At 62.4% G+C, this 57,671-nt stretch carries 51 protein-coding genes and 1 pseudogene (1 of these 52 running past the window's edge); 42 read left to right on the top strand and 10 right to left on the bottom strand.

The genetic code is table 11. From position 1 onward, the window contains the following. The 3 genes in view from VGE08_RS15300 to VGE08_RS15290 are tightly spaced (at most 45 nt apart) and all read left to right on the top strand, a layout consistent with a single transcriptional unit that may run on beyond the window. On the top strand, positions 1–903 hold the 3' portion of the coding sequence (locus VGE08_RS15300) for an acyl-CoA carboxylase subunit beta (protein ID WP_331068776.1). Its footprint begins 660 nt before the window's first position; only the last 903 of its 1,563 coding nucleotides appear in the window; its start codon lies beyond the left edge, outside the window; it ends in the stop codon at positions 901–903. Positions 904–910: 7 nt separating this feature from the next. Then, on the top strand, positions 911–1,741 hold the full coding sequence (locus VGE08_RS15295) for an SDR family oxidoreductase (RefSeq protein WP_331068775.1): 831 nt from the start codon (positions 911–913) through the stop codon (positions 1,739–1,741). Positions 1,742–1,786: 45 nt separating this feature from the next. Further along, entirely contained in the window at positions 1,787–3,205 is a 1,419-nt protein-coding gene (locus VGE08_RS15290) for an acetyl-CoA carboxylase biotin carboxylase subunit (RefSeq protein WP_331068774.1), read from the top strand. On the opposite strand, the gene VGE08_RS15285 is transcribed toward VGE08_RS15290, so the two are convergent. Beyond that, positions 3,153–3,839, bottom strand: coding sequence for a TetR/AcrR family transcriptional regulator (locus VGE08_RS15285; RefSeq protein WP_331068773.1), 687 nt, complete (start codon positions 3,837–3,839; stop codon positions 3,153–3,155). The genes VGE08_RS15290 and VGE08_RS15285 overlap by 53 nt on opposite strands. An 88-nt stretch (positions 3,840–3,927) precedes the next feature. Here VGE08_RS15285 and VGE08_RS15280 point away from each other — a divergent pair, with 88 nt between their 5' ends. Genes VGE08_RS15280 through VGE08_RS15230 form a run of 11 tightly spaced genes read left to right on the top strand, consistent with a single transcriptional unit; the run spans position 3,928 to position 14,085 of the window. Next, a complete protein-coding gene (locus tag VGE08_RS15280; protein WP_331068772.1) occupies positions 3,928–5,661 on the top strand; it encodes a class I adenylate-forming enzyme family protein in 1,734 nt (577 codons plus the stop codon). A 17-nt stretch (positions 5,662–5,678) separates the two neighbouring features. Beyond that, on the top strand, positions 5,679–5,924 hold the full coding sequence (locus VGE08_RS15275) for a tautomerase family protein (RefSeq protein ID WP_331068771.1): 246 nt from the start codon (positions 5,679–5,681) through the stop codon (positions 5,922–5,924). A gap of 57 nt (positions 5,925–5,981) precedes the next feature. Next, the gene (locus VGE08_RS15270) at positions 5,982–6,959 is read left to right on the top strand and encodes a LysR substrate-binding domain-containing protein (RefSeq protein WP_331068770.1); all 978 of its coding nucleotides are present in this window, start codon (positions 5,982–5,984) and stop codon (positions 6,957–6,959) included. A gap of 52 nt (positions 6,960–7,011) precedes the next feature. Further along, complete coding sequence (locus tag VGE08_RS15265) at positions 7,012–7,770, top strand: hypothetical protein (RefSeq protein WP_331068769.1); 759 nt, start codon at positions 7,012–7,014, stop codon at positions 7,768–7,770. Between the two features lie 12 nt (positions 7,771–7,782). Then, positions 7,783–8,979 carry an acyl-CoA dehydrogenase family protein gene (locus VGE08_RS15260; RefSeq protein ID WP_331068768.1) on the top strand — a complete coding sequence of 399 codons (1,197 nt, stop codon included), beginning with the start codon at positions 7,783–7,785 and terminating at the stop codon, positions 8,977–8,979. Continuing rightward, positions 8,979–9,746, top strand: coding sequence for an SDR family oxidoreductase (locus VGE08_RS15255; protein ID WP_331068767.1), 768 nt, complete (start codon positions 8,979–8,981; stop codon positions 9,744–9,746). The genes VGE08_RS15260 and VGE08_RS15255 overlap by 1 nt, the downstream gene beginning before the upstream one ends. 16 nt (positions 9,747–9,762) lie before the next feature. Beyond that, on the top strand, positions 9,763–10,641 hold the full coding sequence (locus VGE08_RS15250; protein ID WP_331068766.1) for a 3-keto-5-aminohexanoate cleavage protein: 879 nt from the start codon (positions 9,763–9,765) through the stop codon (positions 10,639–10,641). Continuing rightward, on the top strand, positions 10,634–11,116 hold the full coding sequence (locus VGE08_RS15245) for a PaaI family thioesterase (protein WP_331068765.1): 483 nt from the start codon (positions 10,634–10,636) through the stop codon (positions 11,114–11,116). The genes VGE08_RS15250 and VGE08_RS15245 overlap by 8 nt, the downstream gene beginning before the upstream one ends. Beyond that, positions 11,113–12,177: a fumarylacetoacetate hydrolase family protein gene (locus VGE08_RS15240; protein WP_331068764.1), complete on the top strand. Its 1,065-nt coding sequence runs from the start codon at positions 11,113–11,115 to the stop codon at positions 12,175–12,177. Before VGE08_RS15245 ends, VGE08_RS15240 begins: the two co-directional genes overlap by 4 nt. A gap of 45 nt (positions 12,178–12,222) precedes the next feature. Then, the gene (locus VGE08_RS15235; RefSeq protein ID WP_331068763.1) at positions 12,223–12,717 is read left to right on the top strand and encodes a VOC family protein; all 495 of its coding nucleotides are present in this window, start codon (positions 12,223–12,225) and stop codon (positions 12,715–12,717) included. A gap of 42 nt (positions 12,718–12,759) precedes the next feature. Further along, complete coding sequence (locus VGE08_RS15230; RefSeq protein WP_331068762.1) at positions 12,760–14,085, top strand: MFS transporter; 1,326 nt, start codon at positions 12,760–12,762, stop codon at positions 14,083–14,085. Positions 14,086–14,103: 18 nt separating this feature from the next. Here VGE08_RS15230 and VGE08_RS15225 read toward each other — a convergent pair whose 3' ends face one another. The 8 genes from VGE08_RS15225 to VGE08_RS15190 form a co-directional block, all read right to left on the bottom strand. Then, the gene (locus VGE08_RS15225; RefSeq protein ID WP_331068761.1) at positions 14,104–14,814 is read right to left on the bottom strand and encodes a dienelactone hydrolase family protein; all 711 of its coding nucleotides are present in this window, start codon (positions 14,812–14,814) and stop codon (positions 14,104–14,106) included. A gap of 20 nt (positions 14,815–14,834) precedes the next feature. Continuing rightward, the gene (gene dapA / locus VGE08_RS15220) at positions 14,835–15,764 is read right to left on the bottom strand and encodes a 4-hydroxy-tetrahydrodipicolinate synthase (protein WP_331068760.1); all 930 of its coding nucleotides are present in this window, start codon (positions 15,762–15,764) and stop codon (positions 14,835–14,837) included. Between the two features lie 3 nt (positions 15,765–15,767). Further along, positions 15,768–16,883: a hypothetical protein gene (locus VGE08_RS15215; RefSeq protein WP_331068759.1), complete on the bottom strand. Its 1,116-nt coding sequence runs from the start codon at positions 16,881–16,883 to the stop codon at positions 15,768–15,770. 268 nt (positions 16,884–17,151) lie between these two features. Continuing rightward, positions 17,152–17,940 (bottom strand): alpha/beta hydrolase, encoded by a 789-nt coding sequence (locus VGE08_RS15210; RefSeq protein ID WP_331068758.1) that lies wholly within the window; start codon positions 17,938–17,940, stop codon positions 17,152–17,154. Between the two features lie 58 nt (positions 17,941–17,998). Further along, positions 17,999–19,111, bottom strand: a complete 1,113-nt coding sequence (locus VGE08_RS15205; RefSeq protein WP_331068757.1) for a DUF2817 domain-containing protein — start codon at positions 19,109–19,111, stop codon at positions 17,999–18,001. Further along, entirely contained in the window at positions 19,108–20,292 is a 1,185-nt protein-coding gene (locus VGE08_RS15200; protein ID WP_331068756.1) for an MFS transporter, read from the bottom strand. Before VGE08_RS15200 ends, VGE08_RS15205 begins: the two co-directional genes overlap by 4 nt. 19 nt (positions 20,293–20,311) lie before the next feature. Next, complete coding sequence (locus VGE08_RS15195; protein WP_331068755.1) at positions 20,312–20,764, bottom strand: aconitase X swivel domain-containing protein; 453 nt, start codon at positions 20,762–20,764, stop codon at positions 20,312–20,314. A gap of 4 nt (positions 20,765–20,768) precedes the next feature. Next, complete coding sequence (locus VGE08_RS15190; protein ID WP_331068754.1) at positions 20,769–22,091, bottom strand: aconitase X; 1,323 nt, start codon at positions 22,089–22,091, stop codon at positions 20,769–20,771. Positions 22,092–22,361: 270 nt separating this feature from the next. On the opposite strand from VGE08_RS15190, the gene VGE08_RS15185 reads away from it, so the two are divergent. The 21 genes and pseudogenes from VGE08_RS15185 (at position 22,362) to VGE08_RS15085 (ending at position 47,619) form a co-directional block, all read left to right on the top strand. Further along, complete coding sequence (locus tag VGE08_RS15185; RefSeq protein WP_331068753.1) at positions 22,362–22,934, top strand: sigma-70 family RNA polymerase sigma factor; 573 nt, start codon at positions 22,362–22,364, stop codon at positions 22,932–22,934. Continuing rightward, positions 22,931–23,956, top strand: a complete 1,026-nt coding sequence (locus VGE08_RS15180; RefSeq protein WP_331068752.1) for a FecR family protein — start codon at positions 22,931–22,933, stop codon at positions 23,954–23,956. The genes VGE08_RS15185 and VGE08_RS15180 overlap by 4 nt, the downstream gene beginning before the upstream one ends. Before the next feature lie 157 nt (positions 23,957–24,113). After that, positions 24,114–26,669, top strand: a complete 2,556-nt coding sequence (locus VGE08_RS15175) for a TonB-dependent receptor domain-containing protein (RefSeq protein WP_331068751.1) — start codon at positions 24,114–24,116, stop codon at positions 26,667–26,669. Then, a complete protein-coding gene (locus VGE08_RS15170; protein WP_331068750.1) occupies positions 26,670–27,437 on the top strand; it encodes an SDR family oxidoreductase in 768 nt (255 codons plus the stop codon). Between the two features lie 63 nt (positions 27,438–27,500). Continuing rightward, on the top strand, positions 27,501–28,445 hold the full coding sequence (locus VGE08_RS15165; protein WP_331068749.1) for a 3-keto-5-aminohexanoate cleavage protein: 945 nt from the start codon (positions 27,501–27,503) through the stop codon (positions 28,443–28,445). A gap of 4 nt (positions 28,446–28,449) precedes the next feature. After that, positions 28,450–28,860 (top strand): acyl-CoA thioesterase, encoded by a 411-nt coding sequence (locus tag VGE08_RS15160; RefSeq protein WP_331068748.1) that lies wholly within the window; start codon positions 28,450–28,452, stop codon positions 28,858–28,860. Positions 28,861–29,402: 542 nt separating this feature from the next. Further along, entirely contained in the window at positions 29,403–29,921 is a 519-nt protein-coding gene (locus tag VGE08_RS15155; RefSeq protein WP_331068747.1) for an HD domain-containing protein, read from the top strand. 578 nt (positions 29,922–30,499) lie between these two features. Continuing rightward, positions 30,500–30,670 (top strand): annotated as a pseudogene (locus tag VGE08_RS26570) (hydroxymethylglutaryl-CoA lyase); the annotation flags it as partial. A 155-nt stretch (positions 30,671–30,825) separates the two neighbouring features. Continuing rightward, positions 30,826–32,166, top strand: coding sequence for an MFS transporter (locus VGE08_RS15145; protein ID WP_331068745.1), 1,341 nt, complete (start codon positions 30,826–30,828; stop codon positions 32,164–32,166). 8 nt (positions 32,167–32,174) lie between these two features. Then, complete coding sequence (locus VGE08_RS15140) at positions 32,175–33,074, top strand: hypothetical protein (protein WP_331068744.1); 900 nt, start codon at positions 32,175–32,177, stop codon at positions 33,072–33,074. Positions 33,075–33,128: 54 nt separating this feature from the next. After that, complete coding sequence (locus tag VGE08_RS15135; protein WP_331068743.1) at positions 33,129–34,715, top strand: FAD-binding oxidoreductase; 1,587 nt, start codon at positions 33,129–33,131, stop codon at positions 34,713–34,715. Between the two features lie 488 nt (positions 34,716–35,203). Then, positions 35,204–36,379 (top strand): CaiB/BaiF CoA transferase family protein, encoded by a 1,176-nt coding sequence (locus VGE08_RS15130; RefSeq protein WP_414717498.1) that lies wholly within the window; start codon positions 35,204–35,206, stop codon positions 36,377–36,379. A gap of 46 nt (positions 36,380–36,425) precedes the next feature. Continuing rightward, a complete protein-coding gene (locus VGE08_RS15125) occupies positions 36,426–38,498 on the top strand; it encodes a hydantoinase/oxoprolinase family protein (RefSeq protein WP_331068741.1) in 2,073 nt (690 codons plus the stop codon). A 25-nt stretch (positions 38,499–38,523) separates the two neighbouring features. Then, positions 38,524–40,410: a hydantoinase B/oxoprolinase family protein gene (locus VGE08_RS15120; RefSeq protein ID WP_331068740.1), complete on the top strand. Its 1,887-nt coding sequence runs from the start codon at positions 38,524–38,526 to the stop codon at positions 40,408–40,410. Positions 40,411–40,418: 8 nt separating this feature from the next. Beyond that, positions 40,419–42,041 (top strand): long-chain-fatty-acid--CoA ligase, encoded by a 1,623-nt coding sequence (locus tag VGE08_RS15115; RefSeq protein WP_331068739.1) that lies wholly within the window; start codon positions 40,419–40,421, stop codon positions 42,039–42,041. 50 nt (positions 42,042–42,091) lie between these two features. Further along, positions 42,092–42,358 carry a hypothetical protein gene (locus VGE08_RS15110; RefSeq protein WP_331068738.1) on the top strand — a complete coding sequence of 89 codons (267 nt, stop codon included), beginning with the start codon at positions 42,092–42,094 and terminating at the stop codon, positions 42,356–42,358. Positions 42,359–42,397: 39 nt separating this feature from the next. After that, a complete protein-coding gene (locus VGE08_RS15105; protein WP_331068737.1) occupies positions 42,398–43,405 on the top strand; it encodes a DUF4437 domain-containing protein in 1,008 nt (335 codons plus the stop codon). A gap of 69 nt (positions 43,406–43,474) precedes the next feature. Beyond that, complete coding sequence (locus VGE08_RS15100) at positions 43,475–44,155, top strand: hypothetical protein (protein WP_331068736.1); 681 nt, start codon at positions 43,475–43,477, stop codon at positions 44,153–44,155. 177 nt (positions 44,156–44,332) lie between these two features. Continuing rightward, positions 44,333–45,055 carry a hypothetical protein gene (locus VGE08_RS15095; RefSeq protein ID WP_331068735.1) on the top strand — a complete coding sequence of 241 codons (723 nt, stop codon included), beginning with the start codon at positions 44,333–44,335 and terminating at the stop codon, positions 45,053–45,055. A 129-nt stretch (positions 45,056–45,184) separates the two neighbouring features. After that, on the top strand, positions 45,185–46,672 hold the full coding sequence (locus VGE08_RS15090; RefSeq protein ID WP_331068734.1) for a dihydroorotase family protein: 1,488 nt from the start codon (positions 45,185–45,187) through the stop codon (positions 46,670–46,672). After that, positions 46,669–47,619, top strand: a complete 951-nt coding sequence (locus tag VGE08_RS15085; RefSeq protein ID WP_331068733.1) for a hydroxymethylglutaryl-CoA lyase — start codon at positions 46,669–46,671, stop codon at positions 47,617–47,619. The genes VGE08_RS15090 and VGE08_RS15085 overlap by 4 nt, the downstream gene beginning before the upstream one ends. Positions 47,620–47,692: 73 nt before the next feature. Here the strand turns inward: VGE08_RS15085 and VGE08_RS15080 are convergent, their stop codons facing one another. Continuing rightward, positions 47,693–48,571 carry an amidohydrolase family protein gene (locus tag VGE08_RS15080; protein WP_331068732.1) on the bottom strand — a complete coding sequence of 293 codons (879 nt, stop codon included), beginning with the start codon at positions 48,569–48,571 and terminating at the stop codon, positions 47,693–47,695. A 306-nt stretch (positions 48,572–48,877) separates the two neighbouring features. Here VGE08_RS15080 and VGE08_RS15075 point away from each other — a divergent pair, with 306 nt between their 5' ends. The 7 genes from VGE08_RS15075 to VGE08_RS15045 form a co-directional block, all read left to right on the top strand. Continuing rightward, positions 48,878–50,074, top strand: coding sequence for a CaiB/BaiF CoA-transferase family protein (locus VGE08_RS15075; RefSeq protein WP_331068731.1), 1,197 nt, complete (start codon positions 48,878–48,880; stop codon positions 50,072–50,074). Next, positions 50,071–51,486, top strand: coding sequence for a 3-isopropylmalate dehydratase large subunit (leuC, locus tag VGE08_RS15070; RefSeq protein WP_331068730.1), 1,416 nt, complete (start codon positions 50,071–50,073; stop codon positions 51,484–51,486). The genes VGE08_RS15075 and leuC overlap by 4 nt, the downstream gene beginning before the upstream one ends. Continuing rightward, positions 51,483–52,112: a 3-isopropylmalate dehydratase small subunit gene (gene leuD / locus VGE08_RS15065; protein WP_331068729.1), complete on the top strand. Its 630-nt coding sequence runs from the start codon at positions 51,483–51,485 to the stop codon at positions 52,110–52,112. Before leuC ends, leuD begins: the two co-directional genes overlap by 4 nt. 13 nt (positions 52,113–52,125) lie before the next feature. Beyond that, positions 52,126–52,953, top strand: coding sequence for a nickel transporter (locus VGE08_RS15060; RefSeq protein ID WP_331068728.1), 828 nt, complete (start codon positions 52,126–52,128; stop codon positions 52,951–52,953). Between the two features lie 684 nt (positions 52,954–53,637). Then, positions 53,638–54,609, top strand: a complete 972-nt coding sequence (locus tag VGE08_RS15055; protein WP_331068727.1) for a DUF1838 family protein — start codon at positions 53,638–53,640, stop codon at positions 54,607–54,609. Between the two features lie 182 nt (positions 54,610–54,791). Beyond that, positions 54,792–57,260: a TonB-dependent receptor gene (locus tag VGE08_RS15050; RefSeq protein WP_331068726.1), complete on the top strand. Its 2,469-nt coding sequence runs from the start codon at positions 54,792–54,794 to the stop codon at positions 57,258–57,260. Between the two features lie 15 nt (positions 57,261–57,275). Beyond that, positions 57,276–57,671: alpha/beta fold hydrolase (locus VGE08_RS15045; RefSeq protein WP_414717497.1), on the top strand; the 396-nt coding region annotated here is incomplete at its 3' end.

Raw genomic sequence — 57,671 nt, 5'->3', positions numbered from 1 at the left:
GAGCTTGGCGGTGCGGAAGTTCACGCTCGCAGCGGCGCGATCGACGACATCGCGGAGAACGAGGCGGACGCGTTCGAAAAAGCGCGGCGCTTCCTCTCGTATCTGCCCTCGAACACCGATGAGCTTGCACCGCGCGCTGCGCCGGAAGATACACCTGAGCGCTGCGAGCCGTGGCTCGATGAGATCGTGCCGCGCAACCGAAGGCAGGTCTACAAGATGCGTCAGGTGCTCGAGGGCGTGCTCGACCGCGGCAGCTTCTTCGAGATCGGCAAGCGATGGGGGCGCTCGGCGATCACCGGGCTTGCGCGTCTGGACGGCTGGCCGGTCGCGATCATCGCGAGCGATCCGATGATCTACGGCGGCGCATGGACGGCGGACTCGGCGCAGAAGCTGGTGCGGTTCATCGAGCTCGCCGAGACATTTCACCTGCCCGTCGTGCACTTCGTCGACATCCCCGGCATGCTGGTCGGCGTCGAGGCGGAGAAGGCGGGCACGATGCGCCATGGTGCGCGCGCGCTCGCGAGCGTGTATCAGGCGACCGTTCCATGGTGCACGATCATCGTGCGCAAGGCTTTCGGCGTCGCGGGCGCCGCGATGTGCAATCACACGCGCTATCGTTATCGCTACGCGTGGCCGAGCGCCGACTGGGGCTCGCTGCCGATCGAAGGCGGGATCGAGGCTGCGTACAAGGCGCAGCTCGCGGCAGCGGCTGACCCGGAAGCGCTCAAAGAGGAAATCACGGAGCGACTGAACCGCGTCCGCTCGCCGTTCCTCACGGCTGAGCGATTCCTCATTGAAGAGATCATCGCGCCACGCGAGACGCGTCCGCTCTTGTGCGAATTCGCCAACCTCGCGGCGCCGATGCGCCGTCCCGGGCGCGCGCTATTCACCTTCAGGCCGTAGCGCGACCATGGCAGCGGCTTGTCTGGAGACTCTGTTCGCACTGCACGGCAAGACCGCGCTCGTCACCGGTGGCGCGCAGGGCATCGGCCGCATGCTGGCCGAAGTGATGCTCAGAGCCGGAGCGCAGGTTCTGATTACCTCACGTGAAGAGCAGGTGGCAACCGACGCGGCGGCGCGTCTCAACGCGCTGAATGCGACCGGCGCTGCCATGGGGCTGGCTGCTGACATTTCAACCGAGGAAGGCGTCGTCGGGCTCGCACAGCAGGTGCGCGGGCGCTGCGATCGCTTGTCCATTCTCGTCAACAACGCGGGGCGGACGTGGGGCGCGGCGCTCGACAGCTTTCCTCACCATGCATGGCAGTCCGTGTTCGCAGTCAATGTCGCGGGACTCTTCACGCTCACACGCGAGCTGTTGCCAGTGCTGAAAAACGCAGCGTCTGCCGAAGATCCCGCGCGCGTCGTGAACATCGGCTCGATCGCGGGCAGCCAACCAGTCAGCGAGGGCGCGTACTCATACGCGGCATCGAAAGCGGCGGTACATCATCTGACTCGGATCCTCGCCAAGGAGCTGATCTCTTCCAGCATCACAGTGAACGCGATCGCACCGGGATTGTTCGTGACGCGCATGACTGCGTTCGCAACCACAGAAGCGTCCAGCCGCGAGCGCGTCGCACAGAACGTGCCCGCCCGGCGGCTCGGATGCGAGCAGGATCTTGCAGGCGCGCTCCTGTTCCTTTGCGGCCGCGGCGGCGCGTATGTGACCGGCTCGATCATTCCAGTGGATGGCGGCCTGAGCGTGGATTGCAGTCGGCCGCTGTGGGCCGGAGCCACGGCATGAGGATCAATGCAGTCATTCGTGCAGACTTCTTGCGGGCACACGACCATGGCGCTGTTTAGCCGCGTTCTCGTTGCCAACCGCGGGGAGATCGCCTGTCGCGTGATTCGCGCGTGTCACAAGTTGGGTCTGCAGGCCGTTGCGGTTTACTCCGAGGCGGATGCGGGCGCGCTCCACACCGAGCTTGCGGATGATCGCATCTCAATAGGTCAGGCCGCGGCACGAGAGAGCTATCTGCGCGCTGAGCGCCTCATCGAAGCGGCCTTGCGTTCGGGAGCGCAAGCGGTGCATCCCGGCTATGGCTTTCTCGCTGAGAGTCCGTGTTTCGCGCAGGCGGTTCGTGATGCTGGGTTGATCTGGGTAGGGCCTGAGCCGCGCACGATTGCTGATATGGGCGACAAGCAGCGCGCCCGCGACATCGCCTTGCAAGCGGGTGTGCCGGTACTGCCCGGCTCCCGTGCATTCCGTGCCGAAGAGCCCGTGGATGCGTTGCATGCCGCGGCAACTGAGGTCGGCTACCCACTGCTAGTGAAGGCGGCCGCTGGCGGCGGTGGTATCGGCATGAGGCTCGTGACCAGTGCCGATGAGCTACCAGGCGTGGTGTCAGCTACTCAATCGTTGTGCAAACGATCTTTCGGCGACGGCGCAGTCTATTTCGAGCGCTTCATCGCCAGCGCGCGACACGTCGAGGTGCAGGTCTTCGGCGACGGCAAAGGGCGCGCCGTGCACCTGTTCGAGCGCGACTGCTCGATCCAGCGGCGGTACCAGAAGGTCGTCGAGGAGAGTCCGGTACCGAACTTGCCGGACACGCTGCGCCTCGCGCTCACAGAGGCGGCCGTGAGGCTGGCCGAGATCCAGCGTTATGCGGGGCCGGGCACGGTCGAGTTCCTCGTCGACGCAGCGGGCGGGCGGTTCTACTTCCTCGAGATGAACACGCGCGTGCAGGTCGAGCATTGCGTCACCGAGATGGTCACCGGCCTGGACATCGTCGCGATGCAGCTGGCGCTTGCGAACGGCGAGTCGAGCATGCCGGCGCAGGATGGCATTCGCGTGCGCGGTCATGCGATCGAGTGCAGGGTCTGCGCTGAGGATCCAAAGGCCGGCTTGCGGCCTTCGACCGGGCGGCTCAGCCGCTTCGACCTGGGGCCGCCGTCGGACGACGTGCGCATCGAGACGGGTTATCGGGCTGGCGATGTCGTCAGCATGTACTACGACTCGCTGCTCGCGAAGATCATCGTGTGGGCACCTGACCGTGCCAGCGCCGTGCGTCGCATGGCGGAAGCGCTGGATCACGCACGCGTGGAGCAGGTGGCGACGAACCTGAGCCTGCTACGCGCCATTCTCACGCACCCGAGCTTCGCCGCCGCCGAGGTGGACACGCGTTTCCTCGAGCAGCACGCGATGCAGCTCGGTCTTACGCCGGCTGCGAAGCCCGCTCATGTGCCTGCCCGGCTGCCCGCAGCATGATTACCAGGAACTGCTCGATGACCTGCTCCGGCGCAACAGTGCCTTTCGGCTGGTACCACGTGTACATGTACCCGAGGATGCCGCCGATCGCGAGCGCCGTGAGATGCACGTTCTGCTTCGGCAGGATGCCAGCGGCCACTCCGTCATCGAGCAGCTTCATGAGGTCGCGGTGAAAATCTCGCGACATGTCGCGCATCTGCGTGCGCACTTTGGGGCTGAGAAACGCTTGCTCGCGATGATAGAGCGAACCTGCCTTGAACAGACGGATGTGATTGTCGAGCAGTTGGCGCAGGCCGAACCGCAGCCGCTGCTCGGCGCTCTGCTTGGCCTCCGCGGCCGGCTTGAGCGAGCTCAGGGTGACCTTCGCGGATTCGAGCGTGAGCGTGTCGAGGATCTGCGACTTGTCCTTGAAGTAGTAATAGACGAAGGGTTTGGTGACTCCGAGATGTTCGCACAGGGCATCCATGGTGGTGCCGGCATAGCCGCGCTCGAAGAACAGCTCGGCGGCGGCGTCCAGGATGCGCTGGCGGTTCCGGTCGCGTTTGGCAACGCGGTCGGCGGACGCCTGCACGCGCTGGGCGGATCCGGCGAGCTTGCCGCGCGCGGCGCGTTGCGCAAGGGCCTGCTGTGACATTCATGTCTCCTGGTGCTATGTGCGGATCATACCAAAGCGCCGGCATACAGCGCGCGCTGATATATACCCATCGGTATGAGATGGTGCCATGACGCCCCAACAGCTGTTTCGAGCGCTGGTTGCCAGCGGTGATGTCGTAGCCGACAAGCTCGATGAGATCAGCGCACGCGCCCCGGACAGGACTTTCATCTACTACGGGGAGGAGGACAGGCCAGTCAGCTACGCGGAGTTTCGCCGTGAGGCGGATCGGCTCGCCGCGGGCCTGGCCGCGCTCGGCGTCCAACCCGACGATCGCATCAGCGTATTCACCCGCAATTCCTATATAGCGGCACTGGCGATGTTCGCGGCGTGGCGAGCAGGCGCGGTCTACTGCCCGGTCAATTTCCTCTACACGGGGAAACTGCTCACGCATCAACTCGCCGACACCGCACCGAAGGTGCTGCTGACGGATGTGAATATGAGCTCCGTCCTGGCCCCTATCCTCGGCGAGTTGCGGCTGCCCAAGCTGGTCATGCATCTGCCGCGCGAGTCGGACCATGACTTCACGGGTGCCAGTATGCCGCCATCCCTGGCTCGCGCCACTACGGTCCATCGGCTCGATGACGTTATGGCCACCTCGGGTCATTTCACACCCGTGGCTCGCGGCTACGGCGACGTCGCGAACATCGTCTACACATCGGGCACCACCGGCCCCGCGAAAGGTGTCGTGCAGCCCTTCCGCTGGATCAATCAATATACGTTCCTCTATCGGCAGCTGCTGAATGCCGATGACACGCTCTACTGCGATCTGCCGATGTACCACGTCGGTGGCGCGTTCTTCAGAGTCGCCAAAGCAGCGTGGCTCGGTGCCACCGTCGCGCTCTACGACAAGTTCAGCTCCACTCACTTCTGGCAGCGCATCGAGCGTTCGGGCGCGACGCACGCGATTCTGCTCGACGTGATGGTGCCGTGGCTGATGAGTGCGCCGCACGAGGCGCACGAACGGCAGAACGCTTTGAAGATGGTGCACATGCAGCCGCTGCCCCCGAATCACAACGATGTCGCGCGACGCTTCGGCATCGATTTCGTCACGTGCGGATTTGGACAGACTGAATCGGGGCTGGGCTTTCTGAGTCTCATCGAAGAGTGCCCCGAGGGTACGGGTACCGCCGCGGCACAGTGGCGGGGACGCCCCCGCGGCGACATTCTGAGCAGCGCTGCCGCGCATGGTGTGATGCGTGTCGATGGCACCGCGTCGCTCAAGAAGGGCTTCATGGGCAAGCCGTGTGCCTTGTTCGATGTGTGCCTGCTCGATGATGCCGACGCTGCTTTGCCAGATGGAGAGATCGGGCAGCTCGCCATCAGGCCGCGCTTCCCGGAGCTGCTGCTGAAGACCTACTTCAATCGGTCGGAAGCAATGTTGAAAGCTTGCAGCAACCTGTGGTTTCACACGGGCGATGCGTGCTCGCGCGACGCAGACGGGGTGTATCACTTCGTCGACCGCATGGGAGACGTATTCCGTGTGCGTGGAGAAAAGGTTTCGTCCTACACCATCGAGGCGTTGCTGAATGAACATCCGAAGATACGTGCCACTGCAGCGGTCGCCGTGCCGGCGGCGGTGGGCGAGGAAGAGGATTGCGCTGTGTTCGTGCAGCTCATCGAAGGCGAGAGCTTGAGCGCGGACGCGCTCCTGGAACACGCGCGCGAGATCATGCCCAGATACATGGTGCCGAAATACGTGCGGTTCATCGACGCACTGCCGCTCACGCCCACGAACAAGATCGAGAAGTACAAGCTCAGGCAGCGGCTACTCGAGGAACTGCGCTCCGGCACGAGTGCCTGAGCGCGGCGGGAATCGTCATGCCGATCGTCACCATCAAATGCATCGAGCGCGTGCTGTCCGAGGATGAGCAGCACCGGTTGATAGACGCGATCCACGAAGCCTTCGTGCAGGTTGTGGGCGAGGCCGTTCGTCCCCACCTGATCGTGTTGATGGAAGAGGTGCGCAGTGGCTTGTGGTCCCGCGGCGGCGAGCGGTTGACGTCGGAAGGGGTGCGCGCGGGCCGCAGCGGTGCGCGCAAGCGCGATACAGAGGGTGACCGGTGAGACGACGCGCATACCAACGCGTTTGCCGTCCACCGAACAGGCACGGGGGCTGAATCGATGGACGTGCGCCAGTTGCGCTATTTCGTGCGAATCGTGGAGGCTGGCAGTTTCACCAAAGCGGCCGAGCAGCTGCACATCGCACAGCCGGCGCTGAGCTTTGCGATGCGCAAGCTCGAGGAGGAGCTTGGTCAACAGTTGCTGCTGCGTCACTCGCGCGGCGTGGAGCCGACTGCGGCGGGTGCCATCCTGGTGCAGGGCGCGAACGAGGTTCTCGACAAGGTCGCCGAGACAGTCCGCAAGCTCAGAAGCTGTGCGCAGGGCCTGCACGGCGAGCTGACGGTGGGTATCCCGCCGAGCGTCAGCGATTGGCTCGCCACCGAGCTGGTGCGTCGTTGCACGCGTGAGCTGCCGCATGTGCATGTCGGGCTGGTCGAGGACTTGAGCCCGGTGCTGATCGAATGGGTCGAGCTTGGACGACTCGACATGACGCTCGCTTTCCAACCCAGCGAAACGCGTGGCCTGATGGTCGAGCCGTTGCTGACGGAGGACCTGTATTTCGTCACGTCCGGCAGCGCGCCGGAGGGCGACTGCATCTCCGTCGCCGAAGTGACGCAGTACCCGCTCGCAATGGTCTCGGCGGCGAACGGCGTAATCCGTCGCAAAGTGTGCGAGGCGGCGAAGGCGCAAGGCATCAAGGTGAACATCGCATTCGAGATGCAGTCGCTCGCGATCGTGCGGCGGCTCGTCGAGCAATCACTGGCGAGCTCGATCCTGCCGTTCGGCGTCGCTTCGCGCCTGGCGCGCGGCGGCAGTATCACCGCACGACGGATCGTGGCGCCCACGATCAGCGTGACGACTGCGCTTGTTTCGTCCGCGGATCGACCGTTCAGCGCGCCGCTAGGCGCAGTGCAGGAGATCATCCGAACCTTGCTGTCGGAGCGCTCCGAACCGGTCATGGCGAGTGCGATCGGGGCCAGTCGCTACAGCGTGGAGTCCCTTGCCGCGGCCAGCACCATAAAGCGCATGTTTGCCTAGCATACACATTCCATCTTGGACGCACGGAGCTGCGACTCCTAGCATTGATTCCATGATCGATCGCTGCCCCACACCCGCACGAGCGCTGTTGACGAAGCACCTCATCGTCGCGCGCGCGCAGGTTGGGATGTCGCGGACGCAAGCGTTGGATCATCTGCGCAATCGGCACGCACTGTTGGTCAGCGCAGCGTCGAATCTGCGGCGTAGTCTCAAGCGCTATGTGCAGAACCCCGTGATCGAGGCAGGGACTGTCACGCTGGCTTGCGACTGGATCGTCGAAGCGTGGTACGACGAAAGCATCGAGTTCGTCGAACCGCCGCGCGAAGACGACGTACTCGCCGTGCGCGAGGATCTGCAGACGTTCGTCGATATGGCCGGCTTGCTACGCCTGCGCGTGTTCGAGGCGCCGATTTTTGGCGACAGAGCTTCGGGTGTGGTGCGGCTGTTCAGCTTCGTAAAACGGCGCAGCGGCTGTAGTGCAGATGATTTCAGGGCTGCCTGGTATCGAGAGGGCAGCGAGCTGGTGAGTGCCCGCCGGGCTGCCGGCATGAGCATGCATGTCCAAAATTATCCATTGCGCGCGGCAGCCGCAGACGCCGGTTACGACGTCATCGACGCTTTCGGATTTGCCTGCGAGCGCGATGCGAGCCGCTTCGTCGAGCGGGCGCTGCATTTGCCGCTTTCGTTCCAGCTGTGTGACGAGTCGAGGCCGGCGACGGTGATCGCGCGCGCTCATTCCATCTTCGACGACTTCGATCAGGCGCGCATCAGTTGCGCGAAGAGCCCGGTTGGCGCAATACAGGCAGGCTAGCGGAGGACGATCGTGAGCTACGAGGCTGAGTCGCAACTCATGGCGGCCAAGCCGCCGCCTTCGGCGGTTCCGACAACCGAGGAACTCATCAGACGCGCGCGCGCCATGATTCCGGTATTGCGTGCGCAGGCGGAGGTGACCGAGCGTAACCGGCGCGTCGCGCCGCAAGCCATCGAAGCCTTTCGCGCTGCCGGATTCTTCAAGCTGCTGCAGCCTGCGCGATTCGGTGGCTTGGAGCGTGGCTTCTCGGACCTGATCCGGATCAATTTCGAGCTCGGTCAGGGCTGCGGCAGCGCTGCCTGGTGCGCCAGCCTGGGTATGGTGCATCAGTGGTTCCTCGCATTGTTTCCTTCGCTCGCGCAGGAAGAGGTCTGGGCCAATCCAGACACGATTCTGGCCGGCGCCTATGCACCGAATGGAACATGCAAGGCGGTGCCGGGCGGCTATTACGTCAGCGGCAAATGGCCGTATGCAAGCAATTGCGAGAACGTGGATTGGCTCATGGTCGGCGTGATGGTGCCGCCGCGCGCCACGGGCGAGGCGCCGAAGCACGCGATCCTGCTCCTGCCGAAGGAGCAGGCGCGCATCGAGGATACCTGGCATGTCGCTGGTCTGGCAGGCACCGGCAGCAAGACCATCGTGATCGCCGAAGAGACCTTCGTTCCCGAACATCGAATGCTGCCGCGCTCGGACATGCTCGAGGGCTGTGCACCCGGTGCGCAGGTCAACACTCATCCGCTGTATCGAACTCCGTTCTACGCCGCGCTGCCGTTCTCTCTGGTCTCGCCGCTCATCGGCATGGCGCAAGGGGCGGTCAATGAGTCGATCGCCTGGGCGCGCGGGCCGAAGGCTGCGCTGCCTTATGTGCAGATGGCGATCGCGGAGGCGTCCGCGGCGGTGGAAACAGCACGCACTGTCATCGAGGCTCGCGTCGCTGCAGTGGAACGAGCGGTCGGCGAAGGAACAGTGAGCATCGACGAGCGAGTACGCAACCGGCGCGATCAGGCGTACGCGGGCAAGCTGGCCGCACACGCGGTCGATCAGTTGCTGGCTGCGCAGAGCGCGAGCGGGATGGCCCTCGGCTCGGCGATCCAGCGTCACTGGAGAGACGTCAATGCCGCCGCTCGCCATGTGAGTCTGCATTGGGGCGACGTGAGCCTGCTCTACGGGCAGCACCGACTCGGATTGAACCCGAAAGGCAATTTCTGATGAACGGACTCGCGCGCAAAGCGGCGTTGGTGACCGGCGGCGCCTCCGGTATTGGCCTGGCAACCGTCGAGGCGCTTACCGCGGCCGGTGCGGCCGTGGCCATCAACTTCCTTCCGGGCGATGCAGGTGGCGAGGAAGCAGTGACGCAGCTAGAGCGCGCAGGCGCAAGCGTCATTGCTGCGCCGGGTGATATATCGGTGGCTGACGCGGCGACGGCGGTCGTCGATCTCGCAGTGGCGAAGCTGGGCCGTCTCGACTACCTCGTGAACAATGCTGGCATCGCCGGTACGCGCGAGCCGATTCCAGCGCACGATCTCGATCGGCTTGACGAAAGTTTCTGGACCCAGCTGCTGTCGACCAACCTCATGGGATCGTTCTGGTGCACTCGCGCGGCTGCATCCGCGTTGCGCGCAGCACGCGGCGCGGTCGTGAACGTTGCCTCGATCGCCGGGCTCGACGGGGTAGGCAGCAGCATCGCGTACAGCGCAAGCAAAGCTGCGCTGGTGAATCTCACAAAGAATCTTGCGCGCGGTCTTGCTCCGAATGTGCGCGTCAACGCGGTCGCTCCCGGTTACGTCGCCACGCCATGGACTCGATCATGGCCCGCCGAAAAGCTTGCGAGCGCTGTTGAAGCCACTTTGCTGAAGCGCGCGTGTACGGCGGAAGAAGTTGCTGACGTGATTGTGTTTCTCTGCGAGCGCGCGGCGATGATCACAGGCCAGACGATCGTCGTCGATGGTGGACTGATGCTCGGCGAGCGAGCGTAACGAGTCGAGCGCAGCCATGACCCCAACAATCATCTCGTGTGCAGTGACAGGCGGCGGCGATACGGTCGGTAAGCATCCGGCCATTCCCGTGAAGCCCGCTGAAATTGCCGAAGCTGCGATCGGCGCGGCGCGGGCCGGTGCGGCGATCGTGCACATCCATGTGCGCGACCCTGCCACCGGATCGTGGAGTATGTCGCTCGATCTCTATCGAGAGGTCGTGAATCGCATTCGCGACAGCGGCACGGATGTGCTGATCAATTTGACCACCGGCGTCGGCTGCTTCTTCTTCCCGGGCAAGGAAGATCCAGGCGTCCCCGGCCCGGGCACTTGCATGTGCTCGCCTTACGAGCGGGTCTGCCATGTGCTCGAGTTGCGGCCGGATATCTGCAGCCTCGATCTGAACACGATGTGGATCAATGATCGGGCGATCATCAATCCGCCGGAGCATATCGCGGAGATGGCGCAGCTGATCCGTTCGGTTGGGGTGATTCCCGAGCTCGAAGTGTTCGACAGTGGCGACGTCCATCTCGGGCGGAAGCTCATCGACTCTGGCGTGCTGCAGGGGCCCGGGTACTTCCAGATCGTGCTCGGCCTGAACTATGGCGCGAGTGCGACGACCCGCACGCTGATGTACATGCGCGAGCTGTTGCCTCCCGACGCTGTGTGGGGCGCATTCGGCATCGCCAGGCATTCCTATCCGATGCTGATGCAGTCGTTCCTGCTCGGTGGCCACGTGCGCGTCGGACTCGAGGACAACCTCTACTTGAAGCGCGGTGTGCTTGCACCTGACAACGCGGCGATGGTGCGCAAGGCCGTCGATCTGATCACGGCGCTCGATGGCGAGCCTGCAACACCAGCGCAAGCGCGCGCGATCCTTGGGGTGCGCCGTGGTTAAGCGTTTCGATCAGGGTGGCATATCCGCGCAGTCGGTGCGCGCTTTGTTCCTTACATCCGCTTTCGTGCAGTTCCTGCGTTTCGATGTCGTTGCCGAAGATGCACAGCGCGGCACCGTCAGTCTTCGGCTGCCTTTCGACCATCGCTACACGATCGTCTCGGATCTCGGTCACTACCACGGCGGCGTGATTGCTGCGTTCGTGGACATTGCCGCGTCGATGTGCTGTGTCATGGCGACCGGTACACCGACGCCCACAGTGGATTTGCGGATCGACTATCTGCGCAGTCCTCGCAACGTCGATCTAATCGCGGATGCAAAGATGTGGAAAGCCGGGCGCAGCATCGCGACGGCGGATGTCGTCATCAGGGATGCCGACGGCATTACGTACGCGCTCGGTCGCGGTGCGTTCAGCGTCAGCAACTCGAAAGCATCGATGTTCCCAACGCTACCAGCGGAGCAGGAGGGGACGCGATGAAGATCGTCACCTTCGAGGTCGCGACCCCGCTTGGCAAGGTGACTCGGCTCGGGGCGTGGATCGAGCACGATGGCGCACCTCGCGTGGTAGATCTCAACGCGGCATTCACGAGCTATCTGATCACTTGTACCGATGAGCCGACTCCGCGCGAGTACGCTGCGCTGCGTATTCCGCCGGACATGGTGGGTTGGCTGCGCGCTGGCGCCGAAGGGCGGCGAGCCGCGATGGCTGCGATCGACTATGCGCAATCGCAAGCGGATCGCTGCGGCCACCAGGGCGCGCGACTGTTGTACGACCGTAGCGAAGTGCGGCTGCTAGCGCCGCTGCCGCGCCCGAGCTCGTTTCGCGCGTTCTCAATCTATGAGGAACATATGACGCGCGCGCAGGTGACACCGATGACTGGCGGCGATCGCCCGTATCGCAAGAGCGTGCACTGGTTCCGAACGCCGCCCTACTACAAGGGAAGCTGCACCAGCTTCGCGGGTCCGGATGATCCGGTGCCGTTCCCGTACTACACGGAAAAGCTCGATCTGGAGCTGGAGATCGCGATCGTCATTGGACGCGAAGCTCGCAATCTGAGTGTCGCCGAGGTGCCGTCCTGCATCGCCGGCTACGCCATGCTGATCGACAGCAGCTGCCGCGACGGCTACGGACGCGAGCCCTTCGGTCCGACCAAGCGCAAGGACTTCCACACGGCGCTCGGCCCATGGCTGGTCACGCCGGAGGAACTCGATATCCAGAACCTGGCGTGCTCGATCGAGGCCGACGGGAAGGTATGTTTCGCAGGCTCCACCGCGGCCCCGCACAGCTTCACGCCGGCGCAACTCGTGGCCTATGCCTCCGACAACGAGACCTTGTACCCGGGCGACCTGCTCGCCACTGGAACGATCAGCTATGGCTGCTCGATGGACCACCATCATTGGTTCCGCGTCGGCCAGGAGGTGACGTTCCGGATCGAAGGGCTCGGTGCCATGACACTCAAAATCGTTGCCGGCGAGCGCGTGGTCGAGCACGTGCGCGGCATGCAGGGCTTGCTGCCGATCCCGCCGGATCTGCAATAACCCGACCTCCAACGCTTCGTATTACCAACAGTAGGGGCTCATCGCATGGTCACCGGCATTCATCACGTAGCACTGCGCTGTAACGATGCGCGCGAAACGATCGAGTTCTACAGGGACACGCTCGGTGCTTCACTCACGGCCGCGGTGAGCGGCGACACAGTACCGTCCACGGGAGAGTTCAGCCCACACATCAATCTGTTTCTGCGCTTGAGCGACGGCAGCATGCTCGACTTCGTGGAAGTGCCGCTGTCGCCCGCCGCACAGAAAGATCCGAATACGCCGAGTTGGGTGCAGCACCTCGCGTTGGTTGCTGACAGCGAGGAGGAACTGCTGGCTACGAAGCAGCGCTTGCAGAGCCGGGGCATCGCGGTCGTCGGTCCCGCCGATCACGGCTTCTGTAAGTCCATCTACTTCTTCGATCCCTCGGGGCATCGCATCGAGCTTGCATGGAATCACAATCTGCAGGCGCTCGACCAATTGAGCCTCCGCGCACAGCAGACGTATGAGCAATGGCTGGTGCAGAAAGCGCGCGGCTGGTGAGGGCGGCGTGATGATCGAAATTACGCTGCGGGAGAGACACTGATGGCGATGAGGCCGGGCACACGGCTGCTTGCCTGGATCATGCTCGGCCTGTTGTGCCTGGCTTACGTGTTCTCGATGCTCGATCGGGTGATCCTGAGCCTGCTCGTCGAGCCGTTGAAGCGCGATCTGGGCCTGACGGACCTGGAGGTAAGTTACCTGCAGGGCTTCGCGTTCATCATCATGTACTCGCTGGCCGGGTTGCCGATGGGCTACATCGTGGATCGCTGGCCGCGCATCCGGCTGGTGGCGATCGGCATCTCGCTGTGGAGCCTCATGACTGCGGCTTGCGGGCTCGCCTCACGGTACGTGACTTTGTTTCTTGGCCGCATCGGTGTCGGCATCGGTGAGGCGACGCTCGGGCCGGCGGCGTATTCCCTGATTCGCGACAGCTTCCCCGAGCGCCGGCTTGGTCTGGCGATGGGCATTTATAGTATGGGCGGCGCGCTCGGTGCGGGTCTGGCGCTGGTCGTGGGCGGCTACCTCATCCAATGGATGGACGTCATTGCGCCGCTGCGTCTGCCGTTCATAGGCGTGCTGCAAGCATGGCAGCTGACGTTTCTATTCGTTGGGCTGCCCGGGCTCGTCGTTGCACTCCTGATTGCATGCGTGCCGGAGCCGGCGCGCAGCGATCGCAGCCCATCGCGCACCTTCTCGTCGGTGAGCCGCGAACTGCGGGCGTTTCTCAGTGCGAATCGCAGAACATTGTTGTGCCACCATCTGGCCGTCGGGTTCTCGAACGTAGTCTGCTATGGCGCAGTGGCGTGGGTGGCGTCTTTCTTCATCCGAGTGCACGGTTGGCCGATCGGTCGGATCGGGCTATTCGCAGGCGTGGCAAATATCGTCGGCGGTCTGATCGGCATGGTCGGCGCCGGCTTCGTGAGCGATCGGCTGCGGGCGCGTGGAGCTCACGTCCGGCTCACGATCTGCATGTGTGCAGCTTTACTCGGCGCGATGGCCGCTGGCGCGTTCGCGCTGGTGAACAGTCCGGTCGCGGCCGCAGTGTTCTTCTGCATGATAATGGCATGCGCACTCGTGCCGGTCGGCGTCGCGGGCGCCGCGCTGCAGGAGATCACTCCATCGCATCTGGTGGGGTTCACGTCGGCGCTCTATCTGTTCGCGATCAGTATGATCGGCAGCGTCGGTCCGAGCGCGATTGCGTTCCTCGGTCAGTCGTTTTTCTCGGGCCAGGATGCGATTCGATACGCACTGGCGCTCGCTTTGCCGGTGAGCTTTATGCTGTCAGCGGCGTTGTTCTACGCTTCGATTCAGCCTTATCGACGCTCGGTTGTCAGCAGTGCGGGCACGGTTGCGGTCGCGCTCGGCTGAGCGCGACTTTGGGTCACTTCAGCCGGCAGAGAGATTGCGCGACAGGAACTCCAGCGTCCTTGCGTCCGCTGCTTGTGCTGATGCTTCGTGGTAAGCAGCGCTGCGGCGGCGTGCGAAGGCGTGGCCGGCCTCTGGATACACGTGGATCGCGACAGGCACCGGCAGGCCGCTCAACCCTTTGATGATCGCTTCGCGCGCGGGCGGTTGGCACAGATGGTCATTGCCCGCGATGTGCAGCATGAGAGGCTTGCCAATGCTGGTGGCTTCGCCGAGCAATTCCTGCAGGCCGATCCCGTAGTAGCCGACCGAAGCATCGACGTTGGAGCGTGTGGCCATGAGGTAGGCCAGTTTGCCGCCGAGGCAGTACCCGAGGGCGCCGACTTTGCCATTCGACGCGGGTAGTGCGCGCAAGTAGTCCATGGCTGAGATGCAATCGTTCACCGCGAGCGCAACATCGAGTTGCTGCAGCAGGCTCATGGCTTTGGTGCGATCCTGCTCACTGCTCGGATCGAGCTGTATGGCCGGCTGCGCGCGCCAGAAGAGATCCGGCGCGATCACGAGGAAGCCCTTCGCGGCGAGATCATCCGCCACTTCGCGCATCTGTGCATTCACGCCGAAGATTTCCTGGATCAGCACGATGCCAGGAGCCGGTCCATTCGCAGGACGAGCAAGGTAAGCCTGGAATGAGCGACCGTCGGAGCAGGGCAGGCAGATATATTCGCCGTTCATGAGTTTCTTCCGGAAGTCGATTATGAATCACGCGCCGGGTTGTCCGTTGCGAGCAGGCCTGCTTCGCGCAGCACGCGATCAAGGCGTGCTTCGACCTCCGCCGAGGCGGGGATCAAAGGCAGGCGATGATGATTTTCACGCAGCAAGCCGAGGCGTTTCGCCATGTACTTGAGCGGGACAGGATTGGTGTCGAAGAAGACCGCGCGATTCAAGTCGAACAACTCGAAGTGCAGGCGCCGGCCCTCTGCAAGGTCGCCGCGCGCCAGCGTTTCATAAAGATCCCTGATCGCTCGCGGCGCGATGTTGCTCACGGCGTTGACCATGCCACAGGCGCCGAGCGCGAGCATCGGAAAGCTCAGCTCCTCGAGGCCGACGAAGATTCGAAACTGCGGCCCGAAGCGCTGCAGAGCCTCAGTGACGAGCGTCAGCTCGGGCGATGCATGTTTCATCCCGACGAAGTGCGGAACTGCATCGGCAATGCGCGCGAGCGTATCGAGCGTGACGTGCACGCACGCGCGGCCTGGTATGTGGTACATGAGCATCGGCAGATCGGTCCTGCGGCCGAGATCCGCGTAGTAAGCAGCAAGGCCCGCCTGCGAGGGACGAATGTAATACGGGGTGACGATCAGCACGGCGTCCGCGCCTACCCGCTGCGCGTGCTCGGTCAGCGCGACTGTCTCCGCGTGGCTCTGCGAGCCGGTCGCTGCCATGACAGGCACCCTTTTGTTCGCGGCTTGCACCGCCACCTCGAGGATCTTCTGGCGTTCGGCGACGGTCAGAACGCTCGGCTCGGCCGTCGTGCCGTTTACGACGATGCCGTGGCTGCCCTCGGTGATTTGAAACTCCACCAACGAGGCGTAAGTGTCGTAGTCGATGTCGCCGGCGGCAGTAAACGGCGTAATCAGCGGCGGATAGGAGCCGCGCAAGAAAGTGCTGTCCAGTTCCAGCATGGTTCAGGGGACCTGCGCGCGATTGGTGACGAAGCCGGTGTGGGTGCCGAGCAAGATGGACGGCTCCTTCATGTTCTCCTGCCACAGGAGCGACTCCATCACGATGTTGAGCGGCTGGTCCTGAATCGTGAGCTCGTACACGACCTCGTCCTCCGAGGCGTGGTTGTGAACGGCCCAGCCGGGCGCGGAGAGCATCAGATCGCCAGCCTTCCACGGATAGATGTTGCCGGCCACGGAACTGCGGCCGCGCCCATGGAAGTAATAGTTGATTGCAGCAGAGACGTGCCGATGCGGACGATCGATGATTCCCGGCGGACGGATCGTAATCGTCGCGAAGAAGTTGGGTGTGGTGCCGTTGGTGCGGCCCGTGACCGGGTTGTAGAGCAGGTACAGGCGGCGCCCGACGTATTCGGCGCCGAGCGATTCGAGTTTCTTCAGCTCGGCTTGCACCTGCTGCCAGGGCCAGTGCAGCGGCTTGGATTCCACCGCGGGCGGATTGATGAGCCTCTCGTACGGCATCAGCATCGCCCCATCGGCGCCGATCGTGAACGTGCCGAATGGGCTCTCGCGGCGCGGATCGTGCGCTTCCTTCGCAGGCGCGTGCTCCGGCTCGCCGGCCGCGGCATTCTCGTCGCACAAGTAGACCTGCATGTAGCGCAGCAATGCCGCGTTCGAGTACGTGAGGCACACCTGCAGATCGTTGCCGTCGTTCACACGCCAATGGGTCGCATACGAGGGTGTGTTCCACACGTCGTAGCGTTGGAAATCGATGCGGCGTCCCGCAGTCATGCTGTGGCCGGAGCCGCGAATGCAGAAATTCACCTCGGTAGCGTTATGACGGAACGGGGCGGTAGCCTCGCCGGGCTTGAGGACCGTCAGCATGACCTGCACGCCCGGGGCGAGCGCCGGCGCGAAGTGCGCGGCACTTGGGTGTACGAACAGAGCCGCGCGGCGCCCGTCGGCCGGACGGGGAAGACTCGCGAGCTTCTCGATCTGCTCCTCGATCTGCTCCTTCGTGAAGATCACAGGCGCCCACGGCGCGTTGTCGGGGGGCGCCTGGTTGGTGATGTCGAGAAAGTGCGGCCTGTCGTTCGGAAAGTTTATGCGTAGTGTGCTCATCGTAGGTTCAATCGATACATGCGTGGCGCGCCCTGCAGCGGCGATCGCCGCAGGGCGCGCCGATATGGTTACGGATTGGCGGCGCTGGCAATAAGTATAGATCTACAATAATTAGATGTCGATGTAAATGTGCCAATAATCGACGACGCTGCCTGCGCGTCTTCGGGACGGCGATCCAGACAGTCACGTTCAAATGGAAACGGCGGTCAAGTTCGTCCGGAATACGCCATCGGGCGCGTCGCACGGGGGAAGATCGACAAGCGGATACTCACGTCGAGTCCATTCCGGTGACGAATCCGATCATTTCCGCTGCCGTGCGCGCAGGCCGCTCGATCGGCATCATGTGTCCTTCGTCAGAGAAGATGACCTCCTTGAAGCAGCGCAAGCCCATCGCGGTGCGGTGCTGTTCAGCCGTAGGGCACACTGCGTCCTTGGCACCGGACAAGACGAGTACCGGTGCTTTGATCGCACCCAGCAGGCCCGCGATATTGAAATTGACCATCTCTTGCGTCTGATACAGCCGATAGGGCCCAGGTGGAACCGCGCAAGCGGCATCGACATAGATGTCCACCTCAGCGTCCGTCACCGGGTGCACGAACATCCCACGATAGTTTTCACGCATTTGCAGTCGGTTTCCGTGGGCGTTCAAGATGGCAGCGACAAGCTCTTCAGGAACGCTGGCTCCGCCACTGGCGGGGAGTGTGCACAGAAGGCAGACCGCGCGGAACGCGTGCGGTTGCTGACTGGCGGCGGCCAGGCCCAGGGCGCCGCCGAGAGAGTGGCCAGCAAAGACTGGCGCTCCTACGTCGAGACCTGCGGCGAATGCCAGAATGTCATCGACCCACTGCGCAGTGGTGCAATTCTCGGTAATGCTACGGGATTCACCGTGGCTGCGAAGATCGAGGGCGTAGACCGTAAAGTAGTTTGCGAGATGCGCATACAAGGGACGGTAGACCGAGGCGCGACCGGAATAGCCATGCACGAACAACAAAGGAACGTTCCCATGCCCATGAATTTCGTAGCTAAGGTTCACTCCATTGACTTTCATGTAGGGCATCGGGACCTCTCCTCATTCAGGTTTTCTTTTCGGGCTTCGCCGCGCCGGACGCCCGGCACTACCAGTCTCGAACCCCTTCCGCCAGGGACCGGAACAACAGCTCGCCGCATTGCCAGACCATCGCCTTCCATTCGAGGGAGTCCGGGTAGCAGTAGCGACGCATGTTCTGGCGGGCCTGCAGCCCGAGTGCGGAGCAAGGATCGCCGTGTGTGAAAACGAAATTGTTCTGGCGATCGCAGTCGAGAGGCATTTTACCGTCGTAGGTGCCGCACTCCATGACCAGGGCGGTTACTTCGACCCCTGGAATCAACCGTTCCAGGGATTCGAAGGGAGTGCAGGGGTGCGCAGGAATCAGCGGGTCGGCGCCGGGCAGGTACAGCGGTGTCTCGATCCAGCGCCTGGTACGGGCGAGCTTGGGCGAGCCCGTCGCTGCATAGCTGATGGCCAGGCATTCATCCGGCTTGCCCCAGGAGGTATGAATTTCCAGGTTGGCGACCCGGGCGCCTGCGCCGATGAATCGTGTGGCGATCTGGTCCACACAGCGCTTCGACCAGCTCGGACCTTGCCCGTGATAGGTCAACCCTTTGGGGTGGTCGTGCTGGCCTCGGCGCACTATGCCGATGAATCGGTCTTCGCCGAATGTGTCGATGAATTGCGCTATCGCGCGCTCGGCTTCATCGCGGATCGTGCCGGCCCATTCAAGGGGATTGATGGCAGCATCGAGTCGATCGTAGAGCAGATTCTCTGCAAAGGGCGGCTCGCAGTAGATGAAATTGCGAAACAGATCGATGTTGTCGTGGTCCTCGCGCCGATCCCATGCCATCCCCCAGGGATTGACGACATGAAACATGACGACCGAGGTATCGCTAGGGAGCGAGTACGCGGCGAGTCGTTTCAGGATTCCGGTCTGGATGGCCGACCCCGCGTAACCCTCCACGCCATGCGTGCCTGCGGTTACCAGCACGACATGTCGAGCATCCTTGGCGCCGATCCGGCAGCCCGTCAATCGCAGGTTCTCGCCGTGAGGACCCTGCAAAGGGTGCTGATACGAGACGATGTCGGCGCCGGCAGCGACGGCCGCCGTGTGGAAACGTTCGTCGGCTTGCGAATATGTGTCGGAGAAGAGTTGCCGGACAGCATCTTCGCTTCGAGACGACTTTGCCTGGCTCACGACTGGACCTGCGCGATGAAACGGCGTTCGCGGACTGCGCTGAAAATCAGCAACGTCAGGATGGTCAGGTACAGGCCAGCCGCGGTCCATCCCATGAGACGAAAAGTACCGACGCGGGCGAGCAGCAAGCCGCCGATGGCAGGCGCGATCGTGAACCCCACGATGATCGCGGCCGACATGCCGGCTGCGACCCGACCGTGGGGATCCAGCGACGCCAGCAGGCCCGCAAAGAAGGGCAGGATAAACGTGTAAGCGAACAGCTGCAGCCACACGCCGCCGACAAAAACGGCCGGGAAGGGGGATTGCGTGACGGCGAGCGTAGCCGCGGTGAGAGCCAGCAGCCCGATGCCGATCGGTGTCAGGCGACCCCACCGCAAACCCAATGCAATGACCAGCAGCGGCGCCAAGCAGTCGATCAGCATGCTGGCGCTGAGCACGGAACCGATCTGTTGCAAAGTCAAGGAGAGCGCGGTGCCGATGCGCTCCACGAAAGCAAACACCATGCCGTGAGCCACCAGCAGCAAGACGATGCTGCTCAGGCCGATCATGGCCGGCAGATTAAGACGAATCGAGAAAGAGATTTGCACGGGGCTGGCGACCGGCGGGCTCGGCGCCGTCGCGGCTTTTGGAAGCCATCGGGCCAGGGGCGCAGCGCCGAATGTTAGAAGTGCCATCAGGCCCGGCAGCCCCGCGCTGCCGTAGGCATTGATGGCCACTGGGGCCGCCAGGAACAGCAGGGCCATGGATAGATTCAGGATGATGAGGATGACCGACATGGCACGCTCCGGTTGAAGAGCGGCACCGACGCCGGCAGCGGCCAGGGCCATCAAGCATCCCTCCCCCAGACCAGCGATCGCTCTGAGCACGAACAGCGCGGGGATATGGGAGGTCGTAGCGGCCAGCACATTGCACAGAGCGACGCTGGCCATGCCGAGGTAAGCCGTCTGCAGCCGATCGATTCGGCTCACGCGCGAGGAAACCGCGATGGAGCCGAGCGCCATTGCTGACATCTCGGCGGTTCCCATCCAACCGGCGGTGGCGCCGCTGGCAGATAGATGGTCCACCAGCACGCCCAGCCACATCGGCAGGAAATTCATGCCCAGAAAGCCAACGAAGTAGCAGCTCGATACGGCTGCAATTACCTTCGGACCGTCCGAGGCGGGGGTCGGTTGCGATTGCATCGGTGATTCGCGTGAAGGGTCAGCAGACGTTGTCGATCCACACCCTGCCGTCAGGCTCGATGCGCAGAATGTCGCCATCGCGCACGCTGGACAGGAATTCTTCTCCCAGATCGTCCACCAGCACGATCGGCTCGCCGATCCAGATCTTTGCCAGGACCATGCCGCCGGCCGTCAAGGAATCCACCGGCTTGGTGAGCAGCAGGGCCTTGGGGGCTATGCCATTGCTGGCCACGTATTCCCAAACCGGGCCCGCCGTGGTTGAGCCGATGCAACTGGGAACGCACAGCACGCGCGCCGCCATGTCTTTGCCAAGTAGGTCGGGATTCTGGCGGTCTGCGCAGAGCGCGTTGGTGGTCTTGTCGACGATGGCATTGCAGTAGGCCGCCAGCGGATTGAATCCGCTCGAGGAGACCAACGCGGCTCCCGTCGTGGCGCCGCCGATAACCATCCTGCCTTTGAAGGATTTTGTCATTCGCCTACCTCGGGCTGGCGCTGCCGGTAACGACGATCCGGGCCAGCTCTTCATCGTCGAAGAGATACACGCCGGTGTTGTAGTGTCGGAGTTTGTTCGAACTCGTGACGACGGCTGCCGGCGCGATGGCCCGGTCCTGCATCAGCCCTTCCAGGCAGAAGGAACTCAATCGCACGCCCCAGCCGGTCAAGCGCTGATAGTCCTCGCCGCTGTGCGAGAACGCCTTGATGACGGCGGGGGCCGCCACGAGAATGGTGTCCACCGCCAATCGGGTGCGACCGTGGCGTTGCATCTGCTCGCCTATCCGGCGAGTCCAATCATGCAGTTGATCCAAGGTCAGGTGCGGACACCCTGCCAGACACATGTCGGGCTTTATCTGCTCGCTGCTCGAGTTGGAATGGATCCGCTGCCGGATCGCCTGGCAGGCTCGATCGTCGATGATCAGTTCCGTCGCTTCCCGGCGCAGCAGCGCGCGGCCGCGCTGAACGGCCTCGGGTGTGATGTTTTCCACATGAAACAAGCCCACTCCGCCGGCGACGGCGCAGGTGGTGCCGAGGTCGTGCAGGAACTGCAACGTGGCGGAGTTGGGGATGGGCTTCAAGTGGCGATCCAGCCCCGCAACGTAGGGCACGCCATCCCAGACGGCCTCGCCGATCAGATTGCCCAGCACCTGCGGATCGGGAAGTTGCGATGTCTCGATTCGGATCAGATGCCCGGCGCGCCGTCCCTCGTCGGTGAGCAGGCCGGCATGCGGCGTCTTGCCCACCAGGTTGGAGATCAACTCGATCACGCCGGCATTGCGATGAGTCCGCGCACCCAGCACGGAGTTGACGTAGACGACGGCCGATGACTCCGCCCAGGCCAGGATCTGACCAAAGCCGGGTTTGTTGCCTACCTGGGTGAACCAAGGCGTACAGGTCGCCTCATGACGTTTCTTGAGTCCCAGCTTGAACAGTAGGGACTGGTAGCGGTCCTCGTGGACATAGCGCTCATCCATTGCCTTTGTCTGAACCGCGTCGAGCTGTAACGCGCTGTCGCGATAGGGCGCGGGTGGGTCGATGGTGAAGGGGAAGGCCGCCTTCAGTCCGGCGTCGGCGAGCTCTTCGAGAAATTCGACCCGAGCGCCCCAGCCGGCGCGCGAGTCATTGATCACCAGATGCCCCGGCCCCTGCACGTCGACCAGACGGTCGGCCTGGAGCGCCTCGGCGTAGAGCACCATCGTCTGCATCAGCTTGCGCTGCGTCTCGCCCAGATCACCATCGAACGCGCGACGCTCCTCCCGACTCAGGCTTTCCAATACCGGCGATGCTGGACCTTGGCTGTGCATGGGCTCGACTGCTTGCGGGAGGGCTGAGCCCCGGCTTGGTTGACTCATCCATCAAGACGTCCGATTGCGCGATTCGAGTAATGCAATCGGCTGTAATAGGTGACCAGCTGATGGCGCAGGCGGGTTGCAGGAAATACTGTCTGCCTTCGGTTACTCGATGGGAGGATTCCATCGTCTATAAGAGGTGGGCCGGCTCCATGACCGACCCGGCTTCGCCGGCAGGTGCCGGGCGGCAGCGCCAGAATGAGCGGGTTCAAGGGGTGACGTGCAATGGCCACGGCGATCGCCGATCCGGAGCGGTCTGAGGAGGATCAGACGGTCGTGCCCTTTCGCACCCGGGAAGGCAGTGCGTTTGCCCGCCTGGTCTATGATCGTCACGACGGCGAGCTCAGGCGCTATCTGCGCCGACGGCTTCGGTCCGCGGCAGATCTCGATGACACGATTCAGGAGATCTACGTCCGCATCGCGCGGTACCCCGATCCGGGTGCCATTCTCAATACCCAGGCGTTCGTGATGACGGCTGCCGCCAACCTGTTGCGGGATCGGTTTGCCGCCGCGGCGAGACATCCGCTCGATCGGGGCTCGCCCATCGAAGACGTCGAATTCCCCTGTGCGCGCCCGTCACCGGAACGGCAGCTCGAGTCGCAGCAGACCCTGGCCCTGGTCATCGATGCACTCAAGGATCTCGCCCCCAAGAGCCGGGATGCGTTGATCTTGCATCGGTTCCGAGACCTGACCTATCCCGAGATCGCAAAGCTGATGGGTTTATCTACCAGTATGGTGCAAAAGCACATCAACCGTGCCTTGGTGCACCTGACCCAAAAATTGAAGGTGGAACCATGAAAGGGCCACGGCGCGGACGTGATGGCAAGTTGCAGGGCGCAGTCGATCAGTTCCTGTCGCTCGGCGTGCCGGAGTCGACGCCGGAGCATGAAGTCCAGGTGCGGGAGGCGCTTGAGAACGATGCTGAGAACAAGCGCAAGTTCAATGAGGTGGCCGATGCGTGGCGTGCTCTGGATCTCGCCCGCAATTCCCCTGAAGTATTGGATACGCTCGCGCGCTACGGATCCAACGCGGTACATCCCGAGCCCCGCCGTTGGACGAAATATCTGGTGGCAGCCTCCGTGCTGATGTTTGTAGGCGTATCGATCGCCTTGTTCTCCAACGGCAGGAGCAATCAGTCGCAGACCTACCAGACTCGATTGGCCGAACAGTCGATCGCCTTGCTCGCCGATGGGTCGACGATGCACCTGAATGCGCGCTCGGCCGTGCAGGTGGATTATTCGTCGGCGCAGCGACACGTGAAACTCATCGATGGCGAAGCTACTTTTCGGGTCGAGCACGATGCCACCCGGCCTTTTCTGGTCATCGTCGATGGGGTATCCGTGCGCGCAGTGGGAACGGAATTCAACGTGCGACGGGAACACGACAGCCTGACGGTCGCCGTGCTCGACGGCGTGGTGGAGGTGACGGGCTCGGCAAACGATCTGCTTCATCAGCATCCCTGGCGCCAACAGCTGCCCCTCGGCAGAGTCTTGAAAATGGATCGAGCCACCTCTGCCGTGAAGGTGGAGGTCGCAACCGCCGACATAGCACGCATCAAAGGCTGGCAGGCGGGAAGGCTGGTGTTTCAAAGCGAGCCACTGCACAGCGTGGTGAAGGCCGTCAATCGGAACATTGATAGCGGTCCGATCGTGATCGCGGATCCTGCCATCCGCGATCTGCCCGTCAACATGAACTTCGATATCAAGCAGTCGAAAGATTTCGTTTCGGCCTTGTTGCTCGGCTTCCCTGTCGAGGCGGAATACCTGAGCAGCGGCGAAATTCGTCTGCGCGCAAAGTCCGACATCCGTCCGGGTGCCTGATTGCAAGCGCCGTCGTCGGCGCGACGTGCAAAAAAAGACGGCCGAATGCATGAAGTGTTGATGTCGGCATTACTGTGATGAGCGTGGTCCCCGTCTTAAGGAAAGGGACGAAGACTCCCACCACTTACTACCAGATTTCATGGGGAGCGAGCACGCGATGAATAGCCAAGCGACATCGATCGAACGGCCCGGGCCGGCCGCGGCCGTCAAGACCGGCAGACACTTTGTGAATCGGATCGCCGCCCTCGCCACGTTGAGTCTGTGCCTGGCATGTTCGGGCCCGGCGAGCGCGGATACCGAAACGGTCGTCGACGTGAATATCCCCGCGCAGGATGTTGCCAGCGCATTCCAGCTCCTGGCCGAGCAAACGGGACTATCGATCATCTTCGCTCCCGATGTGACTGCGGGGATTCGAACGCACGGCGTCTCCGGCAAGTTGTCGGTGCAGGAATCGATCCGCGAGTTGTTGGAGGGGACCGGACTGGAGTACGAGTTCACCGGAACCAATACCGTGACTCTTCACCGCGCAGCGACCGCCGAACCCAAGGGCAAAGGCAAGCCGCCCGTGAAGACCGCACGTGATGGCGCTGCGGTGAGCATGGACAAAGCCAGCTCATCGGCACTCGACAGTCTGGAAGTGGTGGTTGTCACCGCCGAAAAGCGCGACACGAATTTGCAGAAGACCGGCATCGCCATCACGGCGGTTGGTGGCGAGGAGTTGCAGCGCTCGGGAATCGGTGGGCTGCGTGCCATGCAGTTTCTCGCGCCGGGCCTGAAGATTGGAGAGACCCAGGCCAAAACGTTCATCAATATGCGCGGCATCGGCAACGAGTTGTTCAACGCCGGTTCCGATCAGGGCGTCGCCGTCCACATGGATGGGGTTTACCTGGCGCGCAACGAATATCCCTCTTTGGCATTGGTCGATGTGGATCGGGTGGAGGTGCTGCGCGGCCCTCAGGGAACCATCTACGGCAGAAACGCCACGGGTGGCTCCATCAACATCATCACCCAGCGCCCCAGCGCGGACTTCGATGCCCATGCCTCCATTTCCGCGGGCAATTACAACTCGATTACGGAAAGCGCCGCCATCGGCGGCACCCTGGTCGAAGGACGGGTGTTCGCGCGCCTCGCGGTATTCTCCGATTCCCACGACGGCTGGACCAAGAATCTGGGCAACGGTCGGGACCTGGACGATCTCAGCAAGCACGCCTATCGGCTGAGTCTCAGGGGCATCGTTTCCGATACGACGGAAGTGGGCTTGACCATCAATTCCAGCCGCGACAATGGCGCGGGGCCCGCGAGTGTGGTGCGTCGCTCGGCCACGGGACCGGGCATCATTTGGGAGCAAGACGGTGGCCTGCTGAGCACGGGCCGGAACACCTACTCGCCCGATCCGGTCGGTCTGAAGCGCGAGATTCAAGGCCTCAACCTCAATCTGACCCATGACTTCGGTGCGGCCACGTTGAAGACGACCGTGGGAGCCTGGAATCTGTCCTCCGATATCTCCGACGATCTGGACGGCACGTCCTTCTTTACCGGCGATGAGTTCTGGGCGGAAAAGCAGGACCAGCGCACGGTCGAAGTGAATCTCGCCTCCAATGGCGATGGCCGTTTTCAATGGCTGGCGGGTTTGTTCTATTTCGGCGAGACCGCCAAGACCTATTACGACGCGCAACTCGGCGATCTGGGGTTTCTCGGCGGTGAGACTGTCTGCTGCGCCCAGCTCAGTCAGCGCGGCTGGCAGACGCAGGTCAAGGTGCACTCTTATGCGGTGTTCGGCCAGGTAGGTTACAAGTTCACCGAAGCGCTGATGCTGAAAGTGGGCGCGCGCTATACCACCGACGACAAGCGCGAACACGCCAGCCTTGCCATTTTCGGGCCGCCGCTGGTGGAGGATCTGAAGGATTCGTGGCATGACTTCACGCCGCGTGCGGCGCTGGAATATCAGATCAATGACGACGTCCTGGTGTACGGCAGCGTATCCAAGGGGTTCAAGGCTGGCGGCTACAACGTGTGGGGATTGCAGGGCAGGGCGTTCGAGCCGGAGGAGATCTGGAGTTACGAGGCGGGTGTGAAAAGCCGCTTCGCCGACGACCGTCTGCAGGCGAACCTCACCGCCTTCTACAGCAAATATTCCGACCTCCAAGTGAACCAGGTGTTGCCCATCGCGGGCGTGCAGGTCATCAACGCTGCCTCCGCTCGAAGCAGCGGGGCGGAGCTCGAATTCGTGGCGCGTCCGACCTCTGCGTTCCAAATGAACGTGTCGGCGGCGTACCTCGATGCCAAGTTCACTTCTTTTCACAACACGGAGATCGATTACCCAGAGCTCGGCAGTCAGGATTTGTCTGGCAATCGCTTGCCCAAAGCGCCGGCCTTCACCATCAGCACGGCCGCGCAATACAACATCGCCTTGGGAGACGCGGGCAGTGTCACGATTCGCGGGGAATACAACTGGCAGGACGTCGTCTACTTCACGGAGTTCAATCGCAACAACGCCTACCAGCCGGCCGTCGGCCGTTGGAATGCCAACGTCGCTTTCGACAGTGCGAATGGGCGCTGGACGCTCGCCGCGTTCATCAAGAACGGCGGCAACAAACTGGTTACCGAAGGGGCCATCATCGGCGGCCAGAGCTTGGGTAGCCCGGTGTTCGAGTTCTTCTCCCCGCCCAGGCTTTACGGGTTGACCGCCACCTATCGCATAGGAGCCATGTAAATGGCCGGGCAGCAGCGGGTGCTGATTTTCGGCGCTGGCGATAGCGTGGGCCGGCTGACGGCCGAGATGTACGCGGCTGCGGGTGCGCGTGTACATGTTTGCGATGTCAACGCGCAGGCGGTGGCCAGGACGCTGGCAGAGAATCCGGCGTTGACCGGCGCGGCCGGTGACGTGGGAGTGCGAGGTGACGTCGACCGCGTCGCACGGGAAGCGATAGAGGTCATGGGCGGCATCGATGTGATGGCCAATTTCGTGGGTATCGCCGGACCGCGCGCGGCGGTTGAAGATATCTCCGATGAAGACTGGCAGGCGAGCATGCAGGTCAATCTCACCGGTGCCTTCTATGCGATGCGTGCGGTGATACCGGAGATGAAGCGTCAACGCTCGGGCGCCATCGTGAATATTTCCAGCGCCTCGACCCGAACGGGAATTCCGGAACGCTCCCCGTATGTCGTCAGCAAGTGCGCGATCGAAGGGTTGGTCCGGAATGCCGCGCGAGAACTGGGTCCGTTCAACGTTCGATGCAATGCAGTCCTGCCGGGTGCGCTGAAGAACGCGCGGATGGACTTCGTGATTCAGCGTGTCTCCAAGGCCCGAGGGATCACACCGGAAGCCTTTGAAGCGCAGATGCTCAAGTTCACTTCGATGCGGACTCGGATCGAGCTGAAGGAAGTGGCCGACATGGTGATGTTCCTGTGTTCGGATCGCGCCCCACACGTCACCGGACAACTCATCGAGGTGTCCGGTGGGCTCGAATGGGAAGAATGAGCAAGGCGACGAGCGTGTGTTCGGTCCGTCGTGCGAGAAATCAAGAGATGAGGAGTATGTCAGTTGGCCAAGCGCAAAGTGATCGTCACCTGTGCGGTGACGGGAAACGCCCCCTTCAATCCCCAGCACCCGGCGTTCCCCGTGACCCCGGCTCAGATAGCGGCCGCGGCGGCCGAGGCTGCTCGGGCGGGTGCTTCCATCGCTCATTTCCACGTCAGGGATCCCAGGACGGGCGCCGGCTCCCGGGATCGCGGATTGTTCCGCGAAGTCGTTTCCCGGGTGCGGGAGGCAGGCACGGACATCGTGATCAATCTCACCGGCGGGATGGGCGCCACGTTCTATCCCGATCCTGACGATGAAGGGCGTGCGTTACCGCACAGCGATGTCGCCGGCGTGGCCGAACGGGTTGCGCATCTGGAAGACAACTTGCCGGAAATCGCATCGCTCGATGTGACGACCGGCAATCAGGTGGAAGGCGCGCAGGAGTTTGTCTACTTGAATACGACGCGCACGCTGCGCGCCATGGCACGGCGCTTCCAGGAGTTGGGCGTCAAGCCGGAGCTGGAGGCTTTCCAGGCCGGCGATGTGCTGTTCGCCAACCAGTTGATCAAGGAAGGACTGGTCGACGGACCGCCGATGTTCCAGTTTGTATTGGGCGTGAAGTGGGGAGCGCCTGCGGACCCGGAGACGGTTATTTACATGAAGAACCTGATCGAAGCCGCCGATGCCTGTTGGACCGCGATGGGGATTGCCCGTGACGAGTTCCCGATCGCCGCGCAATCGATACTGCTCGGCGGGCATGTCCGCGTGGGCCTCGAAGACAACCTGTATCTGGAGCGGGGCGTGTTCGCCACCAATGGACAGTTGGTGGAGCGGGCGGTCCGGATCATTCAAGACCTGGGATGCGAACCGGCGACGCCGCAAGAGGCGCGAGAGATGCTCAAGTTGAAAACGCCGGGCGTTGCGGCGCCAGGCTTTGGCAAGGCGGCCGCCGGTGGTAGAGGATGACGGCATGATGGCGATCGATACCGCAATCGTGGTGGCCCATCCCTGGTTGTGTGATGCCATGGGGCATATGAATGCCCGACACATCTACGCTGCTTTGGATGACGCGGGGTTCGCGTTGCTCGATTTTCTAGGGTTCTCCAGCGTGCAGTCAGTCCGTGAAGGCAAGGGCTGGGCGGATGTGAGAGCGGAGGTCGAATTCGAGCACGAAGTGGCTGCGGGCTCCGTGCTGCGTGTCCAAAGCCAGATCGTCCGAGTCGGCCGGACCTCCTTTACGCACTTTCACTCACTGTCCTCCCACGCAGGAGTCCGTCATGCAACGGCAAAGACGACGACGGTCAGATTGGATCTGACGGCGGGCAAGGCGATCGCGTTGCCCGAGACGTTCGCCGATGCGGCGAGAGCTTGGTGCGCATGATTTGCATGTCCCGTCACTTTAGTGCCCTTGGTTATGGAGAAGGTCGAAGCGGCGACTCGCGCGCACAGCGAAGTCGCGGGATTCTCCGATCCGGAGCCCGCACGATCGAGACCAAGCCCGCGCTCGCAGCTGAGTATGGCCAACACCGGGAGTAACTCGTCGCGCAGCTATCACCCTGGGTGGAATTCGTTGTGCCATCCGCACCCGATCGCACCGCTTGGGCGACGACACGAATCGTGAAATTGCTACGACTGGCTGAGCAGCACACGCAGCAGGTTAACGGCATGACGTTGCTCTCGCGAGCGGGAAATTTCTTAAGAGCAGGTCACCAGACCTGGCCGTTCAGGCCTACGGCCTGAAGACGTTGCAACAGATCCTGATCGCTTCCAAACTGTTTCATGTTGCGATTTCTGAGACCCACGGTGTCTTTATCGGGAAAATGAGCTGCCGGTGGACCTGACAATGGATGAGCCGGGGAGCCTCAGTTTCAGCGCCTTCTTCGACGGGTCGGAGGCTCGCGCGTGAGCAAGTCATCTAACGCAGTGACGCTGATTCTCAAGGCGGCTCAGTTCGCCGCCCGAAAGCACAAGGATCAGCGCCGCAAGGATGCCGCCGCCTCCCCATACATCAATCATCCGCTCGCCCTTGCCAACATACTTTGGGAAGAGGGCAAAGTAGAGGATCCGGTCGTGATTGCTGCCGCATTGCTACACGATACGATCGAGGACACGGAGACCGCCTATGATGAGCTCCGAGGGCAGTTCGGCGAGGAGATAGCAGAGATCGTTGCAGAGGTCACCGATACCAAGTGGCTCAAGAAGACATCTCGCAAACGACTGCAGGTCAGTAAGACGGCCAGGGCGAGCAGAGCCGCCAAGCTGGTAAAACTGGCGGATAAGATTGCCAACTTGCGGGACATCATCGCAGGCCCGCCAAGCGACTGGTCGATCGATCGACAACGCGAGTACTTCGACTGGGCCAGGGAGGTTGTCGATCAACTCCGGGGTGTGAATGCGCGGCTTGAGCGGCGATTCGATCAACTTTACCAGCAGCGGCCATAGGTCTGGTCTTGCCGAGGCGGGTCAACCCAGCGAATCGAGCCGAACACAGTAGAACTCGCAGCGTGCTGAGCGTCGGGTTGCCGCGGCCCGCCTCGATGTCGGCGAGTGCCTATAGCCGGGGCGCGAACCGTGATCCTGCTGGGGCCGAGCAGCACCGTACCGAGAGTCTCGGGTGCTCGAATTCAGGGACCAGGCGATGCACAAGGTCCTCAGACCGTGGTAACTGAGCACGCAGATGGCAGGGTGTTGTCGACTGTTGTCGACACTACGCAGATTCCAACCAGAAGCGACGCGTCCTAGGGGGTCTGGCTCGGTTGCAATGTTGCAGATGCATGTTGCAAGCGTTGCATTGCCATCGCGAGCGGTCTGTGGCTGCGATCTTTCCACGAGCTTTCCTAGCTCGTGAAATCCCAATCGTCTGTCGCGATAGAGGCTTGCGACCGCTTTGAGCTTGGCAAGTAGATTGCATGCGTACGGCTCCGAAACGTTCTCACATGGAGTTTGGAGATGCTGGCGCCCGTTCGCTTCGGATTGAGGCTTCACTTGGGACGCGCCTCGTCGTCGAAATGCGGTTCGAAATGAGTGATCTCTTGCCTATCAACGAAGTCGGGCCGCGAGACGGCCTGCAAAGTCAGCCCCGACTCGTGTCCTGCTCGGACAAGCTGCGACTCATCGAGGTGCTGGTAAGTGCAGGAATACGCTCGATCGAGGCGACCAGCTTTGTCTCCCCGAAGGCCGTGCCGGGCATGACGGTCCTGCTAAACCGACCCGTCAAAATAGGTTCGCATCCTGCGCTGCTAGTGATCGACGCAACGCGCGGCTTTACCGATCCCAGTGCCCCGACTCGATCCTGCTTCGGCTCGGATCAGCGATTCAAGATGGCGCGCAAACACTGAGAGCACCCATGGACCCCAAGATGAACGTCGGCAGCGCCGGTTACCAGGAGTTTCGCAATGCATGGCCGGTCGTGTTGGCTGCCATGTTCGGCATCGGGCTCGGCCTGTCGCCTGTGCCGTTCTACACCATTGGAATGCTGGCGCCGGAGCTGAACAAAGCCTTTGGCTGGCAGTTCGGGTCGATGATGGTTGGTGTGTCGATCATGACAGCGATCGTGCTTGTGGCGAGCCCGGCCGTGGGCTGGCTGGCCGATCGTTACGGAGTCCGGCGCGTCGCGTTGATCTCGGTGCTGTTGTTCGGACTGTCTTTCATGGCCTTCGCGCTTGGAAACGGTGACATCCGGCTCTTCTATGTCACCTGGGGAGTCACGGCCCTGTTCGGCGCGGGCACGCTGCCTGTGACATGGACGCGCGCAGTAGCCAATCGATTCGAGACACGCAAAGGCCTGGCACTGGGCCTGTCGCTGCTGGGCACGGGTATCTTCGGTTTTGCAATCAAACCGCTTACCGCATGGCTCATCGCCGCCCATGGCTGGCGCACCGCCTACGTGGTCGTGGGCGCGCTGCCGCTCGTGGTCGCCCTGCCTATCGCCTACTTCGGCTTTCATGATGCAGGCATGCGGGGCGCCAGTCTCCTCGAACGGCGGGCGTCGGACGCCGCGCGTCGGGCGGCCACACCGGGAATGAGCTTGGCCGAGGCGGCTCGGGACTGGCGGTTCTGGCTCATCGCGGTGGCCTGCGTACTGATCTCGTTCGCCGTCGGCGGCCCGATCCCCAACATGGAGAACATTCTGAGAGTGGCAGGCTTCGCGCCCAGCGACGTCGTCGGCCTCGTGGCGCTGATCGGCCTTTCGGTCATCGTCGGTCGCATTCTGGGCGGCTGGCTCATTGACCGTTTTTGGGCCCCGGGGGTGGCTTGGCTGATGCTGAGTCTGCCGGCGCTCGCCTGTTGGCAGCTGGCCACCGGCGCCATGGACATGAATACGGCGCGCCTTGCGGTGTTTCTGTTCGGCTTCGCTGCTGGAGTCGAGTACGACCTGATCGCATTTCTGGTGGCGCGCTATTTCGGCATGAAGAATTACGGCGCGATTTACGGCGCGCTGTACGCGTTCTTCGCGCTCGGCGCGGGCGCCGGCCCGGTCGTTTTCGGCAGGGTGTTCGACAAGACTGGCAGCTACAGCTCGATCCTTTTGACGGCGGGAGTCCTGTTTGTGGTCGGTGCGTCTCTGCTGCTGCCGCTGGGACGCTATCGTCGTTTCGCTCCGATCGCATCGCCAGTGGCGCCATCGGCCGTTCGAGAATCACTTCAACAGGCGCCAGCTACGGCCAGTGAGTGTCCGCTGCGATGAACTCCCCGATGCTCCGAACGACCCATCGGCTCGGCCCGGCTGTGTGCGGCACTGTGGTGGCCCGTGATGTCGGCGCCGTGGTTGACGCCTACAAGGATGGCCTGGGCTTGGTCGTCGTCCACGATAGGGTAATGCCGTCGACCATCGCCGCCGCGTGGGGTCAACCGATGTTAGCGGGGCGTCGACTCGTACTGCTGGGCGCTGACGTGCACGATCCGTCTACCCACTGGCTGCGGGTACTTCACGATCCTGACGCAACGGCGCCGCGACCAATGCAACGCGCAGGCTGGCTGGCTCTGGAGATTCTGGTGCGCGATGTGCGGGCCTTGGCGGCGCGGCTCAGGAACAGCGCGTTCAAGGTGCTTGGCGAGCCGCGGGCTCTGGAGGTCAACGACAACATTTGGGCGATGCAAGTCGCGGGGCCTGCGGGCGAAACGCTGTACCTGACTGAGGTGCGCGGGCCTGCGCCGCCCTTCCAACTGCCTGAACCCGCGCGACTGGACGCGCAGCGCTTGTTTATCCCTGTGCTCAGCGCTGCTGATAGGGAAGACGCGCTACGTTTCTATGAGGAGCTCAACGGTGTGGCCGGGTTGCGCTTCGAGACGCGGGTCTCAGCGCTCAATTCGATGCTTGGCGTCGATCCCGAGCGCAAGCGCGCGGTGGGTACGCTGCAATTGGATGGCGCTTCTCTAATCGAAGTCGACGAGGTACCGGAACACGAGCCATTGCGCGCCGACGATGCGCGTCTGCCGTCCGGTCTTGCAATGGTCAGCCTACTCGCCAGAGCCGACACTCCGTTGCCGTTGGGTGTCACCTGGCGCTCGCATGGCGAGCGGGACTGGCCTGGTCGCAACGTGGCGTTGCTGCGAGGCGCGGCGGGCGAATGGATCGAATTACTGGCGCAGTGAAGTCGTCTTCGCGCGGCGCCTGTTCAGCATTGACATGAAACGACCGAGAGCCGAATGAACCATACTGAACTCGTGGCGGCGTTGCGTGCCGCGGTGGGCGCCGAACTGGTGCTTGACGACGAGGCCGTGCGCGCCCATTTCTCACACGATCTGTTCTGGTACGGCAAACCGCCTGCATGTGTAGTGGCGCCGACGAGCGCCGAGCAGGTGCAGGCTGCGGTGCGTATCGCCACCTCGGCGGGCCACCCTGTAACGCCGCGCGGCGGCGGGATGTCGTACACCGGCGGCTATGTCGCCGATGATGAGGAGGCGGTGCTGTTAGATCTGCGGGCGATGAACCGCATACTGCAGATCGATGAGGTCAACCGTTACGTCACTGTCGAAGCTGGCTGTACGTGGGCGAAGCTACACGAGGCGCTCGCAGCCAAGGGTCTGCGCACGCCGTATTGGGGGCCGCTGTCCGGGCAGCGCGCCAGCGTTGGCGGCACAGTTTCGCAGAACAGCGTGTTCTTCGGCTCTGTTACTCATGGCAGCGCGGCTGAGTCCGTACTGAGCGTGGAGGTCGTGTTGGCCGATGGCTCGCGCCTAGTGACCGGGACGGCGGCGCGCAGCAGTGGTATTCCATTTGTGCGTTGGGGTGGGCCTGACCTGACAGGCTTGTTCATCGGCGACGCTGGTGCTTTCGGCGTCAAGATCGCAGTCAGTTTGAAGTTGATTGAGCAAGCTGCAGCGGTTGGCTATGCATCGTTCGCCTTTCCGGATTTCGCGTCCATGATTGCAGCGCAAGCCGATCTGGCGCGCTGTGGGTTGGGCGCCGAGGCGTTCGGCATTGACGCCTACAAGGCGCGCAACTCAGCGCAGACCGGCAAGAAGTTGGGTGAAGCGGCCAAGATAGCGCTGGGCGTGATCAAGAGCGGCAAAAGCCTTCTGGCCGGCGTCAAGGACGTGGCCGGGATGGCGCTCGCCGGCACGAGCGATCTGGAAAACGCGCCGTACTCGCTGCATGTGACGGTGGAGGGGGCCGATGATGCAAACGTCGACGGCCAGATCAGGAAGATCGCGGCCATTGCCAAGCGCAATTCTGGCTCGCCGCTGCCGCCGGTAGTCCCGAAGGGGATGCGCGGGCGCCCGTTCCCGCCGCTGCGCTCGGCGCTGGGCGGCGACGGCCAGCGTTGGGTTCCCGTGCACGGCATTCTGCCGCTCGGCAGCGCTGCGGCCGCGGTGTCCGAAGTCGAAGCGATGATCAAGTCGCGTCAGAGCGAGTTGGATCGCTTCGGCGTTCTGTACTCGCCGCTGACGACCAACGTGCCCAATGGCGTGCTGTACGAGCCCTGCTTCTACTGGTTCGATGAGGTGACTGAGCTGCACATCGAGGCTACCGAGCTCGAGGCCGCGCCGAAGGAGTGGATGGAGCGCAAGAATCGCCCCGATATACGCGAGTTCGTTCATGATCTGTGGTTGACCACGGCCAGGATCCTCACGCGGCACGGCGCTGTGAATTTCCAGATCGGTCGCGCCTATCCTTATCTCGATACGGTGGCGCAGCCCTACGCGGCGCTGGTGCGCGCCCTCAAGCAGCAACTCGATCCCGTCGGCTTGATAAACCCGGGCGCCCTCGGCCTGGTGCGCACGTCCGCGTAGCTCCTACAGCTCCAAGGAAGCGCAACATCAAATCACGAGTGCTCACGCGGCGACTGCACCGATTCCGCTGCTGTACGAGGCCAGTGAGCCGGGCTCGATGTTCAACGATCTGTACTGGAACGGCAGTTGCCTGACCGCGGTAGCTTCTGGTCAAGCTGCCGGTCGCAACATCGTCAAGTCGAGTCCGTCGGCAGGGCGCGCGCATGCATAAACACAGTGTCACTCAAGCGCCCGAGGCATCTGTCGCTCAGATGATGTTGCGTGTGTTTCACCTGTTGCAGGGATTTTGTGGTGTTACGAAGGCGTTGCAGGCATGGGGGCGTGAAGGCGCGCCAATTCCTGTGTTACGCAGGCAAACGAGATATTGGCAAGAGTATTGCAACTGAAGCATTGAGGCCGAAGCGCAGCGCGGACTCAGCAACCTGAAACCTGGAACCCTAATACGGAATCACACCAAACGCACCATGAGACCGCTTGAAGGGATTGTGATGCTTGACCTCACGCACATGCTGTCCGGTCCGTACGGCGCCATGCTGCTGACGGATCTGGGTGTGCACACCATCAAGGTGGAGCCGCCTGGAGCCGGCGAGGGCACACGCGCGTTGCTGGCGACGAGCGAGGATTTTTCGCGCGACGGAATGGGTGCGTATTTCCTGACGTTGAACCGCGGCAAGCAAAGCGTAGCCATCGACCTGAAGAGCGATGCGGGCCGCGAGGTTTTCTACGATCTGGTCCGCAAGGCCGACATCGTGTTCGATAACTTCAGTGTCGGTGTGACCCGCCGGCTGAAGATCGATCACGAAACGCTCGCGAAGATCAATCCGCGCATCATCACCTGCTCCGTTTCTGGCTTTGGCGAGACGGGGCCTGCGCCGGACCGGCCGGCTTTCGATCAGGTGGTTCAGGGCATGGGCGGCGGTATGTCCATTACGGGGTTCGCAGAAGGAGACCCTGTGCGCTCGGGCATACCGATCGGGGATCTGGGCGGAGGCGTATTCGGCGCCATGGGCGTGCTGGCGGCGCTCCAGCAGCGCACGCGGACGGGCAAGGGCAGTCACGTCGATATCTCCATGCTCGATGTGCAGATCTCGCTACTCAACTACATGGCGACCATGTATTTGATGTCGGGCAAGACGCCGGAGCGCATCGGCAACAGCCATTTCGTGCACGTGCCCTACAACGCATACCGCACCAAGACCGGCTACATCATCATCGCCTGCATCGGCGATGCCTTTTACGAGAGGTTCCGAGACGTGTTCCCGTGCGAGGAGCTGCGCGATCCACGGTATCTGAAACAACCTGCCCGTTACGAGGATCGCGAGCGCATCGACGCGATCATTCAGGAGGAGCTGCTCAAGGACACGGCGGAGCATTGGCTGGAGAAGTTGCGTGAAGCGCGTATCCCGTGTGCGCCAGTCAATGATTTCGCTCAAGCGCTTTCAGATCCGCAGGTTCGCGCTCGCGATATGGTCATCGACGTAAAGTTGCCCAGCGGCCAGATCGTCCAGATGCCGGGGAACCCGGTCAAGATCACCGGGATGGCGAAGGATCCCTGCAACGCACCGCCCGCAGTCGGAGAACACACCGAGAGCGTTTTGCGCACGGTGCTCGGTTACGACAACGCGCAGATAGCAGCGCTGCGTCAGGCCGCGGTGATCCAGTAGGCGCCGCCTGTGGCGACGACGCACAGAATTCAGAGAGGAAATTCAGATGTCATCCGCACCCGCGCGCACCTACCGACTCGGCGTCGATATCGGCGGCACGTTCACTGATCTGCTGCTCATCGACGAGAGTACGGGAAAAACCCATTCGGCCAAGGTGCCGTCGACGCCGTCGGATTCCTCTATCGGCGTGTTGAACGGAATCGCGAAGCTGTGCGAGCAGCAGGGCGTCGATCCGCGCAGCATTACCCACGTAATGCATGGCACTACGGTGGCCACGAACACGGTGCTGGAGGGGAAAGGCGCGCGGGTGGGCTTGGTCACGACGGCGGGCTACCGGCAGGTGCTGCAGATGGCGCGTTCGTTCGTGCCTGGCGGGCTGGGCGGTTGGGTGATTTACAAGAAGAAGCCTTTGCTTGCGCCGCTCGAGTTCACCGTCGAGGCGGACGAGCGCATCGATGCGCGCGGCGAGGTGATCAAGGCGCTCAACGAAACGGCGCTGCGCAAGAGTCTCGAGGCGCTCAAGGACGAGGGAATCGAGGCGATGACGGTGTCGTTGGTCAACGCCTATGCGAATGGTGCGCATGAGCGGCGCGTCCGCGAGATTTGCGAAGAGGTCCTGCCGGGGATCGCGGTATCGATTTCCTCCGAAGTCATCCCGGAGATGTATGAGTACGAACGCACTGAGACGACAGTCGTCAACTCTTACGTGCGCCCCGTCGTGTCGCGTTATCTGCGCAATCTGCACTCTGAGATAGACCGCAAGATGCCCGGCGTCAAGCTGCACGTGCTGCGTTCGGACGGCGGGCTGGCGTCTGTGGACGCGGCACTCGATCACCCCGTGTCGCTGCTGTTAAGTGGTCCGGCCGGAGGCGTCACTGGCGCGCTTTGGATTGCTCGGCATTCGGGCTTTCGTAATCTGCTGACCTTCGACATGGGCGGTACGTCGACGGACGTGGCCTTGATCCAGAACGAAGTTGCGCAGACGCGCCGCGAGACGCGCGTGGCCGACGTGACTGTGCGCGCGCCGTCGATCGACGTGCGCACCGTGGGCGCTGGCGGCGGTTCCATCGCTTACGTGCCCGAGTTGACCAAAGCGCTGCGCGTGGGCCCGCAAAGCGCGGGCGCCGATCCGGGCCCGGCCGCCTATTGCAAAGGCGGCGAGAAGCCGACTGTGACCGACGCCAACATCGTGCTTGGTTATCTGCCGGCGTCTTCCAAGCTCGGCGGCGATATGCAGATCGACCGCAATCGGGCCGTCAAGGCGGTCAAGAGCATTGCCGACGCGCTGGGCAAGACAGTGGAAGAGGCGGCCGAGGGAATCATCAATATCGTGAACGAGAACATGTTCGGCGCGCTGCGGCTGGTCTCGATCGAGCAGGGGCACGACCCGCGCGACTTCGCGCTGGTCGGTTTCGGTGGCGCGGGTCCGCTGCACGCAAATGCGCTCGGGCGGCTGACCGGTGCATGGCCGGTAGTGATCCCGCCCGCGCCGGGTGTGCTGTGCGCCTACGGCGACGCCACGACTCGGCTGCGCGATGAGGCTTCGCGAACCTTCATTCGCCGTTTTCAGGAGACATCGGACGTCGAGGTGCGCGACATCCTGAGCGAGTTGACCGTCATCGCACAGCGCACACTGCTGGCCGAGGGTGTGCCCAACGAGGCGCAGAGCGTCAGCTATCAGCTGGACGTGCGCTATCAGGGCCAGGGTATGCGCCTGACCATCGACGTGACCGAACAAGACCTGCGGAAAGACGGCCTCGCCGAAGTGGCGCGACGCTTCGATGAACTGCACAAGCAGCTCTACACGTTCGCGCTCGACACCGAACACGAGCTGGTCAGCCTGCGCGCCATCGTGCAAGGACCGGAAACCATGGTGCACGCCGAGCGCATGCCCGCCGGATCGGCTGACCCGTCGCACGCGCAGATTGATACATCGCAGATCTTCGTCGAGGGCGCCTGGCGTGAGGCGCACATTTACGACCGCAGCCGGCTGGGGGTCGGCAATCGCATCGCCGGGCCGGCCATCGTGCGCCAAATGGATACGACGACCCTGATCCTGCCGGGACACACCGGCGAGGTCGATGCGGTCGGCAACATCCTGATCCGACCGAACGCCTGAGCCGCATCTACGGAGTAATCGCTTCATGCCCGCCAAGATCATCCAGCCCAATGCGCAGCCGTTCCAGGCGGTCGCACTCGATTCGATCACGCTCGACATCATCGAGAATGCGCTTCGCAACGCTCGCAGTGAGATGGACGCGGTTCTGTTTCGCACAGCGATGTCTCCCGGCATCCGCGAGCAGCACGACGCTTTCCCCATGATCGCCAGTAACACTGGCAAGATGGTCGTCGGCCAGTTCGGCTCGTTCATCCATGGCTTTATCGAGGGCTACGACGGCATGATCGAGGAGGGCGACATCTTCCTCACCAACGACCCTTATTCATGCAACGGCGCGGTCAGCCATCTGAACGACTGGCTGACCTTGATGCCAATCTATCGCGAGGGGCGCGTGGTCAGCTGGGCCGCGATGTTCGGTCACATGACCGACATCGGCGGCAAGGTGCCCGGTAGTCTCCCTACCGACGCCGCGCAAATCTTCGAGGAAGGACTGCAGATTCCGCCGGTGAAAATCTTTCGCAAGGGCGAGCTGAACAGCGAGATCCACTCGCTGCTCCTGCGTAACTGCCGCATGCCGCACTGGAACCGCGCAGATCTCGATGCGATCGTCGCCGCGCTACGCCTGGCCGAGAGGCGCGTTCACGAGATCATCGACCGCTTTGGCGTGGATGAGTACATTGCAGCAATGTCCGAGATGCTCGATCGAAACCGCCGCGCGATGCGATCCATCATCCAGATGGTGATTCCGGAAAGGAAGCAGTCGTTCGAGGATTACGTCGACGACGACGGCGTCGGAATGGGGCCCTACAAGCTCGCATGCGCCATGTGGCGCGAAGGCGAGAAGGCGATCTTCGATTTCACGGGCACCGATCCGCAATCGATCAGCTCGGTGAATTTCCTCTTGAACGAAGAGATGTTCAAGATGTTTCTCGGCTCGTTCTTCATCAACCTGTTCGATCCGCAAATCCTGTTCAATGATGGTTTCTACGATCTGGTCGAGGTGCGCATCCCCGAAGCGACCATCCTCAAGCCCAGGCGTCCGGCAGCGCTGTCGTGCCGCACGCATCTGCTGGGCCGCATTTTCGACGTCATGGGCGGCCTGCTGGGACAGGGCGCGCCCGAGGCGCTGAACGCCGCCGGTTTCTCGGACAGCCCGCACCTGATGTATTCCGGCTATGACGCCAAAGGTGAGTGGTATCAGCTATTTCAGATCGGCTTCGGCGGCATTCCCGGGCGCCCGGTGGGCGACGGGCCAGATGGGCATTCGCTGTGGCCCTCGTTCACCAACGTACCCAACGAATTTCTGGAGAGCTATTTCCCGCTGCGTATCGTTGAGTATTCGTCGATTCCGGATTCAGGCGGCGCCGGTCTGCATCGTGGCGGTAACGGCGTGTGTACGGGCTACGAGTTCCTGGCCGATGGCGAGATCTCGGTTCACGACGATCGCTGGCTGACGCATCCCTGGGGCGTGAACGGCGGGCAACCAGGCTCGCGCAGCAGCAAGCGTCTGGTGCGCAAGGACGGCACGATTGAGTGGCTGCCGGCCAAGTGCGATCGCGTCAAGGTATTTGAAGGCGACATCTTGTACTTCAACACGTGGGGCGGCGGCGGCTGGGGCGACCCGCTCAAGCGGCCCGCAGATCTGGTGGCGCTCGACTGCCGACGCGGTCTGGTCACTCGCGAGGGCGCACGACGCTATGGCGTCGTCATCAACGAAGATTTCAGCGTCGATGCTGCAGCCACCGAAGCGCTGCGCGCACGGATCGAGGCGCAACGCCCACCGCTACAACTGTTCGATCGCGGCGGCTCTGTCGAGGAGCTCCGCGCGCGCTGCAAGGAAGAAACACACCTTGACCCGCCCAAGCCGCCCGTCTTCACCAAGTGGATGAAAGCGGCCAGGGCCGGTCTCTGAAGGCCGCCATGAATTCAAGGTACGAGGAAGGCATTGTGAGCGGCGGGCCCGGGATTTTTGGCGGCCTCACCGGCCTGGGCGATTTGCTCACCCGCAATGCACGCGTGTCGCCCAAGAAGCTCGGGCTGGTGTTCGAGAACACCCGTCTTACGTGGGCTGAGGTCGACGAGCGCAGCTGCCGTTTCGCCAACTCCTTGCGCGCATTGGGCGTGCGTCGTGGCGACCGGGTCGGCATCTATGCGCGCAACAGCCATCAGTGGGTCGAAGCCTTATTCGCAATTACGAAGATCGGCGCAGTGGCGGTACCGGTGAACAGCCGATTGTCGCCGCCCGAAGCCGCGTACATTCTCAATGACGCCAATGCAGTCGGTCTGATTACCGCGCAGACGGAGCTGACGAACGCGCGTAAGGCGCAAGTCGAAGCGCGAAGCTGCCGGTTTATTATCGATATCGATGCTGGTGCATCCGATGTGTTCGGATATGAGGCCTTGCTCGCTCAGGCTGACGCAACCGAGCCGGAGCTCCAACCGCCGTTGGCCGCCGACGAGCCCGCGATGCTGCTCTATACCAGCGGCACCACGGGCTTCCCCAAAGGCGCCGTCTACACGCACGGCGGCACGCTGCTCGGCATGTTCGTGCACGTGCATGCGATCGGCAGTCGCAGCACTCATCGGGTAATGCTGCCATCGCCCCTGTATTCGGCCGCGGGCATCGCGGGGATCATTTGCTCGGTCTACGTGGGCTCGACAAGCGTGATCGTCAACTTCGAGGCGGAGACCGTGCTGCGTACTCTCGAGCGCGAGCGCATCACGTTTACCAATCTCGTGCCGACGACGATTCAGCGATTGCTGGCGCGGGAAGACTTCGAACGGTACGACTTGAGCTGTCTGAACACCATTCTTTACGGCGGCTCCCCGATGCCTGCACCGGTGCTGCGCGAGGCCAAGCGCCGGTTGCCGCGTTGTCGGTTCCGGCAGACTTTCGCGTCGACTGAGACAGGCGTCGCAGGCACGGTTCTCGAGCCGGAGGATCACGATCTGGCGCTCGAGAACCCCGCTTTCGAGCATCTACTGTTGTCCTGCGGCCGGCCGCAGACCGGAGTCGAAGTGGCAATCTTCGATTCGGAAGGACGCGAGCTTCCGCCCGGTGAGGTCGGCGAGATCGGCGTGCGCAGCGAGGCCAACATCCGCAGCTTCTGGCACAACCCGGACGCTACCGCCAAGGCAATCCGCGACGGCTGGGTGTTCACCGGCGACATGGCGCGTCGCGACGAGGACGGCTATTTTTATCTCGTCGATCGCAAGAACGACATGATCGTCACCGGCGCATACAACGTGTACCCCTCGGAAGTCGAGCGCGTGCTCCAGCAGCATCCGGCGGTATATGAGGTCGCAGTCATCGGTGTGCCGTCGGCTGAGTGGGGCGAATCGATCAAAGCGGTCGTCGTCCTCAAGACCGGCCAATCCGCGACGGCCGAAGAACTGATCCGCCACTGCGATGGTCACCTCGCCGGCTACAAGAAGCCGAAATCGATCGACTTCATCGACGTGCTGCCGCGTAACCTGACTGGCAAGATCCTGCGGCGGCAGTTGCGCGAATCCTATTGGCAGGATCAGAGCCGCAAGATCTGAGGGACCGGTCAACACAGGGCGTCGTCTCGCGACATTCCGGAGAAATCGATATGACTTTTCAGAATTTGTTCATCCCGCATGAGCGCCGCGAGGAAGAGGAGCGGTGGCTGGCGGAGGAAATCGAAGAACAGAAGAAGCGGTATGAAGAAATCGTGCGCGCGATGGACGCGCTCGAGCCAACGCGCGAGCGCTGGTATGCAGAATTTCTGCAACGTATTCAGACGCGCGGCTTCAACGTCGACGGAGACCAGCGCGTGAAGATCCCCCCTGAAGACATTCCGTTGCGACCCGACCGCCCACACAAGGTCGTGTACTGATCGCCGCAATCCATTTCACCAGTTTCAAGGTACAACGTCATGGCACGCCCCCACATCGAACCATTCTGCGATCGCGACGTTCCGTTCAAGCCGATGAAGCTCAAGGGCTTCGGTAGAGGCATGCACTACAAGATGCTGAGCCTCGACACTGACACCGGCGCCTGCACGATGACTGTGCAGCTTGACGGTGGCTACAAGCAGAAGCCGGGCTTCAGCTGGTCCGAACTGGAAGTGCTGGTGATGGAGGGCGAGCTGCAGATCGGCGACAAGACGGTTGGCAAAGGCCACTACTGGTTCTTTCCGGCCGGGTACTCACAACCGGCAATCGCGAGTGCGCGCGGCTGCCTGCTGCTGATGATGTACAACACCGGCGAGCCCAGCCTGGTCGAGTCCGATACGCATCATCCTCTGTGTCGCGTCGATCGTTACCACGAGACGGACGCCTACAACGATATCCCATGGGCGGTCGGCAACGTCACCAGACCGACGGTCGCCAGCGGCTGCCTGATCAAGTTGCTCAACTTCAATGATCGCACGCACGCGTTGACCTTTCTGTACTGCATGACCCCGCACTATTGGCAGGACAACATCTCGTACCATGACTGCGCAGAGGAGTCGTATCACCTCTGGGGTACGTCGTGGATCATGCAGTTCGGTGATGTGCCCACTGGCGGTTACTTCTGGCGCCCGGCCTACGTGAATCATGGCGCGTTCGCCAGTGAGCACGGCTGTATCGCGATCGGCCGCACGGATTCGAAGCTGTTCAATCACTTCCACTACAACCCATGGAGCACTGTTGAGGAAAATCAGATGCGCGCAGTAGCGCGCACGGCGCAGCGCGACCCGCATCTGTATCAATGGATAGTGCAACATGGACACAACCACCCGCACGGACCGGAGGACTTCGAGAAGACCATGCCGCGTGTGGGGGGCGTGCACAAGTCAGATGAGCCTGATCCGAAGAAGGCGTTCAGCCACAGTCATGGTGAGCACGGTCATCACCATCATGGCAATGATCATAGCCACGACCACGACCACGAGCACTGAGCGGCCAGGGGCGGCGAACTGCGCCCTCACTGATGCAGAACGAACGAAAGAGAGATAGAGAGAGCAAGTATGATGATCCAGGAACTGCACGTCTTACGCTGGCTGCATATTATTGCGATGGTGTACTGGCTTGGCGGCGAATGGGGCGTTTTTCAGACCTCCTTCAACGTCATCAATCGCAAACTGTCGCTGGAGGAGCGACGGCGCCATATGGAGACGGCCTACCGCATCGATATATTGGCGCGCACCGGCATCATCCTGCTGCTGCCACTTGGGTTGCACATGGGCTATCTATGGGGCGTGCAGCCGTGGGGCGGCGCGGCGCTCGTAGCCGTGTGGATTCTCACCGTCGCCTGGCTGATCCTGTGCTGGTCGGCCTTCGTCTATCGGGACACCGACAAGGGATTGCGACTGACGAAGATCGACGAAGCCATTCGCTTTGTCGTGATCCCGGTGCTATTCATCTCTGCGCTCGCCTCGCTGCTCGGGAACGGACCGTTCGCCGCGGAGCCCGGCCAGAAATGGTTCTCAGCCAAAGTGCTGGCCTATTCGCTGACGCTGGTGATCGGACTGAAGCTGCGCTTCATCATGCGGGAATGGACCGAGATGTTTCGCCTGCTCGCTGTGGGGCCGGACGCTGCGGTGGAGAGCCGCCTGGAGCGCTCGATCCGCTTCGGGCGCGGCATCGCCATTTTGTACTGGATACTGATCGGTACGACGGCGTTCTTCGGTGCAACCAAGCCGTTCTGATCGGGCAGCGTCGCTGCGTCGGTACGGCCACAATGAGCCGGCGTGCTGGAGCGATCCTCAGCCCACCGCCGGCCCTATGTGTTTCTTATCTGGAGCGCGCTGCTGCTCAACGCCGCGCTGGGTTTGCACCTGCCGCAGTGAGGATGTGAAGCCGAAAGTGATTGCCGAGATCTCTGCATGAAAAAACATCGAACCCTTCGTGGCACCATTCGTTACACCAGCGCGAAGCCAGAGCGGCTGGGCGAGGAGCGCGGCCGCGAGTACTTCATCATCACGGACCAGGCCGACGGCGTGCGTCTCGTGCACGCCCACTGCGAGATCGACGACGAGCCGAATGTGATTCGCGACGTCGTGATGGCGCTGGATGAACAGTGGCGCCCCATCGACTGCTCGGTACGCCTGACGGTAGGGGACAGGCATGAAGGCGTCGGGCTGATGCATTTCAGGCCCACTTACGCCGAATGCCAGACAGTCAATCAGCGTGATGGGCGCATCAGTCAGCGCATCGACACGTCCGAGCCCGTGCGCTGGCTGGGCTCCCATCCAATCTGCGGTGACGCACTTTGCCTGCGCATCTACGACCTGGCGGACGGACCTGGCAAGCGCTTTTTTCCGAACCTGATGCTGACCTCGCCAGATCACCGCGGCGCCACTGGACCGATGCTGTTCAGCTTGGGTTTCGGACTCGAGTTTGTCGGCCGTGACCGTGTCACGGTGCCCGCCGGCAGCTTCGATGCGCTGCACTTCCGCTATGTCGATACCGCCGGACAGTTGCCTGCGGAACATCCGCCGTACGATGTCTGGTGTACCGATGATGGGGACTACATCTTTTTGAAAGGCGGCGTTGGCGGCTATATGCAGACGCACTACGAGCTGGTCGAGCTGGTGCGCGATCGCTGACGGCTCACCGAAGCCTGCCTGGACGCACCGAGGTCCACCTACATGACCATCGAGGCGTTCATCATCAACTACGGCGTGCCCTCGCCGTGGCGGTTCGCAGCCGCGAGGGCACAGGAGACCTGAATGAATATGAGCAAGAGAACCGACACGCCAGCATACGACCTGCTGATAAAGAACGTTGGCGTGGTTCGTCCCAAGGGCGCAGTCGTGCACACAGCCGACATAGCAATCAAGGACGAGCGCATCGTCAAGGTGGCGCCCGCGATCGATGCGGCGCAGGCGAAGGAGGTGTACGACGGCCGCGGTCGCCTTGCCTTTCCGGGCGTGGTCGATGCGCACATGCACTCGGGCATTTATGCGCCGCTCGCCGAGGATGCTGTTTCCGAAAGCAGGGCGGCAGCCATGGGCGGCGTGACCAGCTCACTCAACTACTTCCGCACCGGTCAATACTATCTAAACAAGGGCGGCCCGTACCGAGAGTTCTTCCCGGAAGTGCTGGATATCTCCAAGGGGAAATTCCACGTCGATTATGGCTACCACCTGGCGCCCATGGACGCCAGGCACATCGCGGAGATCCCGATGCTGGTAGAAGAGTTCGGCGTCGCCAGCTTCAAGATCTTCATGTTCTACGGCAGTCACGGCCTGCACGGCAAGAGCAGCTCGCAGAAGGACTTCCTCATGATCGGCGAGGACGATCGCTACGATTACGGCCACTTCGAGTTCGTGATGCGTGGCGTGCAAGCCGCGCGCGAACGCATGCCCGACAAGGCAAGCCAGATCTCGCTATCCCTGCATTGCGAGACTGCCGAGGTGATGACCGCTTATACAAAGCTGGTCGAAAAGGACAAGTCACTGAAAGGTCTGCCCGCCTACCACGCTTCGCGCCCGCCGCATTCCGAAGGCCTGGCGGTCTTCATCGCATCGTATCTCGCCAACGAGACGGCGCTGCCGAACATCAATCTGCTGCACCTGACCTCTCGCAAGGCGGTGCAGGCGGCGCTGATGATGAGCGAGGTCTTTCCGCACATCGATTTCCGTCGCGAGGTGACGATCGGCCATCTGATGCTCGACATCGACTCGAAAGCCGCGGAACTCGCCAAGGTCAATCCGCCTATACGCCCGCGCGAAGATGTCGAATACCTGTGGGAGATGCTGCTCGAAAGCAAGCTGGACTGGGTGTGCAGCGACCATGCGTGCTGCCGTCACGAGGTGAAGACCCCGAAGGAGCATCGCGGTGATATCTGGATGGCGAAGAGCGGGTTCGGCGGCACCGAATACCTGCTGCCGGCGCTGGTCAGCGAAGGGAGTCGGCGCGGCATGAGCTACAACCACATGGCGCGCGTGACCAGCTGGAATCCAGCGCAGCGCTATGGTTTGAACCGCAAGGGCGACATCGCCGAAGGTTTCGATGCCGATATCGCAATCGTCGATCCAGCCGCGAGTTGGACGATTCGCGCCAGCGAATCGCCGTCCACGCAGGGCTACACGCCTTTTGAAGGATTGGAGATGTCGGCGCGCGTCGACGCCACCTTCCTGCGCGGCATGAAGATCTACGAGAACGGGCAGGTGCTCGGTGCGCCTCGCGGTCAGTACTTGCACCGGCCGGAATCTCGATGAGCATGCCGCATGCAGCGCGGCAGGTCTGGATCAGCGAAGTAGGCCCACGCGACGGACTGCAGAGCATCCGCACGATCCTGCCAACGGACGCGAAGAAAGCATGGATCACCGCCCTCGCGTCGGCCGGCGTGCCGGAGATCGAGGTCGGCTCCTTCGTGCCCGCCAGTGTGCTGCCGCAGCTGGCGGACACGGCAGAGCTCGTACGCCATGCGCGTGGCATCGCTGGCCTCACGGTGGCGGTACTCGTCCCCAATCTAAAGGGCGCTCAGCGCGCGATCGAGTGTGGCGCCCACAAGATCACGATTCCGCTATCGTGCAGCGAAACGCATAGCCTGAAAAACGTGCGGCGTACTCATGCGCAGATGCTCGATGAAGTTCGCGGCATAGCTGCGCTGATCAGCAGTCTGCCGCAGGAACAGCGGCCGCATTTCGAGGGCGGGCTGTCGACGGCGTTCGGGTGCACGCTGGAAGGCGTTGTGCCGGAGACGAAGGTCGTCGCGTTGGCCGAGGCGTTGATCGAGGCCGGTTGTGATGAGGTAGGTCTCTCCGATACCGCCGGCTATGCCAACCCGGCGCAGGTGCGCCGGCTCACGCGAGCAGTATGGTCCGCGGTGGGGGAAGATCGTCTTACCGGCATTCACCTGCACAATACTCGAGGGCTGGGCCTTGCCAACGCGCTGGCTGCGTTGGACGTCGGCCTGCGCACGCTCGATGCTTCGATGGGCGGTATCGGCGGCTGTCCGTTCGCACCGGGCGCGAGCGGCAACATCGTGACCGAGGATCTGGTATTCATGGTCGAGGCCATGGGGCTCCACACGGGCGTGGATCTCGAGCGACTGCTCCAAGCCCGGGCCGTGCTGCGCGAGGGTCTGCCGGATGAGTCGCTCTACGGCTTTGTGCCGGACGCCGGACTGCCGCTGGGCTTTCAGCCCAGCGCCGTTTCCTGACCCGACTTCGCGAATTTGACGATGGGGTCCGGCCTACAGGTAGAGGCCGGGCTCGCTTGCCAACCGCTTCTTCTTATATCCGATACACTCGCGACGCATTATCGCGCAGCAATTTGCGAAGCACTTCGGGTTTCAGGCCCAGCTTCTCGATGTCAACGCGCGTCTGTTCGAACGGCAGCACGGGGAAGTCGGTGCCGAAAAGGACCTTGTCCTGTCCATAGCTGTTGATGTACCTGACGAACGACTCGGGCCAGTAGATGGGCCGGTGCGCGTCGCACCCGATGTACACGTTCGCATGTTTCCAGGCCATCGCGATCATTTCGTCGGCCCATGGAATGCCCACGTGGATGCCGATCAGCTTGAGCTCGGGAAAGTCACAGGCCACTGCATCCAGCGTGATCGGCCGTCCGACACTGCGACGCGGATACCGGGCGTCGTACACCATCGATTGCCCGACCTGCAGCTGGATCGGTACGTCAAGCTCGACGCACTTGGCGTAAAAGGGGTAGTAGCGCGCGTGATCGGGCGCCAGTTCGAACCAGTGCGGGTAGGTGTGTGCGCCGATGAAACCGTACTCGCGAACCAGCATCTGAAGCTCTCGCACGCCATCCATACCCTCGGTCGGGTCGATCCCTGCAAGCCCAGAGAACCGCTCGGGGTATTTCTGCACGGCGTCCACAACCAGCCGGTATGGCACGTGGTAGCAAGCCGGGTGATAACTGACGCCCACCTTGGCGGCGATCAGAAACGAGCGTTCGATGCCAGCTGCATCCATGCGACTGATCATTTCCTCGAGACTGACGCCGTCGAACGTCGATTGGCCGACGTTCATCTTGTCGACGTAGAACTGCTTGCGAGGCGGGCGGTTGGCGAGAGCCTCGCTGGTCCAGATATTGACGACCGTATCGATCGCGCGGATGTTGTATGTCATGGCGAAGTTGACAGTGTGCACGATCCGTTCCATCCCGTCATTCGCCGCCTCCCATGGCCCGCGCCTGCCTGCAGCTACTGATTGCGACCCGGGATGCTGCGCGAGGTGAAGATGTTTCGGTCGTGTTTCAATCCGTTCGCATGTTGCATGTCGCGCCGTCGAGCAGAACGGGTGAAATATAGGTCCGGCGTGAGGCCCAGGCGCCGACAGAATGCGTGATTGCTGCGTGCGCCTCTGTGGGCGTTCAGTGGCAAGCATCTTGCAATCTCGAAGTCCAGCAACGGTTGCATCGGGCAGCCGTTGAGCAGAAACGTCGCAGGAACTGGCATGAAGGCATCGCAACGACCTCTGGATGGCGTTCGCGTTATTGAGTTCACACACATGGTTATGGGGCCTACGATCGGCCTGATCCTCGCCGATTTGGGTGCCGACGTGGTCAAGGTCGAGCCGCTCAAAGGTGACAATACGCGCCGGCTTCTCGGCTCCGGCGCTGGTTACTTCCCAATGTACAACCGCAACAAGCGCAGTGTGTGCATCGACACAAAGACGACCGCGGGTCGGGAAGCGATCGACCGGCTGCTCGCTGCATCCGACGTCTTCATCGAGAACTTCCGCCCGGGCGCCATGAGCGAAAGCGGCTGGGACTACGCCACGTTGTCCAAGAAGTACCCGCGCCTGATCTATTGCTCGGCGAAGGGCTTCCTGCAGGGGCCTTACGAGCATCGCACTGCTCTGGACGAAGTGGCGCAGATGATGGGCGGTCTGGCCTACATGACCGGGTTGCCTGGCAAGCCGATGCGTGCGGGCGCGTCAGTGATCGACGTGACTGGCGGAATGTTCGGCGTGATCGCAATTCTCGCAGCGCTGTGGCAACGTGAGCATACCGGCCTCGGCCAGGAAGTACGCGCCTCGCTGTACGAGACCTGCGTGTTCCTCGTTGGTCAGCACATGGCGCAGCTGGCAGTGACGGGCTCGCCCGCACCGCCGATGACGGTGCGGCGTTCCGCCTGGGCGATATACGATGTCTTCGATACGTGCGATGAGCAGCAGGTGTTCATCGGTGTGGTCACCGACTCTCAGTGGCGCAAGTTCTGCGAGGCCTTCGAGTTCCCCGAGTTTCTGGCAGACCGTTCACTAGCGGCGAATGGTGATCGTGTCATGCAGCGCGAGCGCATTATCGAGCCGATCCGAGCCAGGATACGTCGCTTCGGACAAGCTGAGCTCATGACCCGGCTCGAGAACATCGGTCTGCCGTTTGCACCGGTCGCGAGGCCGGAAGACCTTTTCGATGACCCACATCTGAACGCAGCGGGCGGTCTGGTCGGACTCAGGTTACCCTCTGGCCAGGAAACCCGATTGCCGGCCCTGCCAATTCAGATGCAGGGCGGGCGCTTCGACGTGCGCCACGACGTGCCGCGAGAATCCGAGCACGCCCGCGAGGTGCTGCGCCAGGCGGGATATTCGGACGCCGAGATCAACCGTCTCGCGACCGAGGGCGTCGTTCGATTGGAAGATATGCAGTGAGCAGGCCGAGCCCGCTCTTCGACAAGTTGTGGAGCCAGCACGTCGTCGCCGACGTCGATGGCGAGACGAGTCTGCTATACATCGATCGCGTGTTCCTGCACGAGCGTACGGGAGGCATCGCGCTGCAGACTCTGGAGCAGGATGGTCGGCGTGTGCGCTGTCCGGAGCGCGTCTTCTGTACAGTGGACCATATCGTCGACACTTTCCCGAACCGCAGCGACGAGACGCTCATGCCCGGCGGCAAGGCATTCATCCAGACGACTCGAGAGGCTGCTCGACGCGCGAGATTGCGGCTGTTCGACATAGACGACCCGGCGCAAGGCATCGTGCATGTGATATCGCCCGAGCAGGGCATCGTGTTGCCCGGCGCGACCGTGGTTTGCCCGGACAGCCACACGTGCACGCAGGGTGCGCTGGGCGCGCTCGCCTGGGGCATAGGATCTTCAGAGGCCGAACATGTGCTGGCCACGCAGACGTTGCTGGTGAAGCGGCCTCAGACCATGCGCATCGTCTTCAACGGCGTGCTCAGTGAAGGCGTTACCGCAAAGGATCTCATCCTGTGGCTGATCGCACGTTTGACGGCGGGCGGTGGTAGGGGCCACGCATTGGAGTTCGCTGGCGATGCAGTGCGCGCGCTGGACATCGAGGCGCGGCTGACCTTGTGCAACATGGCCGTTGAGTTCGCCGCATTCACCGGCATTGTGGCGCCGGACGATGTAACGTTCGAATATCTCGCGGGCCGTCCATACGCACCTCGCGGCGCCATGTGGGATGCAGCGCTCGAGCACTGGCGTACGCTGCGCAGCGACGATGATGCCGTGTTCGATCGTGAGTTTCATTTCGATGTATCCGCGCTCGGCCCCATGGTCACGTGGGGGGTGAATCCGCAGCATGCAGTGAGTATTGATGATGTCGTTCCCGCGCCCGCTAGCGACTCTGCCACACGTCAGGGGATGGAACGCGCTCTCACCTACATGGATCTGCAGCCTGGCCAGCGAATCGAAGGTACGCCGATCGATGCAGCGTTCATCGGCTCATGCACGAACAGCCGCTTGTCGGATCTGCGGGCTGCTGCCAGAGTTCTGCGCGGTCGCAAAGTCGCACAGGGCGTAAGAGCGATATGCGTGCCGGGCTCGATGACAGTCAAACGCGACGCCGAGGCCGAGGGGCTCGATCGCGTGTTCCTGGATGCTGGTTTCGAGTGGCGCGCCTCTGGCTGTTCCATGTGCTTCTACGCTGGTGGCGAGAGCTTCGGCCTGCGTGAGCGCGTCATAAGCACCACGAACCGGAACTTCGAGAGCCGCCAGGGTCCGCAAACTCGCACACATCTTGCGAGCCCCGTTACGGTGGCCGCCAGCGCTGTGACAGGCAGCATCACAGATCCTCGGCGTCTGCTGAGCGCGGTTTCATGAGAAAGTTCGTCGTTCATCGAGGCGTCGCCGCGCCACTGCTGCGCGCCAATATCGACACAGACGCGATCATTCCGTCGCGCGAAATGAAGCACGTCTCCAAGACCGGGCTGGCCGATGGCCTATTTGCCGGTTGGCGTTACCTCAATCCAGATACACGCACGCCTGATCCATCGTTCGTGCTGAATCACGAGGATTTTGCGAAAGCTTCCATCCTGATCGCCGGGGCGAACTTCGGCTGCGGCTCGTCACGCGAGCATGCAGTCTGGGCGCTTGCGGAATTCGGGATCCGGGCAATCATTGCCCCGAGCTTTGGCGCCATCTTCCAGAACAACTGTATCCGAAACGGCCTGCTGCCGGCCGTTCTGGATGAAGGATCGGTGCGTAGACTGGCTGATGTCGCTGATCGCGGCCCTTTGGTCGTGGATCTCGAGAGGTGTGTGATTGTCGCGCCAGACGGATCCGAATACCGCTTTGACATTGCACCGGGCGACCGTGAAATGCTGCTTCAAGGGATCGATGCTGTGGAGGCGACCTTGAGGCGCAAGGACCAGATCGAGGCCTTTGAGGCGCGCGATCGAGAGCGGCGGCCATGGATGCACCTGGGTAAAGGAGGGCCTCTTTCCTGATGGGAGCGCTGACTTGGAATCTCTGAACCACTCCTCCTGGAACAGCATCTTTCTGCTGGCGTTCCTCATCGGCGTGAGGCACGGTTTCGACGCCGATCATCTGGCGACCATCGACGGACTTACGCGCTGGGGTGTACAACGTCGCACCAAGCTGGCGGGCTGGTTCGGCAGCTTGTTCTCAGCTGGTCATGGAATGATCGTGATAGGTATCGCAGTCGTCGCCACATTGACTGCCAGTCAGTGGCGGGCGCCAGATGCGCTGTCGTTGTCCGGCGCATTCATCTCAATCGGCATCATGTTGCTGCTCGGCGTGATGAATCTCCACGCCGTACTCCGCACGCCAGCCCATCAAACAGTGGAACTTCGCGGATTGAAGGGCCGCTGGCTGGGACGGATTGTGCGTACCGAGCATCCGCTGCTGATCCTCGGCGTGGGCATGATGTTCGCGCTGTCCCTCGATACCGTAAGTCTAGCCGCGCTTTTCGCGCTTACGGCGCAGCGCTTCGACGGAGTGTCGGACGCCGTGCTTCTGGGTCTCGTATTCACATCGGGGATGTGGCTGGCAGATGGCACCAACGGTCTGTGGATCGCACGCCTTCTCCGCCGCGCCGATGCCACCGCGCTCATTGCGTCGCGTCTCCTTGGCGCGGCCGTGGGTGGACTGAGCCTGCTAGTCGCGGCTTTCGGGATCGCGAAGCTGGCGTTTCCCGCCGTCGACCGCTGGAGTGAAGGTCGCGAGCTGATGCTCGGGCTGGGGGTGGTGGTGCTGCCGACGGTGTTTTTCATCCTGGCCCAGCGCCTCGCGCGCTCTGAGTTGACCGCCTCGCGCACTGTAGATTGATCAATTGCAAGCCCTGGCGCTTGCTCATCCATCCCATGACATCCTCGATGACGGATGCAGCCATCCGTGCTCTCCCTGTACGCGTTCACCTGCGGATGGAAGTCCCTGCTCGTGCTGCTTTCCAGTTCCGCGTGTTTCATGGTGTTGCATCGTGGCGCACGAATGTTTCGGAGCGTTCGTTGCATGCACCCGACCACTATGGTCGCGCTGCGCGCTGCGCGCTGCGCGCTGCGCGCTGCGTCGGCGCCTCTTGGCGAAGCGAGGCAACGAAAATCTACGGAATCAAGCATGTGATCGGGCGCGCATCGCCATATTCAGCCCGCTCAGTTCTGTCAACCAGCTTCGCAAGCGATGCTCCACGTGAGATGGCAAGGTCTTTGCACAAGCTAAGTAGCGCTCGCGAGCGGGTGGTCTGCGATACCGCATGGAGCATGCGAAGTATCGACGCAGTCGCGATCCAGCACACTTCCGACGTACGCATGCGGCGACGTTTCGGGAAAGAGGGGGGAAGCATGAAGAAGGAATGCATGAACGAAATGCACGAATGCGAAGTGCACGAAAGAGGGGAGCACACGAGCATGACACGTAGTCAATGCTCAACCCAGGTTCGATCGTGAACACGAGCCCGATCGCGCACCCGGAAACCCGTCCGTTCTTTTGAGTTCCAAACTGCGAGCCTTGCGAATGAACAGTCGTGACAATCAAATCACTCGGCGTCAAGCGCTGTGCGCTTTGTCGTCCTCGATGGCGCTCCCGGTCGTCGCGGGCGCGACCGAAGCGACCAGGTTGGTTGCGCGCTCCCCGCTGGCGTTCAATGACCCCATCTGGAACCGCGAGATGGTCGCGCGCCTGGAAGCAGACGTTGCGCCAGGGAAGTTCGTTCATGGTTATCTGTCCGGAACCGTACATGGCGTACGCGACGGTGAAGCTGTACGGCCGCTGTTCGGATTCGAGACCTGGAGCTCGACTCGCGTCGTGCGACAGCCGGACCAGAGCTATCAACGGATGTGCCGCGAGCTGATTTTCTATCGCGACATCGAGACCGGGAAGCTGCTCGATGAGTGGACCAACGTCTATACAGGCGAGCGCGTAAAGGTCGTTGACGTTGCGAATGATCCGTACAACTTCATCATCAGCGAGTTTGTGCCCGAGCGGGTGAAGCACGGCAGCGAGAAGCCCGAGCAGAACACGCGGCGCAGGCCGCTGCTGCTGAAGTGGGGGATGATTGGCGATCGAACTGTCACGCTCGAGCGTGACGTGCATCTCTACTATCCCGCTGTGCTGACGCCTGACAAATGGCCGCGCGAATCGTCCGGATACATGAATCGCGTGTCCGAAATATTCCGATACGTGATCCGCCGCGAGGATATCGAGAATCCGGAGTTGACTCACATTCCGTACACCGGCGTGTGGGTTCGAGTGACGCCGTGGTTGCCGTGGATGCTGATGGATGGCGCGCCGGGCCATATCTTTTATACGGGAATGTTCACAACCGTGCGTGGGCTGGACGCGGTACCTGCGGATGTGGCGGAGCGTGTCAGGACTCGCTACCCGTTGTACCTGACCGCGCCTGAGGCCTGGCAGGAGCCAAGCGTGTCCAGCCTGGAGGACTACGCGAGGACACAGAAGCCGGCGCCGTCGAAGTCGACGAAGTAGCGCACGCTTCGTGTTGGTCTACGAAGCACTGGAAGGCTCCTTGCATCCGAGTACACCGAGTAGAAATCGCAGTGGATAGAAGTAAGTCAACGATCGATCGAGTAGCCGAGACTCGGAAGGCATCCTCGGCATCTGAGTCAATAGAGTCAACGGCGCCGCTGGCGCCAGGGGAGTCATATAAAATGATCAGTATTGTCTTGTCTCGCGCCGTGCGCTCCACCCTGGTCGGCGCGGCGCTTGGAGTCGCCGCAGTCCCGATGCTCTTGACGACGAGCACCGTCCAGGCTCAGGAGCGCTCGGCAAGAGCGGCAGGACTCGAGGAAGTTGTCGTGACGGCTCGCAAACGGGAGGAGTCGTTGCTCGAGACGCCACTCTCGATTCAGGCATTTTCGTCGGACGAGATCGCGTCCGCGAATCTTCGCAACCTCGAGGACGTTGCGGCTTTCTCCTCTGGAGTGTCTTTCGAGAAGCTCGGCAACTCTCAGGGCGGTCGCTACAACAGTGTAATTCGATTTCGCGGACTCGAGATGCTAGCGACCGGCCCCCTGACCCAGACAGGCGCGTTGTTTGTCGATGGCGTGCGCGTAATGGGCGGCGCCGGTTCGTTCGCGTTCAACGACGTCGAGCGCATCGAGATCATTCGCGGTCCCCAGGCCGCCTTCTTCGGACGCGGCACGTTCGGCGGCGCGATCAACTACGTTACGGCTGAACCATCATCGGACTTCAGCGGCCGGGTGACGGCCGAATACAGCCCGACGTTCGGTTCGAACGCGTACGGCCTCATGGTTCAGGGGCCGCTGACCGACTCTCTGTCGGCCCGGCTTTCGGCGTCGTCTCAGACCCGCGGCGCCATGTTCACGGCGACGGACGGCGGCAAGCTCGGCGAGGAAACGACCGACCAGGTGAACGCCATGCTTCTCTGGAAGCCCAGCGCGGACCTGAAGGTCAAGCTCAACTATGTGTACGGCGAAGACCACGATGGTCCGGCGGCCACGGGGTTCGTGTCGTACGACCTGGATGGCAACTGTCCGGTCGGCACGGAATATCCTGTGCAGACGACGAACGGGCCGCAAACCGGCGTCCTGACGCTGAATCTCCACTGCGGCGCGGTGCCCCTCGTTCGCGTGAGCAACAACACGTCTTTCTATACGGCGCCGACGTCGGCGGGACCGATCGACACGCGCAGCGTCGTCGACCATGTAAACGCGTTCGGCCTGCCGGCTACCGGAACGCCGCATCTCGAAGAGTTCGGACTGAAGTCCATCTATCAGCTCGTCAGCCTGTCCTCCTCCTATGACCTGAGCGACTCGCTGACGCTGTCGGGGCTTTTCGGCTACAACGAGCGGGCGGTGACGCAGATTCGCGATGACGACATGTTCGACGCGCTGGGACGCGTCACGAAGGCGTTTCTCAATCTGGAGGGGATCTCCGCCGAGCTGCGTCTGAACTACGACGCCGGCGGGCGGTGGCGCGGAATGCTCGGCGCCAGCTACACGTCCCAGGAAAGCTGGGGCGACTTCGACGGCGGCATCGTCGTGCTGACCAACGCCTTCGGCAGCCCGCTGCTGGGCTCGAACGGCGGCTCCGTCGACAACAACAAGATCGACAACCGCGGCGTCTTCGGCTCCATCGAGTTCGACGCCTTCGATTGGCTGACGCTTACCTTCGAAGGCCGCTACCAGATCGACGAGCTCGAGGCGACGACTGGCCAGTACCCCGGGCCCTACAGCACGGCGCCCAAGGAAGAGTACAAGGACTTCCTGCCGCGCGTGCTGGCGACGTTCAAGCCCTATGACGGCGGGACGTTCTACGCGAGCTATTCAGAGGGCGTCCTGCCGGGCCAGGTCAATGCGGCTTTCCGCGCGCTGACGCCGAACGAGAAGGTGATCGTCGAGGACATGATCCCGGGCCTCTCCACCCAGCTCGACGCGCAGACGCTGGATGCCTACGAGCTCGGCTGGAAACAGAACCTCGACAGCATCAACGCGTGGTTCTCGCTGTCCGCCTACTACATGGAGTGGTCCAACATCCCGGCGCCGGCGCAGGCCTCTTTCCAAAGCCCGGATCGGAACAGGGTCATTTCGCTATCTGTGAGCGTGCCTGGCGAGGCGGAAATCAGTGGCTTCGAGCTCGAGGCCCAGTGGTTCCCCGTGCCACAGCTCAATCTGCACGCGAGCGTGGGATATGCGGACGCAACCTACACCGATTTCCAGAGCTCGCGCTACAACAGGACTTTCAGCCTGCCTGCGGGTACGAACTACAAGGCGGACGACAATCGCCTGCCGCGCACGCCGAAGGAAACGGCTGCAGCATCGGCGACGTGGACCGCCGACTTGAACGCCGACTGGGAGTGGTATGTGCGCGGCGACGTTGTTTACACGGGCGACACCTTCACGGATGAGACGAACATGTCGTACGTGCCGGACTTCACGACCTTCAATGCCCGGTTCGGCATGACGCGGGTGAGCGATTCGTTCAAGGTCGAGCTGTTCTGCAGGAACTGCTTCGACAAGGAAGGATGGAGAACGGGCCGCCGCGGCGTTGATTACCGCGACATGGCGCCGCTGGGCAACGACTTCACTCACATCGGCGCCATTGTGGGCCCGATCGAGCCTCGCGAGTACGGCGTGCGGATGTCTTACGAGTTCTGAGGAGGAGTGGAAGTCATGTTTAGCAATGCGCTCGCGCGGCGCCACGACGCCACGCGCTACTTGCGAGCTTGTCTCGCGTTCGGCCTGTGTTGCGTCGTTTCGCTCAATGCGCTGGCGCAGTCTCCGGAGGGTGGGTCGCCTTGCGACCCACCCTCGGCCGGCACGCTGACTTACGAGGAGGTCGTCGCGAAGTACGCCGACGAGCACTCCAAGTTCGTCGTTCTGGAAGGCGCTGACGGCATCCGCGTGCACTACAAGGATCAGGGTTCCGGTCCGGCCGTCCTGCTGGTGCACAGCTCCGGTGGCGACCTCATGGACTGGGACGGCTGGGTCAAGGTTCTGAGCAAGAGCTATCGCGTCGTGCGCTTCGATCTGCCGGCCTTCGGACTGACGGGCCCGGTGCCGAGCGGC

It is taken from the genome of Steroidobacter sp., from assembly GCF_036406195.1.
Taxonomy (GTDB): Bacteria; Pseudomonadota; Gammaproteobacteria; order Steroidobacterales; family Steroidobacteraceae; genus Steroidobacter.
The sequence above is the reverse complement of the archived record's forward strand: the minus strand, read 5'-3'. Positions and strand labels throughout refer to the sequence as shown.

Excerpts from the sequence above, each read along its gene's own strand:
- VGE08_RS15120 (WP_331068740.1), top strand. The coding sequence starts at position 38,524 with ATGCCCGCCAAGATCATCCAGCCCAATGCGCAGCCGTTCCAGGCGGTC.
- VGE08_RS15180 (WP_331068752.1), top strand. The coding sequence starts at position 22,931 with ATGAAAGGGCCACGGCGCGGACGTGATGGCAAGTTGCAGGGCGCAGTC.
- VGE08_RS15090 (WP_331068734.1), top strand. The coding sequence starts at position 45,185 with ATGAGCAAGAGAACCGACACGCCAGCATACGACCTGCTGATAAAGAAC.
- VGE08_RS15185 (WP_331068753.1), top strand. The coding sequence starts at position 22,362 with ATGGCCACGGCGATCGCCGATCCGGAGCGGTCTGAGGAGGATCAGACG.
- VGE08_RS15110 (WP_331068738.1), top strand. The coding sequence starts at position 42,092 with ATGACTTTTCAGAATTTGTTCATCCCGCATGAGCGCCGCGAGGAAGAG.
- VGE08_RS15230 (WP_331068762.1), top strand. The coding sequence starts at position 12,760 with ATGGCGATGAGGCCGGGCACACGGCTGCTTGCCTGGATCATGCTCGGC.
- dapA (WP_331068760.1), bottom strand. The coding sequence starts at position 15,764 with ATGCTGGAACTGGACAGCACTTTCTTGCGCGGCTCCTATCCGCCGCTG.
- VGE08_RS15270 (WP_331068770.1), top strand. The coding sequence starts at position 5,982 with ATGGACGTGCGCCAGTTGCGCTATTTCGTGCGAATCGTGGAGGCTGGC.
- VGE08_RS15175 (WP_331068751.1), top strand. The coding sequence starts at position 24,114 with ATGAATAGCCAAGCGACATCGATCGAACGGCCCGGGCCGGCCGCGGCC.
- VGE08_RS15100 (WP_331068736.1), top strand. The coding sequence starts at position 43,475 with ATGATGATCCAGGAACTGCACGTCTTACGCTGGCTGCATATTATTGCG.
- VGE08_RS15265 (WP_331068769.1), top strand. The coding sequence starts at position 7,012 with ATGATCGATCGCTGCCCCACACCCGCACGAGCGCTGTTGACGAAGCAC.
- VGE08_RS15195 (WP_331068755.1), bottom strand. The coding sequence starts at position 20,764 with ATGACAAAATCCTTCAAAGGCAGGATGGTTATCGGCGGCGCCACGACG.
- VGE08_RS15145 (WP_331068745.1), top strand. The coding sequence starts at position 30,826 with ATGGACCCCAAGATGAACGTCGGCAGCGCCGGTTACCAGGAGTTTCGC.
- VGE08_RS15255 (WP_331068767.1), top strand. The coding sequence starts at position 8,979 with ATGAACGGACTCGCGCGCAAAGCGGCGTTGGTGACCGGCGGCGCCTCC.
- VGE08_RS15135 (WP_331068743.1), top strand. The coding sequence starts at position 33,129 with ATGAACCATACTGAACTCGTGGCGGCGTTGCGTGCCGCGGTGGGCGCC.
- VGE08_RS15140 (WP_331068744.1), top strand. The coding sequence starts at position 32,175 with ATGCTCCGAACGACCCATCGGCTCGGCCCGGCTGTGTGCGGCACTGTG.
- VGE08_RS15075 (WP_331068731.1), top strand. The coding sequence starts at position 48,878 with ATGAAGGCATCGCAACGACCTCTGGATGGCGTTCGCGTTATTGAGTTC.
- VGE08_RS15275 (WP_331068771.1), top strand. The coding sequence starts at position 5,679 with ATGCCGATCGTCACCATCAAATGCATCGAGCGCGTGCTGTCCGAGGAT.
- VGE08_RS15285 (WP_331068773.1), bottom strand. The coding sequence starts at position 3,839 with ATGTCACAGCAGGCCCTTGCGCAACGCGCCGCGCGCGGCAAGCTCGCC.
- VGE08_RS15085 (WP_331068733.1), top strand. The coding sequence starts at position 46,669 with ATGAGCATGCCGCATGCAGCGCGGCAGGTCTGGATCAGCGAAGTAGGC.
- VGE08_RS15170 (WP_331068750.1), top strand. The coding sequence starts at position 26,670 with ATGGCCGGGCAGCAGCGGGTGCTGATTTTCGGCGCTGGCGATAGCGTG.
- VGE08_RS15290 (WP_331068774.1), top strand. The coding sequence starts at position 1,787 with ATGGCGCTGTTTAGCCGCGTTCTCGTTGCCAACCGCGGGGAGATCGCC.
- VGE08_RS15115 (WP_331068739.1), top strand. The coding sequence starts at position 40,419 with ATGAATTCAAGGTACGAGGAAGGCATTGTGAGCGGCGGGCCCGGGATT.
- VGE08_RS15055 (WP_331068727.1), top strand. The coding sequence starts at position 53,638 with ATGAACAGTCGTGACAATCAAATCACTCGGCGTCAAGCGCTGTGCGCT.
- VGE08_RS15215 (WP_331068759.1), bottom strand. The coding sequence starts at position 16,883 with ATGAGCACACTACGCATAAACTTTCCGAACGACAGGCCGCACTTTCTC.
- VGE08_RS15210 (WP_331068758.1), bottom strand. The coding sequence starts at position 17,940 with ATGCCCTACATGAAAGTCAATGGAGTGAACCTTAGCTACGAAATTCAT.
- VGE08_RS15160 (WP_331068748.1), top strand. The coding sequence starts at position 28,450 with ATGATGGCGATCGATACCGCAATCGTGGTGGCCCATCCCTGGTTGTGT.
- VGE08_RS15280 (WP_331068772.1), top strand. The coding sequence starts at position 3,928 with ATGACGCCCCAACAGCTGTTTCGAGCGCTGGTTGCCAGCGGTGATGTC.
- leuD (WP_331068729.1), top strand. The coding sequence starts at position 51,483 with ATGAGAAAGTTCGTCGTTCATCGAGGCGTCGCCGCGCCACTGCTGCGC.
- VGE08_RS15225 (WP_331068761.1), bottom strand. The coding sequence starts at position 14,814 with ATGAACGGCGAATATATCTGCCTGCCCTGCTCCGACGGTCGCTCATTC.
- VGE08_RS15095 (WP_331068735.1), top strand. The coding sequence starts at position 44,333 with ATGAAAAAACATCGAACCCTTCGTGGCACCATTCGTTACACCAGCGCG.
- VGE08_RS15105 (WP_331068737.1), top strand. The coding sequence starts at position 42,398 with ATGGCACGCCCCCACATCGAACCATTCTGCGATCGCGACGTTCCGTTC.
- VGE08_RS15200 (WP_331068756.1), bottom strand. The coding sequence starts at position 20,292 with ATGCAATCGCAACCGACCCCCGCCTCGGACGGTCCGAAGGTAATTGCA.
- VGE08_RS15295 (WP_331068775.1), top strand. The coding sequence starts at position 911 with ATGGCAGCGGCTTGTCTGGAGACTCTGTTCGCACTGCACGGCAAGACC.
- VGE08_RS15125 (WP_331068741.1), top strand. The coding sequence starts at position 36,426 with ATGTCATCCGCACCCGCGCGCACCTACCGACTCGGCGTCGATATCGGC.
- VGE08_RS15250 (WP_331068766.1), top strand. The coding sequence starts at position 9,763 with ATGACCCCAACAATCATCTCGTGTGCAGTGACAGGCGGCGGCGATACG.
- VGE08_RS15235 (WP_331068763.1), top strand. The coding sequence starts at position 12,223 with ATGGTCACCGGCATTCATCACGTAGCACTGCGCTGTAACGATGCGCGC.
- VGE08_RS15240 (WP_331068764.1), top strand. The coding sequence starts at position 11,113 with ATGAAGATCGTCACCTTCGAGGTCGCGACCCCGCTTGGCAAGGTGACT.
- VGE08_RS15050 (WP_331068726.1), top strand. The coding sequence starts at position 54,792 with ATGATCAGTATTGTCTTGTCTCGCGCCGTGCGCTCCACCCTGGTCGGC.
- VGE08_RS15190 (WP_331068754.1), bottom strand. The coding sequence starts at position 22,091 with ATGCACAGCCAAGGTCCAGCATCGCCGGTATTGGAAAGCCTGAGTCGG.
- VGE08_RS15130 (WP_414717498.1), top strand. The coding sequence starts at position 35,204 with ATGCTTGACCTCACGCACATGCTGTCCGGTCCGTACGGCGCCATGCTG.